Raw genomic sequence first — 57671 nt, 5'->3', positions numbered from 1 at the left:
GAGGGCGCCAACGTCTGGTTCAACGCCGTCCTGCGCGGCGACAACGAGTTGATCCTGATCGGCAGGAACAGCAACGTCCAGGACGGCACCGTGATGCACACCGACATGGGCTACCCGCTGACCATCGGCACTGGCGTGACCATTGGCCACAACGCCATGCTCCACGGCTGCACCGTGGGCGATAACAGCCTGATCGGTATCAACGCGGTGATTCTCAACGGCGCGAAGATCGGCAAGAACTGCATCATCGGCGCCAACTCGCTGATCGGCGAAGGCAAGGAGATTGCGGACGGATCGCTGGTCATGGGTTCGCCCGGCAAAGTGGTGCGCGAATTGACCGAGCCGCAAATCAGGATGCTGGAAGCCAGCGCTGCTCACTACGTGCACAACTCGCAGCGTTATGCCCGCGACCTGGCCGAGCAGGAACAATGACCGCCACCGAACGCCCGGTCGCATCGCCCTGCGTGAACATTTGTGCGCTGGACGACGATGATATCTGCACCGGTTGCCAACGCACGGTGGAGGAGATTACCCGCTGGAGCCGCATGACCAACGACGAGCGGCGCAAGGTGCTGGGGTTGTGTCATGAGCGGGCCAAGGCCAGTGGGTTGATCTGGATGATCGGGGCAAAACCGGGGAATTGAGGCGCGGCCTTTTCTGTAGGAGCGAGCTCGCTCGCGATGGACTTAAGAACGCCGCAGCGTGTCAGATTTGCCGCGTTATCGTTCACGACCATCGCGAGCAAGCTCGCTCCTACAGTATTCTGTGCGCCAAATTGACAGGTACTTTCCCGCCCATGCTCTTCCTGATCGCCTACATCAGCAGCGTCGTGCTGATCAACTACGCCTTTTCCACCGCGCCACACCTGGACATCATCTGGTCCGCGTGGGGCGGTCTGGTGTTCATCCTGCGCGACATGGTGCAAGCCCGTTTCGGCCATGGCGCCCTCGCGGCGATGCTGGTGGCGCTGGTGTTGTCCTATGTCACCTCCGATCCGTCCATCGCCCTGGCCAGCGCCACGGCCTTCGCTGTTTCCGAATGCATCGACTGGCTGGTGTTCAGCATCACCAGGCGCCCGCTGCATGATCGCCTGTGGATAAGTTCGGCCCTGAGCATTCCCCTCGATACCTTTATCTTTTTCGGCATGATCGACGCCCTGACGCCGGGGGTGATCGTCACCGCCCTGGGTTCGAAGTTCGCCGGGGTCACCGCCGTGTGGCTGATCATGGCCTGGCGCCTGCGCAAACAGGCTGTCGTCGGCTGAAGTTCATGTAAAATGCCGCGCTTTCTCCCCATGGGAAGCGCGCATGGCGACGCGTCCCTCGATGATCCGCTCCTTGAGGACCTTCAGATGACCCGTATCGGAACCCCATTGTCGCCCACCGCGACCCGCGTATTGATGTGTGGCTGTGGCGAGTTGGGCAAGGAAGTGGTGATCGAGCTGCAACGTCTGGGCGTTGAAGTGATCGCCGTGGACCGCTACGCCAATGCGCCGGCCATGCAGGTGGCACACCGCAGCCACGTGATCAACATGCTCGACGGTGCCGCCCTGCGCGCCGTGATCGAAGCCGAGAAGCCGCACTTCATCGTGCCGGAAATCGAAGCCATCGCCACCGCGACTCTGGTGGAGCTGGAGGCCGAAGGTTTCAACGTGATCCCGACTGCCCGCGCCGCGCAATTGACCATGAACCGCGAAGGCATCCGTCGCCTGGCCGCTGAAGAACTGGACCTGCCAACCTCGCCGTACCATTTCGCCGACACCTTCGAGGACTACAGCAAAGCCGTCGAAGACCTCGGTTTCCCGTGTGTGGTCAAGCCGGTCATGAGTTCCTCGGGCAAGGGCCAGAGCCTGTTGCGCAGCGTCGATGATGTGCAGAAAGCCTGGGACTACGCCCAGGAAGGTGGCCGTGCCGGTAAAGGCCGGGTGATCATCGAAGGCTTCATCGATTTCGACTACGAAATCACCCTGCTGACCGTGCGCCACGTCGGCGGCACCACTTTCTGCGCGCCGGTCGGCCACCGTCAGGAGAAGGGCGACTATCAGGAATCCTGGCAGCCGCAAGCCATGAGCCCGATTGCCCTGGCCGAGTCCGAGCGTGTTGCCAAAGCCGTGACCGAAGCCCTGGGTGGCCGTGGTCTGTTCGGTGTCGAACTGTTCATCAAGGGTGATCAGGTATGGTTCAGCGAAGTCTCGCCGCGCCCGCACGACACCGGCCTGGTGACCCTGATCTCCCAGGACCTGTCGCAGTTCGCCTTGCATGCACGGGCCATTCTCGGTCTGCCGATTCCGTTGATCCGTCAGTTCGGGCCATCGGCCTCGGCGGTGATCCTGGTGGAAGGACAGTCGACCCAGACCGCTTTCGCCAACCTGGGCGCGGCCTTGAGCGAGCCGGATACTGCGCTACGCCTGTTCGGCAAGCCTGAAGTCAACGGCCAGCGCCGCATGGGCGTTGCCCTGGCGCGCGACGAATCGATCGAAGCCGCCCGCGCCAAGGCGACCCGTGCTGCGCAGGCGGTTGTCGTCGAACTGTAAAAAGGCGGAATTCCTGTAGGAGCGGGCTTGCCCGCGAAGGCGGTGTGTCAGTCGAAGAAGATGTTGGATATACCGGCCTCTTCGCGGGCGAGCCCGCTCCTACAGGGGGGCGGTGCCAGGCATCAGGTCTGGCTCTGCCTATAATTTGTGGATGCCGCAAGACCCTTCATTAAAGCTCCAGGCCTGTACCCATGAATTCGCAAAGCATCATCGTCCCGAAAATCTCCACCCTGCCGGTGCATGAACCCCGGGCCCGGGCGGTCGTGCGCTGGCTGGTGCGCAAGAACATCGTCCAGGAAGAACTGACCACGTGCGGGCGCACCGGCAATCGCATGGGCCACGCCATCGCCGAGGGTGCTCGTGAGGTCGTGCTGAACCCGCAGGCCCTGCCGTTCGGCGAAGCGGTTAACGGCCTGGAGATCGTCACCAAGCGCTGCATCTATACGCCGGCCAAAGGTTTTCTTGGCGAAGCGGGCTGTGCCGAGTGCCGCAAGGAAATCGGCGAAGCCCTGTTCGAAAGCCTGGAAGACTGGATGCCGGGGCGCACCGATAACTTCACTTGCCCGGAATGCGGGCATGAAGACGACATCAACGGGTTTCTGTTTCTGCAGGAATGCGGCTTCTCCAACCTTGGTTTCATCTTCAATAACTGGGCTGAAGCCGGGTTCAAGCAGAGCTTTCTCGACGAATTCGCCGATTGGCTGGATCAACCCGTCAGCTGGGTAAAAGTCGAACTGTAACTCACGATCGACACCGACCTTTGTAGGAGCTGGCTTGCCAGCGAAGGCGGTGTATCAGACAGACCGGATCGCCTGATTCGCTGGCAAGCCAGCTCCTACAAAAGCCCCGTCGATCACTGCGTCAATAATAGACAGAGTTTTACATTGAACCCGAGGGGGTGTCTGACTATAATGGCGCGCTTCCATTTTCCCGCTCGGGAGCCCCCGCGATGCTGCGTATCAGCCAAGAAGCTCTGACATTCGACGACATTCTCCTAGTGCCCGGTTATTCCGAGGTGCTTCCTAACGAAGTCAGTCTCAAGACCCGCCTTACCCGTGGCATCGAGCTGAATATTCCACTGGTTTCCGCTGCCATGGACACCGTCACTGAAGCCCGACTGGCAATCGCCATGGCTCAGGAAGGTGGTATCGGTATCATCCACAAGAACATGACCATCGAGCAGCAAGCTGCCGAAGTGCGCAAGGTCAAGAAGTTCGAAGCCGGCGTTGTCAAGGATCCGATCACCATCGAGGCTGACGCCACGGTGCGTGACCTGTTCGAACTGACCCGCATGCACAACATCTCCGGCGTTCCGGTGCTGCACAATGGCGACCTGGTCGGCATCGTCACCTCCCGTGACGTGCGCTTCGAGAACCGTCTGGAAGCCACCGTTCGTGAAGTGATGACGCCTAAAGAGCGTCTGGTCACGGTCAAGGAAGGCGCCAACAAGAATGATGTGCGTGAACTGCTGCACAAGCACCGCATCGAACGCGTACTGATCGTCGACGACAAATTCGCCCTCAAAGGCATGATGACTGTCAACGACATCGAAAAAGCCAAGGCTTACCCGCTGGCCAGCAAGGACGATCAAGGTCGTCTGCGTGTCGGCGCAGCTGTGGGTACCGGTAAAGATACTGGCGATCGCGTTGCTGCGCTGGTCGCTGCCGGCGTTGATGTGGTGGTGGTCGACACTGCCCACGGTCATTCCAAAGGTGTGATCGACCGCGTTCGCTGGGTCAAGCAGAATTTCCCTGAAGTGCAGGTGATCGGCGGCAACATCGCCACCGGCGCTGCCGCCAAGGCCCTGGCCGAAGCCGGCGCTGACGCAGTCAAGGTCGGTATCGGCCCTGGCTCGATCTGCACCACCCGTATCGTCGCCGGTGTCGGCGTACCGCAAATCAGTGCCATCGCCAACGTTGCCGCTGCCCTTGAAGGCACTGGCGTACCGTTGATCGCCGACGGCGGCATCCGTTTCTCCGGTGACCTGTCCAAGGCCATCGTTGCCGGTGCTTCCTGCGTGATGATGGGCTCGATGTTCGCCGGTACCGAAGAAGCGCCGGGCGAGATCGAACTGTTCCAGGGCCGTTCGTACAAGGCTTATCGCGGCATGGGTTCGCTGGGCGCCATGTCCCAGGCCCAGGGTTCCTCCGACCGTTACTTCCAGGACTCCTCGGCAGGCGCCGAGAAGCTGGTTCCGGAAGGTATCGAAGGGCGTGTTCCGTACAAGGGCACCCTGAGCGCGATCATCCACCAGTTGATGGGCGGCCTGCGCTCCTCAATGGGCTACACCGGTAGCGCCAACATCGAAGAGATGCGCACCAAGCCTGAGTTCGTGCGGATCACCGGTGCCGGCATGGCCGAGTCCCACGTTCACGACGTGCAGATCACCAAGGAAGCGCCAAACTACCGCGTAGGTTGAGCCTTCAAGCAACAAGCTAAGCAACCGGGGCTGTTTTATTCAGCCCCGAGTTGTTTCTGAATCACGACTGTTTCCGAATTTTTTAGACGAGACTGAATCATGGCCCTCGACATTCACGCTCACCGCATCCTGATCCTCGACTTCGGTTCCCAGTACACCCAACTGATCGCCCGCCGCGTGCGTGAAATCGGCGTGTACTGCGAACTGCACCCGTTCGACATGGACGAAGATGCGATCCGCGAATTCGCTCCTAAAGGCGTCATCCTCGCCGGCGGCCCGGAGTCGGTTCACGAAGCCAACAGCCCGCGCTGCCCGCAAGCCGTTTTCGATCTGGGCGTACCGGTCTTCGGTATCTGCTACGGCATGCAGACCATGGCCGAGCAACTGGGCGGCAAGGTTGAAGGTTCCGAGCTGCGTGAGTTCGGTTATGCCCGCGTTGACGTGGTCGGCAAGAGCCGCCTGCTCGACGGCATCGAAGACCACATCGACGCCGACGGCCTGTTCGGCCTCGACGTGTGGATGAGCCACGGTGACAAGGTCACCCGCATGCCCGAAGACTTCCACATCCTGGCCAGCACCCCGAGCTGCCCGATCGCCGGCATGTTCAGCGACGAACGTCGTTACTACGGCGTGCAGTTCCACCCGGAAGTGACCCACACCAAGCAAGGTGGCCGCATTCTGTCGCGTTTCATCCTCGACATCTGCGAGTGTGAAGCCCTGTGGACGCCGTCGAAGATTGCTGAAGACGCCATCGCCCAGGTTCGCGCCCAGGTCGGCACCGACAACGTACTGCTCGGCCTGTCCGGCGGTGTGGACTCGTCCGTGGTTGCCGCGCTGCTGCACAAGGCCATCGGCGACCAGCTGACCTGCGTGTTCGTCGACAACGGCCTGCTGCGCCTGCACGAAGGCGAGCAAGTGATGGCCATGTTCGCCGAGAACATGGGCGTCAAGGTGATCCGCGCCAACGCCGAAGAGCAGTTCCTGGGCAACCTGGCCGGCGAAGCCGACCCGGAGAAGAAGCGCAAGATCATCGGCCGTACCTTCATCGACGTGTTCGATGCCGAATCCTGCAAGCTGGACAACATCAAGTACCTGGCCCAGGGCACTATTTACCCGGACGTGATCGAGTCGGCTGGCGCCAAAAGCGGCAAGGCTCACGTGATCAAGTCGCACCACAACGTGGGCGGCCTGCCGGAAGAAATGAACCTCAAGCTGGTTGAACCCCTGCGCGAGCTGTTCAAGGACGAAGTCCGTCGTCTGGGCCTGGAACTGGGCCTGCCGTACGACATGGTCTACCGTCACCCGTTCCCGGGCCCGGGCCTGGGCGTGCGGATCCTCGGTGAAGTGAAGAAGGAATACGCCGACCTGCTGCGTCGCGCCGACCACATCTTCATCGAAGAACTGCGCAAGGCCGACTGGTACCACAAGGTCAGCCAGGCGTTCGTGGTGTTCCAGCCGGTGAAATCGGTAGGCGTGGTCGGCGATGGCCGTCGTTACGCCTGGGTCGTGGCCCTGCGTGCCGTGGAAACCATCGACTTCATGACCGCGCGTTGGGCTCACCTGCCTTACGAACTGCTGGAAACCGTCAGTGGCCGCATCATCAATGAAATCGAAGGCATCTCCCGCGTCACCTACGACGTGTCGAGCAAGCCGCCGGCGACCATTGAGTGGGAGTGATCCCGCGCCAGCCCTGAGGGCTTGAGCGTCGGATAAAAAGCCGTGTGAACGAGAGTTCACACGGCTTTTTGCATTGTTGCGGGACCTTCCTGCGGCCCGTCGTCACGCCCGCTTTGCTGTTCCTTTCACAATTGCGGGTGTATCGTATTCGCCTTTTGCGGGCCTGGGGCCTGCTGCAATTCATGTGAGGTAGTTGAGTTCATGTCGTTTACCCGTCGCCAAATCCTCGGTGGCCTGGCCGGTCTTGTTGTCGTTGGTGTTGGTGCGGGGGGCGCGTCGCGTTACTGGCTGGGCAAGATGGCTGACGCCGAGGCGGGCCACGACTACGAACTGATTGCGGCGCCGCTGGACGTCGAACTGGTGGCCGGGCACAAGACTCAGGCTTGGGCGTTCGGCCCATCGGCACCGGGCACTGAGTTGCGGGCGCGCCAGGGTGAATGGTTGCGGGTACGCTTCATCAACCACCTGCCAGTCGCCACCACCATTCACTGGCACGGCATTCGTCTGCCGCTGGAAATGGACGGTGTGCCTTATGTGTCGCAATTGCCGGTGCTGCCGGGCGAGTACTTCGACTATAAATTCCGTGTGCCGGACGCCGGCAGCTATTGGTATCACCCACACGTGAACAGCAGTGAAGAGCTTGGCCGTGGCCTGGTCGGGCCGTTGATCATCGAAGAGCGCGAGCCGACCGGTTTCAAGTATGAGAAGACATTGAGCCTCAAGAGCTGGCATGTCGACGACGTGGGTAACTTCGTCGAGTTCAGCATTCCCCGTGAAGCGGCCCGTGGCGGTACGGCAGGGCGCCTGGCGACAATCAATGGCGTGCCGCAAGCGGTGATCGACCTGCCGGCCGGGCAGATCACCCGTGTACGCCTGCTCAACCTCGATAACACCCTGACTTATCGTCTGAACATTCCCGGCGTCGAAGCGCAGATCTATGCGCTGGATGGCAATCCGATCGAACCACGTCCACTGGGCAAGGAATACTGGCTGGGCCCTGGCATGCGCATTTGCCTGGCGATCAAGGCCCCGCCGGCCGGTGAGGAGCTGTCGTTGCGCAACGGCCCGGTGCGCCTGGGCACGTTCCGTTCGGTAGCCAATACCGAGGCGCCGACCGATTGGCCGCCAGCACTGCCGGCCAATCCGATCGCCGAGCCGGACCTGGCCAATGCCGAGAAACTCAACTTCAATTTCGAATGGGTCGGCTCGGTGTCGGTCAATGTCGATAACGGCAAGCCGCCGAGCCTGTGGCAGATCAACGGCAAGGCCTGGGATATCTCGGACAAGACCTGCGCCGACCGCCCGATTGCCAAGCTGGAAAAGGGCAAAAGCTACATCTTCGAACTGAAAAACATGACTCAATATCAGCACCCGATTCATCTGCACGGCATGAGCTTCAAGGTCATTGCCTCGAACCGGCACAAGGTCATTCCGTATTTCACCGACACCTACCTGCTGGGCAAGAACGAGCGCGCGCAAGTGGCGCTGGTGGCGGATAATCCTGGCGTGTGGATGTTCCACTGCCATGTGATCGATCATATGGAAACCGGCCTGATGGCCGCCATCGAGGTGGCGTGATGCGTCAGATTCGTCCCGCCGCCATCATCGACCGCAGTCGTGATCGCGAATTCATGCACGAAGCCCTGGCACTGGCGGCCCAAGGCGCGGCCCTTGGCGAAGTGCCGGTGGGCGCTGTGCTGGTACAGGACGGGGAAATCATCGGGCGCGGTTTCAATTGCCCGATCAGTGCCAGCGACCCGAGCGCTCACGCCGAGATGGTCGCCATCCGCGCCGCCGCCCAGGCCGTGAGCAACTACCGCCTGCCGGGCAGCACGCTGTATGTGACCCTGGAGCCGTGCAGCATGTGCGCAGGCCTGATCGTGCATTCGCGGATTGCGCGGGTGGTGTACGGCGCGCTGGAGCCGAAAGCCGGGATCGTGCAGAGCCAGGGGCAGTTCTTTACCCAGGGCTTTTTGAATCACCGGGTGTTGTATGAAGGCGGGGTGCTGGCGCAGGAGTGCGGGGCGGTGCTCAGCGAGTTCTTCAAGGCCCGACGGGCAAAGCCAACAGACTGAACACGGACCTTGTAGGAGCTGGCTTGCCAGCGATGGCGTCGGCACATCAAACATTGATGTCGACTGATTCACCGCTATCGCTGGCAAGCCAGCTCCTACAGGGGGTTGTGGGTCATTTTTTCGCGACGATCACCGCCCGCATCGGTGCCGGCAGCCCTTCAACGGTCTTGCTGTGATCCTCGGGATCGAGGAAATCGCTCAGCGACTGATACTTCATCCACTCCGTCCCGCGCTGTTCCTCGACCGTGGTGGTGCTCACGTCCACGCATTTCACATCGGTGAACCCTGCGCGACGCAACCACAGTTCCAGCGCCGGCACCGACGGCAGGAACCACACGTTACGCATCTGCGCGTAGCGGTCTTCCGGCACCAGTACCTGGTGTTTGTCGCCTTCGACTACCAGGGTTTCCAGCACCAGCTCACCGCCCTTGACCAGGCAATCCTTCAGCGCCAGCAAATGCTCGATCGGCGAGCGGCGGTGGTAGAACACGCCCATGGAAAACACTGTGTCGAAACCTTCGAGGTTTGGCGGCAGGTCTTCGAACGGGAAGGGCAGGTGCCAGGCATTCGGCTCGGACAGGTAACGCTGCACCGCCTGGAATTGACAGAAGAACAGCCAGTTCGGGTCGACACCGATCACACTGTCGGCACCGGCGCCGAGCATGCGCCACATGTAATAGCCGTTGCCGCAGCCGACATCGAGGATGCGCTTGCCAGCAAGGTCCAGGTGCGGGGCGACCCGTGACCATTTCCAGTCCGAGCGCCATTCGGTGTCGACGTGCACGCCGAACAGGTCGAACGGCCCCTTGCGCCATGGCGACAGTCCCATCAACGCGGTGCGCATTTGTGTGCGGGTTTCATCGTCGCAATCGGTGTCCAGCTTCAGGCCATTGAGCAAATCGACTTCGCTCGGCTGGATCTTCGGCAGGGCGTCGAGCGCACTTTGCCAGCGCTCCAGGTCGCCGTGACCCTTTTCCATCTTCTTGTCTAGTTGTGCCTGCAGGGTGTTGGCCCAGTCGGCCAGCGGTGTACCGGCCAGGCGGCGGGCGAGGGGGGACAGATCAATCATGGCAAGGCAATCAACGAGGCAAAGTTAAGACACTGGAACCACGGCACGACTTTCGAGAACCCGGCGGCCAGCAGGCGTTCGCGGTGTTCTTCGAGGCTGTCGGGCTTCATGACGTTTTCGATGGCGCTGCGTTTCTGGGCGATTTCCAGCTCGCTGTAGCCGTTGGCGCGTTTGAAGGCCACGTGCAGGTCGGTCAGCAGCGCGTGTTCTTCGGGGTCGTTGAAACGCAGCTTCTCCGAGAGGATCAGCGCGCCACCGGGCAGCAGCGATTGGCGGATGCGCGACAGCAACGCCAATCGTTGGTCCGGGGCGATGAATTGCAGGGTGAAGTTCAGCGCCACCACCGAGGCTGGCTGGAATTGAAGGGCGAGGATGTCGCCCTCGATCACTTCAACAGGCAGTAACTCCTGGAACATCGAATCCTGAGCGTTGAGGTACTCGCGGCAGCGTTCGACCATCGCCGTTGAGTTATCCACAGCGATCACCCGGCAACCGTCGGTGCGCACGTGCCGGCGCAGGGCCTGGGTCACGGCACCCAGCGAAGAGCCCAGGTCGTAAAGCACGCTGTCCCGCTGGGCGAACTGCGCGGCAAGCACACCGAGGTTTTCGACGATGGTCGGATAACCCGGCACCGAGCGCTTGATCATGTCCGGGAACACCCGCACCACGTCCTCGTTAAAGGCGAAGTCAGGCACCTGGGCCAAAGGCTGGGCGAAAAGGCGATCGGATTCTTTACTCACGGCGGTTCCAGCGGTGCAGGTGGAAAAGGCCGGCATTTTAGCCAAGTTGGCGCGCGGATGCGCGGGTTGTCTGATAAAGCGGCGGGATAGGTCTGGATTCTTCGTTGTCAGTGATATCGCTATCGCGAGCAAGCTCGCTCCCACAGGTACAGCGCTATCTCTGTGGGAGCGAGCTTGCTCGCGATGGGGTCAACGCGGTTTCTGGGCGAATGCCGAGGCGGTGATCCCCCACTGCCCCAGCCAGTAACTGAGGATGATCACATAAGGCGCCGCATCGAACGGCACCACAAACCGGCTGATGCCGATCACGCTGTCGGAGAACACGAATGCCACCGCACCCGCCGCCGCGAGCAAAGCCGAGCGCTTGGGCACATCGGTCCCGATTCGGGCCAGGGCGCGCCAGAGCATGGCGCTGATGGCTGTGCCATAGACAATCACGGGCACCAGCAATGGCCCGAGGCCGTTGGAAATCAGAATCCCCAGCAGGACGGCGCCGACGCCGAGGGCCAGCACCAGCGGCAGCAGGGCCAGACGTCGGCAATCGCTCAGATAAGCCTTGAGATAAGCCAGATGCGCGACCAGAAACGCGCCCAGCCCAAACACGAACAAATCCCCCGGCCAGGCCAGCAACACATCGCCGACCAGGGAGAAAATCAGTCCCAGGCTGATCCAGCGCCGATACTCGCCGGGTGGTGCGTCATGCAGCCAGCCGAGCAGGGCCAGTACCGGCAACGGCTTGACCAGCAGGCACAGCAGCGCGGCATGCACGCTCAGGCCATAGAGAAACGTCACCGCGCCCATCAGCGCCAGAATCAGCCAGCCCACAGTCAGTTGACCGAGATCGCGCAGTCGAACGAATCCACTGGCAGCACTTCCGGTGCCCACGGCTGTTGCGAGGTCAGACGCAAGCGCCCGGTGCCGGTCGCAAAAGCCTGAAAACGCCAGGTCGAGACCCCGGCCGCGCCGACGATGCCGGCATCTTCCGGGTTTCGAAAAACCTCTGGCCCCAGGGCGTGCAGTACGCCACCGGCCGAATCCTGGATCGCCCAGCGATAGCCCGTGGTCGGGTTACTCGGCAGGGTCAGGATCAGGTTTTGCCCGTTGCTGAGCTGCACCGGGCATTCGCTTTGTTTTTCCACGGTCACGTTATGTGCAGGTTGCGTGGCACACGCGGCCAGCAGGGCGAGGGCGAGGGGGGCAAGCAGGCGAATGGGGGACATAGGCTCAGGGGCTCCGGCGTTCACGACGAACGGCGAGCATAACTTAAGATGAGGCAAAGTGTGACAGCGGGAGGAGGTGTCGTCCGGGCTGACGCCTTCGCTGGCAAGCCAGCTCCTACAGGGTTTTGCAGTGAACACACATTTTGTGAACGCCACCGACCACTGTAGGAGCTGGCTTGCCAGCGAAGACGGCAGTACAGGCGCTACAAGAGCATCAGAACAACACCTTCGCCACATCCGCAAAGCGCTTGGCGAAATGCACGGTAATCCCTTCCTTCAGATACTCCGGCAGCTCCTCGAAATTTCCCTGGTTCGCTTCTGGCAGAATCAGCTCGAAAATCTTCTGCCGCCGCGCCGCAATCACCTTTTCCCGCACCCCGCCAATCGGCAGGACATGCCCGGTCAACGTCAACTCACCGGTCATGGCCACGCCTTTCTTCGGCGGCTGGTTGCGCGCCAGCGACAATAGGGCACTGGCCATGGTCACGCCGGCGCTCGGGCCATCCTTCGGTGTGGCGCCTTCCGGCACGTGCAGGTGGACGAAGGCTTCGTCGAAGAATTTCGGATCGCCGCCATAGGATTTCAGGTGCGAGCTGATGTAGCTGTAGGCGATTTCCGCCGATTCTTTCATCACGTCACCCAGTTGCCCGGTGAGCTTGAACCCACGGTTGAGGGTGTGGATGCGTGTGGCCTCGATTGGCAGGGTCGCACCGCCCATGCTGGTCCAGGCAAGGCCAGTGATCACCCCGACACCCGACAACACCTGCTCGTTACGGAACACCGGTTTGCCGAGTGAGGACTCCAGGTCTTTCGGCCCGAGCTTGATCACCGCTTTGGGCTCGTCGAGCAGTTTCATCACCGCTTTGCGCACCAGTTTGCCGAGGTTTTTTTCCAGCTGACGCACACCCGCTTCACGGGCATAACCGTCGATCAGTGCCTTGAGCGCGCTGTCGCTGATGCTCAGGCTGCCCTTGGACACGCCGGCTTTCTCAAGCTGCTTGGGCCACAGGTGACGCTTGGCGATGGCGACTTTTTCTTCGGTGATGTAACCCGACAGGCGAATCACTTCCATCCGGTCCAGCAACGGGCTGGGGATCGAATCCAGGGTGTTGGCGGTGCACACGAACAGCACTTTCGACAGGTCCATTCGCAGGTCGAGATAGTGGTCGAGGAATTCGACGTTCTGCTCAGGATCCAGGGTTTCCAGCAGCGCCGAGGCCGGGTCGCCCTGGTAGCTCTGGCCCATCTTGTCGATCTCGTCGAGCATGATCACCGGGTTCATCACTTCGACGTCCTTCAACGCGTGCACCAGCTTGCCCGGCTGTGCGCCGATGTAGGTGCGGCGATGACCCTTGATCTCGGCTTCGTCGCGCATGCCGCCAAGGCTGAAGCGATAGAACGGCCGGCCCAGGGATTCGGCGATGGATTTGCCGACGCTGGTCTTGCCCACGCCCGGCGGGCCGACCAGCAATACGATGGAGCCGCTGATCTCGCCTTTATAGGCGCCGACCGCGAGGAATTCGAGGATGCGGTCCTTGATGTCGTCGAGACCGGCGTGATGTTTGTCCAGCACCTTGCGCGCGTGCTTGAGGTCGATTTTGTCCTCGCCGTAGATGCCCCACGGCACCGAGGTCGCCCAGTCGAGGTAGTTGCGGGTCACCGCATACTCGGGCGAGCCGGTTTCGAGCACCGACAGTTTGTTCATTTCCTCTTCGATGCGTTTCTGCGCTTGTGGCGACAGCACTTTGCCGGTCAGCCGCTGTTCGAACTGTTCGAGATCGGCACTGCGGTCGTCCTTGGTCAGTCCCAGCTCCTGCTGGATGACCTTGAGTTGCTCCTTGAGGAAGAACTCGCGCTGATGTTCACCGATCTTGCGGTTAACTTCGGCGGAAATCTCTTTTTGCAAGCGCGCGACTTCGACTTCCTTGCGCAGCATCGGCAAGACTTTTTCCATGCGCTTGAGCATGGGCACGCAGTCGAGGATTTCCTGCAGCTCACTGCCAGTGGCCGAAGTGAGGGCGGCGGCGAAGTCGGTCAGCGGCGACGGGTCGTTGGGACTGAAGCGGTTGAGGTAGTTCTTCAGCTCTTCGCTGTACAGCGGGTTGAGCGGCAGCAGTTCCTTGATCGCATTGATCAGCGCCATGCCGTAGGCCTTGACCTCGTCGGTCGGCTCGGTGGGCTGGTGCGGGTATTCGACTTCCACCAGGTACGGCGGGCGGTGATGCTTGAGCCAGGTCTTGAGACGTACGCGAGTCAGGCCCTGGGCGACGAACTGCAGTTTGCCGTTTTCGCGGCTGGCGTGGTGCACCTTGACCAGCGTGCCGTACAGTGGCAGGGCCGAGGTGTCGAAGTGGCGCGGGTCATCCTGGGGCTTGTCCATGTAGAACAGGGCCAGGCTGTGGTGTTCAGACTTGGCCACCAGGTCGAGCGTCTCGGCCCACGGCTCTTCGTTGACGATGACCGGCAGCACCTGGGCCGGGAAGAACGGTCGGTTGTGGATCGGGATGATGTAGACCTTGTCCGGCAGATTCTGGCCAGGCAGGGCCAGGCCTTTGCCGGTGGCGTGGTGCGGGGCGTTTTCCGGATCGGCGTATTGGCTCGGGTCTTCGGGGAATTCCTGCTGGTCGCTCATAGGGGCACCTGCGCAATGGGTATGGGTCTTAGATGGGGCAGGTTGGCGGTGGTTTCAACGGTCATTTTCTGCAACGCGGTGTTTCAACGGCGTGTTCAGGAGAGAGACAGGTTAGCTGGATTTTGCGACGACACTATCCCCTGTGGGAGCGAGCTTGCTCGCGATGACGGCATGACAGGCAGCTTTGTAGTGACTTCAGACCGCTATCGCGAGCAAGCTCGCTCCCACAGTGGTCCGGGGGGATTTGAAATCTGCGGCCACAAAAAAGGCGACGTCCTCACGGGCGTCGCCTTTGTTTTGACTGCCGCTAAAACTTACTCGGACAGTTTGTACGCAATCACATAGTCACCCATTTTGGTGCCCAGAGAGCCGTGGCCACCGACGACCAGCAGCACGTACTGCTTGCCGTCCTTGCCGCTGTAGGTCATCGGCGTAGCCTGACCGCCAGCCGGCAGGCGCGCTTTCCAAAGCTCGTTGCCGGTGTTGACGTCATAGGCGCGCAGGTATTGATCCAGCGTGCCGCTGAGGAAGCCGACGCCGCCGGCGGTGACTATCGAGCCGCCCATGCTTGGCACGCCGAGTGGCAGCCCGATAGGCAATGGCGAGCTGTCGCGGCTGGTGCCGTTCTTGCGTTTCCACACGACTTTGCCTGTGGTCAGGTCGATGCCGGCCACGTAGCCCCAGGCCGGAGCCTGGCACGGTACGCCGAACGGCGACATGAACGGGTGCATGATCACCGCGTAAGGTGCGCCCGTGTTCGGTTGCACGCCCGCTGTTTCGCTCTCGCGCTTGCTGCCGGCCGCGACTTCGGCGCGAGGCACCATTTTCGAGACGAAGGCCATGTAGTTCGGGCTGGTGAACAGCATCTGGCGAACCGGGTCGACCGAAACTCCGCCCCAGTTGAAGACGCCGACGTTACCCGGATAGATCAGGCTGCCCTGTTCCGACGGTGGGGTGTACTGGCCTTCGTAACGCAGTTCCTTGAACTGGATGCGGCACAGCATCTGGTCAAACGGGCTGGCGCCCCACATGGCCTTTTCGGTCAGTTCCGGGGCCAGCAGGTTCAGGTCCGAACGGGCCTGGGTCGGTGCGGTGTGGTCGCCTTTCACGGCGCCTTGCGGAGCCGGGATTTCCTTGATCGGGATGATCGGCGTGCCGTCACGACGGTCGAGTACGTACAGGCTGCCTTGCTTGGTCGGCTGGATCACAGCCGGCTTGATGCCGTCGGCGGTTTTCATGTCCAGCAGGGTTGGCTGGCTGCCGACGTCCATGTCCCACAAGTCGTGGTGAGTGAACTGGTAGTTCCAGCGCACCTTGCCGGTGGCCAGGTCCAGCGCGACCAGGCCGGCACTGAACTTCTCGGCGCCCGGGGTGCGGTCTGCGCCCCACTGGTCAGGAGTCTGGTTGCCCAGTGGCAGGTAGACCATGCCGAGTTTTTCGTCGACGCTGGCCAGCGACCACATATTGGCCGAGTTGCGGCTGTAGTGTTCGCCCTCTGGCAGCGGTTCGGTCGCGTCGGGATTGTTGCTGTCCCAGTTCCACACCAGATGACCGTCGTGTACGTCAAAGGCACGGATTACGCCGGATGGCTCGTTGGTCGACTCGTTGTCGGTGACGTGGCCGCCCATGATCACCAGGTCACGAGTGATCGCTGCCGGCGAGGTGGCGTAGTAGCCGCCGGGGGTGAACGGTCCGATGCCTTGAGTCAGGTCAACCACACCGTTTTTACCGAAACCTTCGCAGACTTTGCCGGTGTCGGCGTTGAGTGCGATCAGGCGTGCATCGGCGGTCGGCAGGTACAGACGACGCGGGCAAGCCTGGGCAACGGCTTTGCCGGCCGCGGAGATGACCGCGGAGGCAGCGTTTTCAGACTTGGCATAGGCTGCTTCGTCGTAGTACGACACGCCACGGCAGGTCATGTGGGCGAAGCCCTTGAAGCCCGACGGGCTCTTGATCTGCGGGTCGAAACGCCACAGTTCCTTGCCGGTGTCCGGGTCCAGTGCCAGCACCTTGCTATGGGCGGTGCAGGCATAGAGCATGCCGTTGGCCTTGAGCGGGGTGTTTTCGTTGGTCAGTTCCACCGGGTCACCGGCGGTTGGCAGATCGCCGGTCTGGATACGCCAGGCTTCTTGCAGCTTGCCGACGTTGGCCGGGGTGATCTGCTTGAGCGGCGAGTAGCGGTCACCGAATTCGCTGCGGCCATAGGCCTGCCAGTCGCCTTCGGGCATTTGTGGCGCAGTGCTGGTCATGTCAGCCGAGTCACGACCCAGTTCGCCCAAGGTCTCGCCCGGATGGGTGAACTGGCTGGCCACGGCGGTGGCACCGGCCAGGACCACGGCCACGCTCAGGGCGCCAGTGCCCATGGGGGCAGGGCCGTTGATCAACAGTGGGCGGCGCAACCACGGCAGCAGCATCACCACACCGAGGGCGAACCACAGCGCCAGGCGCGGCACCAGTTGCCACCAGTCCAGGCCGACTTCCCACAGCGCCCACAAGGTACTGGCGAACAGTACCAGCGCGTACAAGCCCAGCGCCGCACGTCGGGCGGCGATCAGCAACACGCCGCTCAGCGCGAGGCCGATACCGGCCAGCAGGTAATACAGCGAGCCGCCGAGCATGCTCAGCTTGATCCCCCCGGCCAGCATGGCCAGGCCCATCAGTAGAAGCAGAATGCCGAGCAGGGTCGGCAATAGACGGCTTCGACTCAAGGCACCATCAGTGCTCATAGTGTGATTCTCCGTGACGTTTCAAGTAGTGCCGCGCCAGTTCACTGTAGATGACGATCTTGCGCGGGCAGGGTTCAGATAAAAGCGTGCAGCCTCTGTAGGCGCTGGCTTGCCAGCGAAGGCGGTGTGTCAGGCGAAATCTGTACTGACTGATATATCGCTTCGCTGGCAAGCCAGCTCCTACAAAGGTTTTGTGGTGTCGGTCAGAACGAAGACTGGACCTTGATCCCGCCGATCAGCGCGTCATCGACCTCGTTCACGCCACCGGGGTGGCGGATGTATTGCAGGTTCGGGCGCACGGTCAGCCAGTGGGTCACATGCACGCCGTAGTAGAGTTCGGCGCTGTACTCGGTGTCCTGGGGCGGCAGGAAGGTCGGATTGTCGAAGTCGAAGACCGCATTGGCCTGGTTGGTCGCCTCGGCATTCTTGCGAAAGGCCGGGTTGACGTGGACGCGGGCCATGGCGAAACCGATGTCGTCCCGGGCGCGCGCGTCGAACGGGCCTTTGTAGACGAGGCCGGCCTGGACGTAGTTGTCGATCGCGTTGGTCTTCTTGTCGTGCATCGTGCCATTGGCGAACAGGCTCAGACCGCGGGAGTGATCGCTGGCCAGGCTGGTGACTTGCTGCTGAAGGCCCAGCCACATGCCGTGTTTGCTCGAGGCGCTGCGGTAGGCTTCGCCAGTCAGGGCAGCAGGCTGGCCATTGCTGTCCTTATAGACATCGGTGGCGTTGGCGCTGCTGTAGTAGTAACCGGCGCGGTATTCACCCGGCAGGCCATTGAGCTTCGGCGTCCACACCAGTTCCACCGGCAGGACTGCGCCCTGGGTGCCGCTGCCGCTGAGCTTGAAGCCGTTGTTGCGATCCAGGTTCGATGAGTTCTGTTCATACGCGCCGATCTGCGCGTACAGCTCCGGTGTCAGGTGATACTTGACCCGCATCGCCCACTGGCTGACCGGCCAGTTGTACCAGATGTCGCCCGCCCAGTTGCCGACCTGGGATCCGCAGAACGCCAGGTTCTGGAAGTCGCAGGGGAAGCTGTTGAAGTCTTCGCCCTCACCGAAACGGCCGACCTTGATGTCGAGTTTTTCATCGAGGAATTTCTGCTGATACCACATCTGCGTCAGGCGCCAGGTCTGGCCTCGGCCCCAGACTTCCTGGGCCGAGGTGAAGCCGCCGACACGCGGGTCGTTGATGCGGTCGTTGCTGATGTTGTTGCCGCTGCGTTCGGTGATGGTCAACTGGAACTCGGCGTCGTCCCAGCCGAGGATTTTCTGCAAGTCCAGGTGGGTACCCAGGGCGAACTGGTCGCTGTAGCGGGCCGTGCGGTCGTGGTTGTAGCCACCGTGCAGATTGCTGCCCATTTCACCGGTGTAATCGACTTTGAAGTCGTAGCCTTTTTCCGCGAGTTCAGTGCGAGTGCCGTTCCAGTCACCGAGCATCCACGGTGAATCGCTATCGAAGGCCGGCGCCGCCTGAATGCAGGAGGCAAGGCCCAACGCGGTGAAACCACCGATCAGGGGCAAGATGTTTCGATGGGCAGCAGTTGCAAAGACAGCGCTGTCTCGAAAAATTTTAAAGTCAGGCATAGAGACGGAATTCTTGATCTTTTTCTGGGGGATAAACGGAATGCAGCAGGCGTGAAGCAAAAGCAGAAGCGTTTCAGCAGGCAGCGGGCGCAAGGATAATGTTCTGTTACAAATAGAGAAAGGGCTTTTGCTGACATGCATCCTTTCGGATTCGGTAACAGTGACAAAAGATCGCAGCCTGCGGCAGCTCCTACAGGATACGGATTGCAATGCAGGAGCTGCCGCAGGCTGTGATCTTTTCCGTTTCACCTACATTTAACGTAAGGTGCGCGGCTTCCAATTCCCACTCTGCTCGAAGGCCCGGCATGACCGAACACAACCCTGACCCGCTGCACGGCGTAACGCTGGAACAGATCCTCAACGCGCTGGTTGAACATTACGAGTGGGCGGGGCTGGCCGAGCGCGTCGATATCCGCTGCTTCAAGAGCGACCCGAGCATCAAGTCGAGCCTGACGTTCCTGCGTAAAACTCCATGGGCGCGAGAAAAGGTCGAACGCCTGTATGTGAAGTTGATGCGCACCAAACGACCGCTGTGAACAGGGTCAATCCGTCCGGGTTTCGCCGCCGTTTTGTGGCCGTGGCTGCCACGCTCGGCTGGGCGGGATTGAGCATCCAGATGTACCTGATTCTCCATTCACGCTGGACGCTGGGCGCCAGCCTGATCGGTGGGCTGATGAGTTTTTTCAGCTATTTCACCGTGCTGAGCAACACCCTGGTGGCAACCGTACTGACCTGTGAATGGACATCCCGCGAGTCCACCGCGCGCCGCTGGTTCCTGCAGCCTTGGGTCAGCAGTGCGATTGCCGTGAGCATCGCCGTTGTGAGCCTGGCCTACAACCTGCTGCTGCGCCACTTGTGGCATCCCGAGGGCTGGCAATGGCTGGCTGACGAACTGTTGCACGACATCATGCCGTTGCTGTTCCTGGGGTATTGGTGGCGTTATACGCCCAAGGGCACTTTGCGCGTGTGGCACATCGCGCTGTGGGTGATCTATCCACTGGTTTATTTTGGCTATGTGCTGCTGCGCGGGCATTTGCTGGCGGTTTATCCGTATCCGTTCATTGATGTCGAGAAGCTGGGTTATCCACAGGTGTTCATCAATGCCGGCGGGTTGTTGGCGGGGTTTGTGGTGATTGCGTTGCTGGTGCTCGGGCTGGATCGGTGGCGGGCTCGAAGGTGAGCGCCATGGGTGTTTTGAGCGCCTTTTGTGGCGAGGGAGCTTGCTCCCGTTGCACTGCGCAGCAGTGCTAAATCCTGCATCCAGGTTTTATCTGAAACACTGTATGAGTAGATTTGCGGCTGCTTCGCAGCCGAGCGGGAGCAAGCTCCCTCGCCACAAAATTTTCAGCCTGCGATTGAGTGGATATCACTCCTCGCCGCTGTCAGCCAATTTCCAGTACCCAACCGCCTTGACGAATTGCTCGTCCAGCCCATGCTCATCGAGCAACACCCGACGAATCCGTCGCGACACTTTGCTCTCGGTCGCCACCCACGCGTACAGGCTGCCGGTTGGCACCTGGATCTGGCGCGCGGTGGCCAGCAGATTGTCCTTGCCACCTTCGCGCAGCACCCAGATCACATTGACCTGGGCCGCACTGTGCAGCACTTGCTGCTCCTTGCCGTTTTCCACTTCCACGATCACCAGCGCACGACGGTTGGCCGCCAGGCCTTCCAGGCGGCGGGCGATGGCGGGCAGGGCGGTTTCGTCGCCGATCAGCAGGTAACTGTCGAAGATGTCCGGCACGATCATCGAACCCCGCGGCCCGGCGATGTGCAGGAACTGCCCGGGTTTGGCCTGCTCGGCCCAGGTCGAGGCAGGACCATCGCCGTGCAGCACGAAGTCGATGTCCAGCTCCAGGGTGTTCAGGTCGTAGCGACGCGGTGTGTAGTCGCGCATTTCAGGCTGCGGACCGTTGTCCTTGCCGGCGCCCGGCACCAGGGTTTCCAGGGCCGCAGCTTGCTCGGCGTTTTGCGGGAACAGCAGTTTGACGTGGTCGTCCGTACCCAGGCTGACGAAACCTGCCAATTCAGGGCCGCCCAGGGTAATCCGGCGCATGCGCGGGGTCAGGTCGACCACGCGCAACACTTCCAGGCGACGGCGTTTGATGTCGTGCATGACACGGGTAATGGTGGTGATCACTTCAGTCATTCGGCGTTCTCCTGAACCGCTTCAACGGCAGGGCCGTCGACGATGGCTTTGGCGGTGTTGTTGAGCAAGTCGCGTACCCGCAGGATTTCTTCCGGGCTCCAGCGGCCATGGTGCATTTGCAGGGCGTGGCGCAGGTTGTGCACCGCTTCGTGAATTTCGGCGGGACGGTCGTGGCCTCGCAGCGAGCGCTTGCTGACTTCGATGCGCATGCGCACGCCGTCCAGGGCAATCGCTTGTTCACTTAAAGACAGGCGTCCGGCGTCGGTCACGCTGTAACGTTTTTTTCCACCTTCGGCGTCGCCCTGAATCATTTCGCTTTCTTCCAGAAAGGTCAGGGTCGGGTAAATCACGCCAGGGCTTGGGCTGTAGGCGCCGTCGAACATGCCTTCAATCTGGCGGATCAGGTCATAGCCGTGGCAGGGCTGTTCGGCGATCAGCGCCAGCAGCAGCAGTTTCAGATCGCCGGGGGCAAATACCCGTGGGCCGCGGCCACCGCGTTCGCGGCCGGGGCGCTTCTCGAAGCCGTCGCGGCCGTCACCGTGTTCGCGATGGGGGGAATGATGGTCTCTCATTTCGTCTTCTCTCGTCGTGTTTAGATACAACTTAAGATATATCTTAAGTCTGAATCAAGGCGTTTTCCGTGTGAGGTCACCTCATGCCGACGAGCGGTGGCGTAGTGGGATGTGTGGAATCCATCGAAAAAACCTGCCGCCTGCCTCTTTTTCTACGAACACCCGGCTATTCATGAATCTTAAAGTTATTACTCTAAAATTTTTAGAGCTTATATTTTAAAATCGTCAAAGTCCCCATGTTAATTGGTTAGAACTGCTGTCTGGTTTTTTCAATAAAACTGTATGTAGGGCGTAACTTACAGTCACTGTTTGATATTTTGATTTTTTGCGGTTTTGTCTTTCCGGTCATGAGGTCGTTGAACTACGAGCTCATAGGAAGTTGCCTGCTTACTTTCCAGAGCGATAAGTCGATCATGCCCCGGCGTTGAAAGCGTACAGCCACCGGACTTTACGGCTATGAGCTGTCTGAACTTTCAATGAACCGAACCCTTAAAAGAAAACAGGTACTGAATGATGCTCAAGAAATTTGCAATCGCTGCCCCACTGGCTGTTCTGGCTCTCCAATCCTCCATGGCTTTCGCTGCGGGCGAGGCTGCTCACTCGATCAATCTCATCGCTCACGTGCCAACCAATGGCTTCTATGTAGTGCCAACCGACCCTGATCTGGTCAACAAGGATCAGGACATGAGCTACCAGCCAAGCACTGGCAAGATGGGAGAAGTCAACGGTTTCTTCGATGTGCGCAACAATAATGGCTCGGTTCACGCCAGTCTGGAAAGTGCACCTAAATTGATCTCCGGTGCTGATTCGATCGATTTGAAAGTCGAGTTCAATAACAAGGAGCTGACGCTCACTCCACAAATGGTCGTAGGGGAATCCGAGTCCGACGCGAACTACCGCGCGCCGCTGAAAATCACCGCCAAGGGCACCACCTTCCAGCCGGGTGACTATACCGGTGTGGTCGCAATGACCTTCGACGCCGTTGCTCCGATCGCCACGCGTTGATCGAGCTTCAAGGCAACAAACGCTAACTGCTCAAGTGGCGTTAACCGGCGGACAACCTAAAAGCTTGTCCGCCGGACTCCAACCCGTTCGTAACCAGAGTAAGAGTTCATGTTCCCGATGACATCCATCGCGGCTGCGCTTGCGCTGTTGTTTTGTGCCAGTGCCGCGGCGGCTCCCGTTTCTTCCGCCGGTACGACACCACGAAGTCTGTTGGCCCAGGCCAAAGGTCTGCCGGCCGATTTCGAGGAGCATTTTTTTGATGTGCCTCTGGCTGTTCGGGTGGAGCTCGATCAGCAACCGCTGGGGGAGGCCATGGTGGTGTTGTCCCGCGATGATCGCATCACGTTGCTTGAGTTTACCGACACCAGCGAAAACCGCTTCGGCCCCGCCGAGCGGGAAAAGTGGGCCAGTTATCTCAAGCCAGGCGTGCTGCTGGGCACATGCACCGGTTCGTGTCCGGATCAGGTGCTGGCCGTGCATTACAACCTGGAAAACTCCCTCGTCTCGATCCTCACCGAAAATGCCGAGCGCGACGTCGAGGCCAAGCGTTATTACGAGCAGCCCGATGGCGGCAGCAGCGGTCTGATGGTGCGCAACCAGCTCAATCTCAACGGTGGCCAGCAACAGGATCTGGGCGGACGCTTCGGTCTTGAAGCCAGCGCCAGCCTGGGCAACTGGAGCCAGACATTCAACACACAGCTGGCCCGCCTTGGCGGTCCGGATGACAAGCTTTATCACGCAATCCATGAGCTTTACACCCAGCGCGAATTGCAAGGCAGTTTCTTTCGCCTGGGCTATTTCACCCCCAATTCCGAAGGACTGACTCGCCAGCCGCGCACGTTCGGCACCAGTCCCGACACCGCTGTCGGCGTCATGTATGGCAGCTCCGACAGCCTCGCCATCAACAGTCCGATGCCCAGCGTCTATCCGATCTACGTCACGGCCAACCGCCAGGGCTCGGTGGAAATCTACCGCGACGGTCTGTTGATCAATACCCAGTCGGTGCCCGCCGGTTTGCAGACCCTCGACACTCGGCCGTTGCCGGGGGGGATCTATGAAGTCGAAGTGCGCCTGATCGAGGACGGCCAGATCACCTCGAGCACTCAAGAGTTGGTGTACAAACCCAACAACTGGCGCAACCTCGACGAGCGCTGGCGCTACAACCTGTTCGCCGGGGAAGAAAGCAAACTGTGGAGCAACTGGAATCAACAGTCCAGCGGCAGCACCACGGCCGGGGCCTCGGTCAATTATCTGGCGCATCCACGGGTCATTCTGGGGCTGTCGGCGCGGCAGGTTCGCGAAAAACTGCAATACGGCACTTCCGTCGACTGGACCCTGGCCAATCACATCAGCCTGTACGCCAACGCCTATCAGACGCAGGACCACGGCACCGGTCTGGACCTGCAAAGTCTTTATAACTATGGCGCCGGCAGCGTGGTGCTCAGCCACAACCGCAGTTGGCTGGACACCACCAACCTTTACGAAACCCTGCCGGATGGCACCCGGGTGCGCCAACGCAATGTGTTCGTCGGTGAGACCAGCAACTCCTCGCTGGCACTCAACCATCGACTCAGCAGCAAAAGCACGATCAATGCCCGGGTGTCCCACAGCGAGGGCAATGTCGAAGGCGTCGGCCTCGATCTGGGCTGGAACCAGCGCACCAACCTGTTTGGCAGCGATGGCAACTGGCGGCTGTCGTTGTTCGATCGGCCAGGCAGTTTCAGCAGCGGTAACGACCGCAATCGCGGCGTCGACTTGAGCGTCAACCTGGCACTCGGCGCACCTGGACAGCAGATCAGCGGCAGTATCGGTTCGCGCACGGCCCGGGACGGCGGTCGCGACAACAACGCCTCCCTTGGCTGGCGCAAAGACCTGAAAGACCATGTGCTGCAAAACGTCTCGGTGACGGCGCTCACCGATACCTACGGCGTCGGTGTTTCCAGCCTCGCCAACTTTCGTACCGACGCGATCAATGGTGATGGTTTCGTTCAGCGTTCGTCCTTCAACGGCAATTTTACCGGCGGCCTCAACCTGGACAGTACCCTGGTCCTCGGCGGCCAGCAGATGCTGTTGACCAGCCAGCATGAGATGCGCGGTGCCGGGCTGATTGTCGATGTGGAGTCGGACATCGACGACATTGCCCTGCGCGCCGACGATTACAGCGGCGGCAGCGCGGCGCTGAAGCCGGGACGCAACTTCATCCCGATCACCGCGTACCAGAACAGCTCGGTGAGTTTCGATTTCGAAGGCAACCATGTGCCGGCGGCCACCATCGAACCTGCCCGCACCCGTTATCACCTGAACAAGGGTGGGGTCGAGTACCGCAAGGTGCGGGTGATGAAAACCCTGACCGTGCTGGGCCGGCTGGTCGATTCGCAAGGGCAGCCGCTCAAGGGGCTCCACGTGATCAATCACGCCAGTCGTGGCGTGACAGAGGTCGATGGTTTCTTCTCGATGGAAATGAACGCCGGTTCGCCGACGCTGGAAGTGCGTCAGGGCAACCAGTTGCTGTGCCAGTTCCGTCTCGAGGCCGACCGCCATCGCAGTGAAAACAACGTGCTGATGATCGGTGACCTGCGGTGTACGCCGGACACCCTGGCCGATATCACCTTCACCGAGCAGAAGGCGGGTTGAGCGATGAAAAGGTCAATACGCTCACTGGGGGGGTTGGCGGTGGTGCTGCTGTTGAGCCTGGCAGGTGAACCGGCATCGGGGGCAACCATGGATATCCGCGCGGTGTTCCGCCCCGATCCGGCCAACCCGATGCACAACGAATTTATCAACATGACGCCCGTCACCGGGCATTGCGCGAGTCAACCGGCATTCTGCAAGGAGAACGGGCTGTTTTCTCTGCTGACGCCGATCGGCTTCCAGTCTGTCGGTGCGATCGAGGCCGGGAACGATCAGCGCAGTGGCCCGATGTTTCGGGTCCCGGGGGACTGGCGAAGGCTGAGCGTACGGCATGCCGACACGCAGGAAGAGGCCGAGGTCGAAGTGCGGATCGTCTCGATCGGTGGCCGTTACATACTTTCCGATACGGCGGAAAACCTGGTGGGCGAAGGCGAGCCCACGGACTGGTCTGGTTGGCACTCACGCCTTTTGGGCAATTGGACCTGGGCACCTCCGGCCCCGTGCAGAGGTACCGGCGGCATGTATGTATTGCCAAACTCCAGAACATTTTTCTGGCTGACGTCCGGAACGAGCGTGTGCGCCGCTCGGGCCAATTACCGTATCCCCGGCTTTACCTATGAGCGGGTGCAGATCGGCTACGAACTGCGCGCACCCGACCCGCTGAAAATGTCTTCAGGCCAATACTACGGCGACCTGACCTACACCGTCGGCCCCGGAATGGATTTCGACATGGGGGACATCATGCAGCCGGACGACTCGGTATTGACGCTCAGTTTCAACCTGGATGTAGAGCACACCTTGAAGGTCGACCTGCCACCGGGTGGAAACAAGGTGGTGCTGGAGCCCGAAGGCGGCTGGAACCGCTGGATCGAAAGCGGTCGCAAGCCAACGCGGATTTATCGCGATCAACGCTTCTACATTTCGGCGTCCTCGCGCTTCAACGTGATGATGCAGTGCGATTCGCTGGGCGGTACTCGATGTCATTTGCGCGGTGAGAACGGCAACAGCACACAGGTGGAGACGAAGCTCAGCCTGCCTGCGGGCATCACCGGCCCCGGCGATGGCCCGGTCAAGGAAGTCCCGCTGCTGAACAACGTTTGGATCGGCCCGTTTCAGCCTGGTCATTATCTGGACCGCAAGCCCGGTTCGCTGCGTTTCGAGATGCCGCGGGACGCGGTGGACTTTCTGATACGTCCCGGCTTCAGCGGCACACTCAAGGGCAATATCACCGTCATCTGGGATTCGGAAGTGTGAGTGTCCGGCCCCTCCATTTTTTAATTTTTTGGGATTGAAAACATGACACGTCTGTTTTTGCTGTTGATGCTCAGTGTGTTTTGCGTGGCGGCGAACGCCGGGCCGCAAATCAACGTCGGCACTGTTTATGACTATCTGGATGGCGACAAAAGCACTTACCTCAAGCGGGTCTTCAACAGCGGTGACAGCACCGCATTCGTCAAGGTCAACGTACTGGAGATCGTCTATGACGCTGACGGCACATCCCGGGAAATCCCGATCGAGAACTCCGCTGACAAGGCGTCGCGCAATGGCCTGATGGCCAGCCCCGCGCGGTTGATCGTACCGGCGCAGGGGATGCAGGGCACTCGCCTGCTGTACATGGGCGAACGTGACCGCGAACGTTATTTTCGCGTGCGTTTTGTGCCGGTGGTGCCGGAGAAGGAGGACGACTTCGTGGTCAGCGGCGAAGAGCGCGAGGACTACAAAAAGACCCTGAGCGCCGGCGTCAACGTCATGACCGGGTTCGGCACGATCTTCTTCGTGCGCCCCAAGGACGTCCGTTTCGAGACCGCCATCACTGAAACCGACAGCCGTTACGAACTGCGCAACAACGGCAATTCGGTGCTCATCGTCGATGAGTTCAAAAGCTGTTCATTGAGCAAGGAGAGCGATTGTGGAGCCACCCTCAAACACCATGTGCTGGCGGGCAAGTCATTCGGCTTCGACAAGGAAAAGGGCCGTGAATACCGTTTCAAGTTGATTGAAGGTGAACGTAAACAGGACTTGAAGGTAGTGAGCCGCTAACGGCTGCTTCCATGGGCGGGGTAGGTAATGAATATGAGCAAGCAATGCGCCGTCATCGCACTGATGGCAATCACTGGACTGATGAGCGCCATGAGTTGGGCGGCTCGCGAAGTGCATACATTCGAAGTATCGCTGACGGTTCCGAGTCGGGCGTTCTACATCATGCCTTCGGAACCTGACTGGATTTACAAACCGCAACGGCTTGTCTGGGACCCAACATCGAACCTGAGCGGTCTGCGCAGGAATTTCGATGTGCTCCATGACACCAGCGCAATTGAAGCGCGCCTGGAAAGCGCGCCCTACCTGTCGAATGGCAGGCCGAACGATGACATCGCTCTGCGGGTCAGATTCAACGGCGTTGAACTGAGTACTGTCATGCGTCAGGTCGTGTCTCGGGAAGAAGCCGCGGCGGGCAAGCGAGCGGCGCTGGAGATCGACCCCATAAAACCGGTCGGCGGATACCGCTCGGGTGATTATGCCGGCAATGTCCTGTTGCTGTTCAACGCCAGGGCGCCGGGAGAATGAAGCACCCAGCATCGAATCTATCGGGGATGACACGAATGGACTGTTTGAAAAAATTGACCGGCAAACTGGCGTTGCTGATGACGCTGTGCGTGCCTTCGGCAGAGGCGGCGAATCAAGAGATCCGCGCGTTGTTCAGGCCCGATCCAGCGCAACCGAACAGGAACGTGTTTATCAACAAGACGCCCAATAGCGGTTATTGCGCGATCTATCCTGCCGAATGTGCGGCCAACCAAACGTTCAGCATTCAGGTGCCGATTCGTTTCAATTCCACTCGCCCCATTGTGCCCGGCAGCGGTGGTGTGGGGGTGAAAGCGCCCGCCAATTGGCGACAGCTGACCGTCACCAATCGCGATACCCAGGAAACGGAAACCGTCGAAATACGCATCACTGGCATGGGTTCAAATTATTTACTGAGCGATACAGCCGCCAATCTGGTGGGGGTGACCGACATCCTCGAAGGCCACCAAAAGCTCTGGACCGACAGCGGTTGGGTTTACGCAGCCCCACCTTGTCTGTACAGCGGTGTAGGAAGTTACGCCCCTTCGTCCTATCGTTTTTTCTGGAAGACGCCAGTGCAAGCGGCCTGTACCAAGTTGCCCGCCTACACCATCCCGAGCATGGCGTTCGAGAGCGTCGATTTTGCCTATGAGTTGCGTACGCCCAATCCCTTGGGTATGTCATCCGGGCTTTACACCGGATCGATGGTGTATTCCGTCGGGCCGGGTGGTGATTTCGACATGGGGCCGATGATGGCGCCGGAGGACAGTTTGCTGAGCCTGGATTTCGTGCTGGATGTTCAGCACACCCTCAAGGTCGACCTGCCACCGGGTGGGAACAAGGTGACGCTGGAGCCGGAGGGCGGCTGGCAATCCTGGATCGAAAGTGGCCGCAAGCCGACCCGCATCTACCGCGACCAGCTGTTTTACATCTCGGCGTCGTCGCGCTTCAGAGTCATGTTGCAGTGTGGGCCGGGCGGGAGCAGTTGCACTTTGTGGGGAAGGAGTAAATTCGCCCTTGTGGATACAAGACTCAGTCTGCCCGACGGAATCGAGGACAACAACGGACCGGTCAGGGACCTCTGGCTGCAAAACGGCGTTTGGTATGGACCCTTTCAGCCCAGGTTTTATGCGGATCGAAAAGCGGGGAAATTGCGTTTCGAGGTCTATAAGGGTTCCATCGATGTTGTGGTGCAGCCCGGAAACAATGACACGTTCAGCGGCGACATCACCGTTATCTGGGACTCGGAGGTGTGACGCTCCGGTAAAAACCACAGCAAGGCTCCTGAAGCCCAGGCAAACGTCTGGCTTCAGGAACCGGTCAACCGTTTACAGCACGTATTTATCCAACAGCACCCGGGTCAAGTTTCGTCCCAATTGCAGTTTCTCATCGGCCAGCGTGTTGACGCTTTCCGAGTAAGTCTGCTCGTTGATTTCGCCGGCTTCCCTGCGTTGTTCGATAAGTCGCAACTTCTCATCGAAGGCCCGATCATTCGACCGGAACTTCCAGTCATGGATCTCGCGCAGGTACTGGTCCCAGAACGGCTGTTCGAGCATGGCGTCAAGCAAGCCATTCCCTTCCTCCAACGCCAGCACGGTGGCATAGGCCTGTTCGATGGCGTCGTCGCTCACGGCGGCCATATCTTGATAAAGCATGCCCTCCGATTGCCAGGGCAACCGAAGGCGCGATGCCAGACGCGTCTGATACGCCAGGTAAATTTCCACTTCTTCGGCCCTGCTCGGGCGAGAAAGTGCATCGGCCCGGGCAATGTCATTGACCCGTTGCAAGCGCGCTGCGCCCTTGCTCAATTTCACCAGCCGGGCTTCCAGTTCGGCGGCATTGGTCGAATAGGCATACGCCTGGGACGCAAGCGCCTGCACGCCCATGTTGTTGAAAACTTCGGAGCTGGCATCCGCGCAGCTGGTGGGTTGCTCGGCGGTCTGAAACAGTTTTTCGCGCAGTGGCGTATCCAGATCCACCGCATCGATCAGTTCCCAGACACGACGGGACAGGGCTTTGCGGCTAGCACCACCGGCTCTGAAGTCGGCCGATTGGGTCAGGCTATCGATGATCCTGAAGAAGCCCTCGCTGTTCGGCTCGTTCATCAGGTTGTCCCAGGCCTGCGCTCTGTAAGTCCCCAGGCCAGGCGAGTTCGCACCCCAGAGCGATGAGTCATCATCGACCGGCCATTTAGCACGCGCATTGCCGGCCATGGGGGCGTAGGTGTTCTGGCGCGGCAAGCCCACTGAGTCGCGGTACTGGAACAGGATCTGGCGTTGGGTCTCGTGCAAGGAGTCGATGTCCAGCCGTGCGCGTGCTACCACCAATGCTTGCCTTGACCCGTTGACAACAGTAGGTACGGTCTTGATCGGATTATCCCGCAGATCAAGAAAAAACCCCTTTGGACGCTGTTTGTTCAGCAAGCCGTCTGGCCATTTATCGATCCCGGTTTTTGAAAGGTTGAGCACTTTCAGGCGTGGCATGCGCTCGACATCGGGCGGCTGGCCCAGCGGGTTGTTGTCGAGGCGCAGGGTTTGCAGGCGAGTCAGATTCCTCAATCGCTCGACGGTCTCTGTATCCAGCGCAATATGGTTACCGCTCAGACGCAGGGTTTCGAGCAGGTGCATGCTGGCCACCTTGTCTGGAAAACGGGTCAGCTGACAGCGACGTGCACTGAAATGACGTAGCTGGGTAAAGCTTTTCAATAATCCCTCGGTGCCTGGCGAAAATGTCATCTCATCCAGGTTCAAGGTGCTGATCTGTTCAAGGTACGGGCGGATGTCTGGCAGCTTTTTCCACCAGGGCTCCAGGTTGAAGCCGCGGAACTCATTGGACAAGTCCAGCGCATAACCTTGGTCAAAGCGAGTGCTGCGCTCACCGAACACCAGGGTTTTTCGCTGGAAGCAATCCATCAGGCGATCAGTGATGAAAGTGATTTCCCTGGGCGCAAGGAGCGTATTGTCGGGCTCGAATGGCGTGTTTTTTATTTTCCATGCGTCAAGAATGTTTTCCAGCCCTGTGAGTTCTTGCTTCAAGTTGCTTAGCAACTGGACAGGATCCGCACCGGGAGGCAGGGAACGAATGAAGTTGTCGACTTCGTGTTCACGCAGGTGCGGATACAGATTTTGCACCCGTTGCTCCAGGGTGACGGGCTGTCTGGAGAAAGCAGGGCCGCGCAACAGCAGGCTCGTTTCCAGCTCCGCCACTGGCCGGATGGAAGGTTCCAGCAAGAGCGTGCGGCGTTCGGCCGGTGCCAGGGTTTTGGCCATTATCCATTGCTTGAAGGCTTGTCCCTGGCCCAATCGATAACCTATTGACCGGCGTGCCTGCTCCGGCAAGGCGCGCAGCAGCGCTTCGTGAAAGTCGACAGCCTCGGAAAGCGGGCGATGTTGACCGTCGACAACTTCATAACGACCGTCTCCCACCTGTAAGAGCAGGCGTACTTGAGTGGCATCGTCAGGACCGACGCTGCAACGCAAAGAACCATCGGCGGTGCTGTCACGTATCTCCACGCGCAGATCGCCCAAGGCCTCGCTGTTGAATCGCAGCGCGTTGAGCGCCAGTCGCTCGGTGTCGGCTGTCATTCGTTCGTTCTGGTAGAAGCCTTCACTGGCCCGTGTCGCGCGGGTTTCAAAAGCACACTCACGGGCACGGCTTTTGAGGTCCAGCGGCAGGCGTCGCTGTTCGACAACGATACGCAGATCGTCTTGCCGGGCATGGGCCACCAGGCGTTCGGCGATGATCGTCGGCAGTTCAGGGTATTGCCGCTGCAAGACTTGAACGCGTCGATCGGTACTGCGTTGGCGAGAGCGATAGACGTAATCGGCGATGTCGGTCTTGCGCCCTTCGACCCGGTTGGCCAGGCGATCACGCAAACTCTTTACCTTCGCCTGCCTGGACAATCCCGGTCCGACCAGCGCTTCGAGCTGTGGCTCATCGAGAAACCTGACGACCCGCTCCGGTAACCTGCCTGCCATCACCTCCGCCAGCCCGATCTCCAGCGTCTGTTCCGGCCGGGCATTGGCGTTGCCGTACAGGCGGGAAGCACCGAGCAGGTCGGAGCGTTCATACACCCTCAAGGCATGGTCGGACGGCCAGCCCGGCAGTTCGGTGATCATTTGCTCGAACCAGTGCGATGACGGGTCTATCGGGCTTCCCGAACGAATTTGCGTCGTTGTGGCGGCAACGTCTTCCATCGCCTTGAAGCGGTTCACCGTGTCTTCCAGCAATAGGGGTGGTTCGGCATTTTCGCCGTGCATGCGCCGCAGTGCGTCTTCTTCGGTGCCGCTGATCAAGCGGATGTTTTCCAGTTGCCGTGAGCTCAAGCCATCGGTCATGTGCCCCAGCCGTTGCATCAGCTTCGGGCCTTCCCAGGTCAACGGGTTTTCACCTTCGTGGCGCCAGGCACCACGACCGTTATGGTCCAGTTTCGGTGCATAGGCTTCGGGACGGGTGGGATGTTGAAGTCGATACTGCGCGGTTTGCGGATCTTTTCGAGTCACATAGTGGCGACCCTCCAAAGGAAGAATGTCCCGGCCTTGATGGCGATGCAGACCCAATCGGTCGGGCCTGGAATCGGTTGGCAGCGACAGGTCTGGATGGGCGTAGGGCTCGATGTCCGGGTGCCACAAGCGGGTTTCACCGGTGGCCGAACTCACCGGTTGCAGGCTCTCGACCCATGCAGAAGCCTTGAGCCGGAACGCGTCGGCGATGCTCGCCCCGGCGGCAAACGCAGCCAACTGAACCACGTCGGTCACGACCCCCACAACGTGATCCGCTGCTTGTGCCCATAGTCCTTCAGCCAGGTCCACAACGCCTTCAATGACATCACTGGTCAGTTGATACACCGTGTAGGCCAGCATGAGTTCGCCCAGCCCAGGAATGAACGGTGTGGCAATCAACAGGGCGGCATTGAAAATATCGATGACTATTTTTTTGAAGTTGTCCCACCAGGCCCACCGGGCCTTGCGATCGGTATCGGCGGTCGACACGGCGATGTCCCGCGCGTCATTGAGAATCTTGTTCAGTTTGTTTTGATAAAGATGTACCCAGAGTTCGCCGGTGATCGGCACGATGTCGAAACTCAATCGTGGGTTGTCGATCGGAACTTCGCGCCAGTTTGGGCGTGGGTCCGAGGCTTCCTTTCGATGCCACTTGACCTCGAACAGACGTTGTTGCAGCCCGCCGAAGAAATGCCCGCGTTGCGAATGGTCGATGAACCGGCTGAAGAACTGACGGTACGTCATCCCGGTGGAAGCGATAAGCGCGTCGTCGCGCAGCTGGCGCGTCAGTTCATTCATGAACGCGACGGGCGAGGGGTATTGCTTGAGCGGGTGCTGCGGATCCTGCGGCACATAAGCGATGACTGGCATCACCTCGTGCGATTGTTCCAGGTCTGCAGTGATCAGCACGATGCCGGTCAAGGGGCTGTCGAGAATGGACAGGTCGGCAAATTGCACCGGCTTGCCTTTCCAGGTGGTGTTGCGCTGGCCCTCCAGCATTTCAATGAACATGTCGCGGGCACCGGCGTCGATATCGCCGGTCATCGTTGCCTGTTCCACGGCGGCTCTGAACGCGGCTTTCTCGCTTTCAACGATACGGCTTTGGAGCCAGTACTTTGCAAGGCGATCACCCTGCAACAACTGCTCTTCCAGGTATCGGGTGTAGCGGGCGCCGATGTCCAGCTCACGGCATAACGTCTGGAACCTTGCGATGGAGAGTTTGTGTTTGATGGGCAAGACATCGAACTGACCACGCTGATCGGGCTGGCTGATGTAATCCGAGTCCGGTTCGCAGGTTTCGCCAGGCGCGAAGTTGTGCAGGGCGGCGTCGATCAGCGAAACAGTATGGGTGAAGACCCCCCCGGACGTATTGATGAAGGCATACCAAGGGAGTTCTTTGGGCAGATAAAGATGCAAATACGTTTTCTTAACGTCGACATCGATATCCAGTTTCTTCAGCGCATCGGTGAGTAGGGGCTCGGCAAATTCATAAACGTTTTGTAAGTCGTCGAGAAACCGATCCACCTTGTTGCGGGAAGACCAGAGTTCGAGGCTGGCTTTTTGTAAACGCGATCGATCGAGTGCAGAGGCTGTCTTGAGCCAGGGCGCGGGCGTTTTTTCGGCGCGGCCCAGTTCCCGGACATTTCGCAATGAAGTGCTTTGAAAGACCGGATGAATCCGGCTTTTGATCAACTCGTAGTGCCGGCCTTTATGGTCGGTTGTCGACGTACTTCCTTGTAAGTCTGGCATGTTGTTAATAAACCTTGAGTGTTGATGGGCGTCATTAGCCTAACGCCCAAGGCTCAAAGTAAAAGTCTGAATTATTGTTGCTTGAACAGTGTTTTTGCTCTCAACGCATTGGAATTATCCATTCCGAAAATAATTAATTACCGCGGCACAACGTAATGGTTCTGTTAACGCCGCGCGACATCAGTTGGCTTGCAACCTGTTTTGCTGCCGGGTCGCAGGTACGGTATGAGAATCGGTGCCATGCCCTTGAGTACTTGCACCGGCAGCGCCGAGGTGAATTTGAAGTTTTCCGCCGAGCTTCCCGGCACGAAAGCGGTCAGGGTGCCGAAGTGGGTATCGCCTATGTAGAACACGAACGTGGCCGTGCGGTTGAGCGATTTGGAACTCAGAATCCGCCCGCCGGAACCGATGGCCTGGATGCGGTTGTCACCGGTACCGGTCTTGCCGCCCATGGCCAGTGGGCTGCCATCCGGCAGTTTGAAACTGCCGGACACGCGTTTGGCCGTACCGGCATCCACCACCTGGGAAAGGGCTTCGCGCATGGCGGTGGCGACCTCGGACGGCATCACTCGTTTGCCGACGTTCGGGTCATTGATCAATTTGGTTTCATACGGCGTGTTGGCCGCGAAGTGCAGGCTGTCGATACGCAGGGTCGGCATGCGTACACCGTCGTTGAGGATGGTGCCGATCAGCTCCGCCAATGCAGCCGGACGGTCGCCGGAACTGCCGATGGCGGTGGCCAGTGAGGGCACCAGGTGATCGAATGGGTAGCCGACTTTCTGCCAGCGCTGGTGAATGTCGAGGAATGCTTCGATCTCCAGCATGGTGCGGATGCGACTGTCGCGGGCACCCTTGTGCCGGCTTTTGAACAGCCAGCTGTAAACCTCCTGGCGCTCGAACTGGCTGGCTTTGACAATGTCGCCCCACTTGGCGTCGGGGTGATTGAGCAGGTAGCCCATCAGCCACAGGTCCAGCGGGTGAACCTTGGCGATGAAGCCCTGGTCCGGCAAGTCGTAAGAGCCGGGAGCGTAGGCCTCGTAGAGCCGTGCGAGACGCTCGTCCGTGAGTTTCTCAGTGAGCTTGGCACCCGTGAGGTGTGAGCGCACGAAGGCGTTGAAGCTTGCCTGACTGGCTTGTGGCAGCAGGTAGCGGTGCACGGCGGCCATGCGGATCGGGGTCGGGCGCATGCTGTCGAGGAAGGTCTCGAGCCGTTCCTGGGTGTCCTTGTTCTTGTACTTCTTCCAGAACTTGAGCAGGAAGGAACTACCCTCACGGTCGGCGAATTCGGCCAGGTATTCCTGACGCCGCGGGTCACGGTCGTCCTTGAGCAGTTCGGCACTGCTGTTCGGGCCGGAGTAGGTGGTGTAGCGCACCAGGTCACGCATCAGGCGGATGAACGGCAGGTTGATCGACTCGCGCAGGGCGTCGCGCAGGGTCGGTATGCGGTCGTTGTCCTCCTTGCGGAAGTTGTGGAACACATGCAGGCCACCACCGGTGAAAAACGCCTCGCCGGGGCTGGCGGAGTATTTGCGGTCCAGGGCGGCGCCGAGCATTTTTTGCAGGTCGCGGTCCTTGTTTTCGATCAGGTAGTCGACCGCCCAGCGGCTCAGGCGGTCCTGCTCCGGCACGTCGACTTTCTTCAGTTCCGGGACGGCCATGCCAGCGTATTTGTCGTGCAGCTCGGCGATGATTTGCAGGTAGGTGGTCAGCACACGCATTTTCGCGGTGGAGCCCAGCTCCAGTTTACTGCCTTCGTTGATGTCGAATGGCTGGTCGGTACTGTCAGTCTGCACCCGCACCCGAGAGCCGTCCGGGGTCAGTTCGAACAGGGTGAAGCTGTAGCGCACCTGGGTGGTGCTGGTGGGGGTCAGAAGGCGTTCGCCCATCAGACCGATTTGCGTGGCAAACGCAGGGTCGGCCAGTTTTTTCAGGTACTCGGTGGCCTCGGCTTGCAACTCGCCTTGCAGGGTGCTGGTGGCGGACAGGTCAAGGCGGTCGAGGTCATACAGCGGTCGGTTGAGCATGCCGGCCAGGCGGCTGCGCGCGACACTGATGCCCTTGTTGGCTTCGATCGGTTGAATGGTCGGTTGGGTGGCCCAGTCGCGGTAGGTCACTTTGCTGGCCAGGGCGGCGGCGGCGAACTGAGCGTCGATTACATGGTTTTGCGCCAGCAGGCGAATATGGCTGTCGGTGAGGTCGGCCAGTTCATCGTGACCCTTGGTCAGGTAATGCGACGGGCGGCGCTGGGCGATCATCAGCGACAGCATTTCACGCAGGGCCAGGCCTTTTTCCGCCATGGTTTTTGGGTCTGTTGCTGTGCTGGTCAGGACTTCGTTGGCCTTGTTGAAGTCGGAGCCATACCACACGCGCAAGCCCTCAGCCATGCCATGCACTTCGCCGTGGCCCGGTACGGCCGACAGCGGCACGCTGTTGAGGTAGTCGCGAACCACGTTCTGCCGGGCTTCCAGGGTTTGTGGCCCAGCCTGATAGGCGCGTACGGTGGCGGAAATCATCTGGCGAATTTTTTCCGCGCCATTGACCGTCAAGCCATCGGGGGAGTGCCGGTACTTTTCCAGTTGCGTGGCCAGGGTACTGCCGCCGGCGGATTGGCCGGGTACGTGAAACAGCTTGGCCACCTGTGACCACGCCGCCATGCCGAACCGTGGCCAGTCCACCGCCGGGTTGGCCAGCGGTTGTCCGGGGTCCAGCAGGAAACGGTTCTCGATGAACAGCAGGCTGTTGACCACTACCGGCGGGATCGAGGAAAAGGATGAATAAAGCTGCTGCGGATAGTTGTACTGGTACAGCGGCGCTGCGCGGCAATCGGTGATCGACAGCCCGGCCTGGATTTTCTCGGCATAAGGCACGAACAGGCCCTTGTCGCTGTACTTCAACAGCGCCGGAGAAAAGCGGGTTTGCGCCTCAACGACGAAATTGCGCTTGATCAGGCGCGGCAGGAATTCATCCAGCGAGCTGTAGCCAAGGCGCCGATCGAACGGACCGTCGCCCGGATAGCGAATCGCATCGCTGGGGCCGGGTTTGAGCTCATAGTTCAGGGACGCGGCGTATTTACTGACTTCCCGGGCCTGGAATTTCGAGGTACGCATTTCCCTCGCAGCCGCCAGCCCCACGACAATCGCGATGATCAACAGCAATAGCCAGAACGCTCCCCATCCGTGCCTGGAGCGACGGGGTTTTTCAGGTATAGGCGCTTGATCCTCTTGTTCAGTCGGAACCACGGTTTTACTCGAATCGGTTTGCCACAAAGCGCCCATAGTCGACTGATCCATTTACGCAGATTGATCGGACTTGACTCAAGCTTAGACGGTGGTTGGCGAGGGTGAAAAAAATGTGAAGGGTAAAACGTCGGATAAAGGCCTAGTGCCATTCAGTTAAGGGGGCGACCAGCGCTGATTAGCCTGTGGCGAGGGAGCTTGCTCCCGCTGGGCTGCGTAGCGGCCCCAATACCGGTAATTGCGCTTCGTCTGATAAATGGGATCAGCCGAATTGCGCCTGCTACGCAGGCGAGCGGGAGCAAGCTCCCTCGCCACAAAAGCAGTCGGCTGGAATGCTTGTTTTAGACATGTCTAAGGGGTAAATGCGGCTTTGGCAGGGGCATGACGATGCACCATTGTTGTGCAATACTCCGCGCCGTTTAAATGGCGAAAATTCCTGCAATATCCAGGTGATGCCTCTCCAAGAGTTGGGTTATTGCCGGGGTTTATTACTGAATTTATTGGTTTATATAGTGAATATCTCTGTCGTCGGCTTTTTATACTGCCCGACCCGCTGATCTTGCAGGTTTTATCCTGCAGGACGGTTCTGCTTACAACGCAGGTCCGGTTACGCGAAGCAACTGGCTTATCGGTCGGGAGCCTCAACGCTCGGCGGTCATATCCAACAACAAGATGAGGTGCCCCTTATGCCCGTAGGCAATCACCAGCCCAACGGCGAGACCGCTCAGGGCGGTCCGCTTAAACGTGAACTCGGCGAGCGGCATATTCGCCTGATGGCACTCGGTGCCTGTATCGGCGTCGGCCTGTTCCTCGGTTCAGCCAAGGCCATCCAAATGGCCGGCCCCGCCATCATGTTGTCCTACATCATCGGCGGCCTGGCGATCCTGGTGATCATGCGCGCCCTCGGCGAGATGGCCGTGCACAACCCGGTCGCCGGCTCGTTCAGCCGTTACGCCCAAGACTACCTCGGCCCGCTGGCGGGCTTCCTGACCGGCTGGAACTACTGGTTCCTGTGGCTGGTGACCTGCGTCGCGGAAATCACTGCCGTGGCGGTGTACATGGGCATCTGGTTCCCCGACGTGCCGCGCTGGATCTGGGCGCTTGCGGCGTTGATCAGCATGGGCTCGATCAACCTGATCGCGGTCAAGGCCTTCGGTGAATTCGAGTTCTGGTTCGCCCTGATCAAGATCGTCACCATTGTTGCGATGGTGTTAGGCGGCATCGGCATTATCGCCTTCGGTTTCGGCAACGACGGCGTGGCCCTGGGCATCTCCAACCTGTGGAGCCACGGCGGCTTCATGCCCAACGGTGTAACTGGCGTGCTGATGTCGCTGCAGATGGTGATGTTCGCCTACCTGGGCGTGGAAATGATCGGTCTGACCGCCGGTGAAGCGAAGAACCCGCAGAAAACCATTCCCAATGCCATCGGCTCGGTGTTCTGGCGCATTCTGCTGTTCTACGTCGGCGCGTTGTTCGTGATCCTGTCGATCTACCCGTGGAACGAAATCGGTACCCAGGGCAGTCCGTTCGTCATGACCTTCGAGCGTTTGGGCATCAAGACCGCAGCGGGCATCATCAACTTCGTGGTGATCACCGCTGCGTTGTCGTCCTGCAACGGTGGCATCTTCAGTACCGGGCGCATGCTCTACAGCCTGGCGCAGAATGGCCAGGCCCCGGCCGGGTTCGCCAAGACCTCGAGTAACGGTGTGCCGCGGCGTGCGTTGCTGCTGTCGATCGGCGCGTTGCTGCTGGGCGTGTTGCTCAATTATCTGGTGCCGGAAAAGGTGTTTGTCTGGGTGACGTCCATCGCCACCTTCGGCGCGATCTGGACCTGGGTGATGATCCTGTTGGCCCAGCTCAAATTCCGCAAAGGCCTGAGCGCAAGCGAAGCGGCCGGCCTGAAATACCGTATGTGGCTGTACCCGGTCAGCTCTTATCTGGCGCTGGCGTTCCTGGTGTTGGTGGTCGGCCTGATGGCGTACTTCCCGGACACCCGCGTGGCGTTGTATGTGGGACCTGCGTTCCTGGTGGTGCTGACGGTGCTGTTCTACATGTTCAAGTTGCAACCGACGGATGTTTCGCAAGGCGCCGTGCGTTCGGCTTCGTAAGTTGTAACCGTTGTAGGAGCAAGCTTGCTCGCGATGAACTCAAGAACGCCGCGTTCCGTCAGTAAACACGCGTCTTCGTTAAAAACCATCGCGAGCAAGCTCGCTCCTACAGGATTGCGGTCGATCCTTGGGCTGCCTGAGCAGTCCGGTTCAACCGCTTGTTGAACTCAAGCCAGGTCGCCAGCAGCGCCATCAATCCGGCGCCCGCCAGCGCCGTGAAAATCTGCATGGCAAACGCGTCGTCGGTCAACGCATTGACCATGTCCGCCAAGGGCGCCAGCAGCACGCCCAGGCAGAAAATCTCCAGCGAGAAACGGCCCATGCGGCAACTTTGTTGCGCGAGCCAGTTTTGCGTCCATCGGCTGTCGGGAATCAACTTCGCCGTGACGTAGGCCAATGCGAGGAAATGCAGCAGGCGCACGGGGGACAGGTCGGTCTTGCTGATTGGGTACAGCAGGTTCTTCAGGCTTGTCGGCACCACGGCATCGTGTAGATCTGACCAACGCCACAGAACGGTCATCACACCCGCGGCCACGACATACAGCGCTGCACTGACAAACAACGGCTGGCGTAGCAACGGGCGAGTGTCGGGCGGGTGCGGGCGCTGGCTGTGAATCGCAGCGGCACCACCGAGTACGAACAGCAACTGCCAGGCAACCGGGTTGAAATACCACACGCCGTCCTTGATGGCCGCCAGGTTCCAGCCCGCCAGTGGCACCATCAGATACAGCGCCAATGACATCGCGACCACTACCCAGGCCTTGCGCACCAGTACGGGCAGCACCAGGGGTAAACCCGCCAACAGCACGATGTACAGCGGCAACGGGTCCATCAGGTTGGGCTTGAAGCGCAACAGCAGTTCATCGATCAGGGCCTGCTGCGGGTTGCTGATGAAGTGATGCATGCCCATTTCCTCCACCAGGTCCCGTGTTTGCACATGGCTGTTGGCGAAAAACACAATGCCCATCAGCATCGCCAGCAGGAAGATATGCACCACGTAGAGCACCCACGCCCGGCGCAGGATTTTCACGCAGGCGATCAGAACGCCTTCGCGCGCCAGGACTTTGCCGTACGCCAGCACCGCCGCGAAACCTGCCAGAAACACGAAAACCTCGGCGGCATCGCTGAAACCGAAGTTACGCAGGGTGATTTGCCCCAACGGGTTATGGGGCACGTGATCCCAAAAGATGAAGATCAATGCCAGACCACGAAAAAAGTCGATCCGGTGATCGCGCGCTAACGTCATGACAACAGGCTCGTAACAGCAGGTAAATTGGCTTGGCCGTGGGCGCAAAAGGCCGTGGGGCCAAGCGGCGGCGCGCAGGGTGGACTGATTCGCGGGCAATTGCAAAACCGGGATATTACCGGATGTCTCAGGCGTTGCCCCAAGGCTCAACCGCTGGTCTGAAAGGTCCGTCGACTTGCGCTTTCTGACAGTAGACAGGCTCCAATATTAATGAGTGCAACGTTTTTAAAACGGGAGCCTCACATGAGACTGTTGTGGAAGGGGCTGTCCAGTTACACAGTGATCGGGGTCGCCAACACCCTGATTCACTGGCAGGTCTTTTTCCTGCTGAACGTGGCAGCCGGTCTCAGTCAGGCGCTCAGCAATCTGGCCGCCTTCTGCGTGGCTGCGTCGTTTTCCTTCTACATGAACGCGCAATTTACCTTCACCGCCAGTGTCACGGTCGCCGGTTATCTGCTGTTTCTTTTGGGCATGGGGGCATTGAGCCTGGGGGTCGGCCATCTGGGCGACGTCTGGCAATTGCACGGTTTGCTCACCGTGGCTCTGTTTTCGGCGTTGAGCCTGGTGTTCGGTTTCCTGTATTCCAAATACGTGGTGTTTCGCGAGCGTGATCAATGAAAATCTCGCTCATTGTCCCGGTGTTCAATGAAGAGCAGGCGATCAACCTGTTTTATCAGGCAGTGAGACGCGAGTTGCACCTGGGCGATGCCGAGGTCGAGATCGTGTTCATCAACGATGGCAGCTCCGACCGCACGGCCGAACAGGCTACGGCACTGGCCCAGGCGGATGATCAGGTCCTGCTGATCAACTTCTCGCGCAACTTCGGTAAGGAACCGGCACTGTTTGCCGGCCTGGAACATGCCAGCGGCGATGCCGTGATTCCCATGGATGTCGACCTGCAGGACCCGATCAGTGTCATCCCGTTGTTGGTCGAACAATGGCAAAAGGGCGCCGATGTGGTGCTCGCCAAGCGGCGCAATCGGGACGTCGACGGCTACCTCAGGCGTCACAGTGCGTCAATTTTCTACCACGTGCTCAATCGCATCGCCTACACGCGCATCGAGGAAAACGTCGGGGACTTCCGGCTGATGGATCGCAAGGTGGTCGACGTGATCCGTTCCCTGCCCGAGCACCAGTTGTTCATGAAGGGTGTGTTGTCGTGGGCCGGGTTCAACACCGTGGTGGTGGAGTACGAGCGGGCCGGGCGGGTGGCGGGGAGCAGCAAGTTCAATGGCTGGAAACTGTGGAACCTGGCCCTGGAAGGCGTGACCTCGTTCAGTACCGTGCCCCTGCGCTTGTGGACTTACGTCGGTGGCGGCCTTTCGATTTTCGCGGTGCTGTATGCCGTCTACATGGTGCTGGACAAGATTTTCTTCGGCAACAGCGTCCCCGGTTATCCGTCGCTGATGACGGCGATCCTGTTTCTCGGCGGCGTGCAACTGATTGGCGTCGGCATCCTCGGCGAATACATCGGTCGCATCTATATCGAGGCCAAGCAGCGGCCGCGCTATGTGATCAGGGATATCGTCGGCGGCAAAAACCGGGGCGGGCGCTAGTATGGGCCGGTTCAGCGACTTCTTCGTTCGCGAACTCAGCCGGCATCAGGTCTGGCGGTTTTTTCTGTTCGCGACCTTTGTGTATGTCCTGCCATTGATCCTCGCGGACTTCCCCTACATCGATGACAACTGGCGCTCGCTGGCGGCGGGCATGGCCTGGGCTGAACAGGGGCGGCTGTTCGCCCAGCTGTTCTACAACGCCCTGACTTTCAGCCATGCAGCGCCGAACATCTTTCCCTTACCCTTGTTGATCGCCACGCTGGCCATGGCGTCGGCGCTGACCAGCCTGACGTTCCATTACTTCCGCCAGCCCACCGTCGCTTGTTGCCTGGTGCTGTTACCGCTCTGGTACACCCCGTTCTTCCTGCAGAACCTGTCTTATCAATACGACGGTCCCACCACGACCCTGAGCCTGGTGGCGGTGATCTACGCGATCACCTTTCGTCACTCTTTGCGCAGCGTGCAATGGCTGGTGCCGTCGTTTCTGATTGCACTGGCGCTGGGGTTGTACCAGATCAGCCTGAATGTGTTCCTGGGCCTGTGTTGCCTGGAGTTGCTCAGGGCCGCCAACGATAAAACCGCCCCGCTGCCATGGGGCGACCTGTTGGGCTGGAAAGCCGCCCAGCTCATCCTCGGCGGGATGATCTACAGCGTCAGTGCTGGTCCGTTCATGGACTCCAGTCGCACATCGCTGCTCGATTGGTCGGCGCATCCTTTATTGCAGATCCAGATCAACATGGGCCGGGTCCTGGAAAAAGTCGTGCTGCTGTTCAATATTGGCTGGCTCTGGGTATTCGGCGGGTTGTTGCTGTTGGCGATGGCCGGGGCGGTGCGGCTGGGACTGAACGTAGCGGCGCGTCAGGACAGCGGACCGAAGAAGCTGTTGATCGGCGTGATGTGTTTGCTGACATTGCCGGTGGTGACGCTGCTGGTGTCCGGTGTCGCGTTGTTTTTCCGCGACTTCAACGAAGGCGCCCGTACTTTGATGGGCTTCGCCGTGCTGCTGGTGTTGCTGTGCTATTTGAGTCATCTGGCGTTGGCGTCGATCCATGAACGATTGCCACTGTTGCTGATCATTCCGTTGCTGGCGATGTTGTCGCTGTCGTTCGCCTATGGCCGGGTGCTGACCATGCAGAAAACCTTCGCGTCCACGGCGCTGACCAGCCTTGATTACGACATCGCCAGCCGTCAGGCACTGCGTGAGGCCAAGCGGATCTACATGTCGGTGACTTATTCCGACTACTGGTTAACGGCGGCGGCAGGCTCATTCAAGCAGATGCCGGTGCTGCACTACCTGCTCAATACCGACTTTTACATGCTGGCCGAGAATCTGCCGAAAGCGGGTATCACCAACGTGATGGCGGAGCAGGAGCGGCGTAATGCAACACGGGTCGGCTATCAGGGCTATGTGCCGTTGGTGGATAGCCAGTTCTACCGGATTTACCTGATCGGTGATTACGGTTTTATCGTGATGAAGGAGCCGGCCCCGACCAAAACGCTGCGTTGGTGACGTGGGATTTCGACCGGGGCGGCGAGTTTGATCCTGTCCCGCAGGTTCAGGCCCACCAGGGCGTTGTGCACGAACAGCAGGCCTTCGTGCATTGGCACGCCGACATGGATATGAAGATCCCTGTGGGAGCGAGCTTGCTCGCGATGGCGGCGGGTCAGTCAACATCAATGCTGAATATGACACCGCTATCGCGAGCAAGCTCGCTCCCACATAAAAAGCAAGGTGTTGCAAAGGTCATTCAGGCATTTTGTGCCTGCAGAAAAATCGAAAACAGCTCGGACTGGGACTTGATCCCCAGCTTGCTGTACATGTGTTTCTTGTGGACTTTCACGGTTTCGACCGAGATTTCCAGCTTACGGGCGATTTCTTTACTGGAGCAACCGCTGAGCATCAAACGCCCGACATCCAGCTCCCGGGCCGTCAACTGCGCGCCTTTGAGTTGCTGCACCGAGGCTTCCAGCTGTACCCGCCAATCGGCTTGCGCCGGTGCGGGGGCCAGGGCCAGGACTTCGTTGATTTCATAGGGTAGACGCTGGCGCAACAGGCCGAGCACCCACGGCTGGATCAACGACAACAAGGCAATCTGCTGGCCGCTGAAGCGCTGCGTGCTACCCAGTGACAGGCACAGCGTGCGCTCGCCCTCGAGCTGACAATTGAACTGGATTTCGTCGGCCACCACATTCAGACGAAAGTAGCGCTGGTAATACTCGGTCAGCTCGAAGTGCTCCGGGGCCACTTCCGACAGGCGATACAGGCCGGTGCGCGACTGCTCGCGGCAGGCGATGTAGAAGGGATCGAGCAGGTACAGGCCGCGCAGATAATCCTGGAACAGTTGATCAGGGCTGCCGTCCTCGCCGGGGCACTCGGCGAACACCTGTGGGCGCTGGTCGGCACTGAAAAGCAGGGCCACCCAGCTGTCGAAGGGCACGTATTGGTCCAGCAACCGGACAAGCTGGGTCCAGAAATTGGGCTTGTCCAGGGCGTCGATCAGTTGCCCCACCGAGCGGTGCCAGGCGATGTCGTCCAACGAGAGTGTCATGCCTCTACCCCTATCGTGTTACCCCAGCGGCGTAATTCCCCGCCCGCGTGCTTGCTGCGCATACTGGCGCACAGACACCGACCGGGCAATCTTTCTGCCGCCCGGCCCATGACAAGGAATACCCATGAAGGTCGAACTCGCCCAATTGGCAGGCCGTGACAACGACACGGCCTACAACCTCGAACGCACCCTGGCGGCCATTGCCGTGTGCGCCGCCGATACGCAACTGATCCTGTTCCCCGAAGGCCACTTGATGGGCTTTCCTTCGGCGCAGTCCGTGGCCGAAGTGGCCGAGCCGCTGGACGGACCGTCCGTCAGTGCGGTGATCGCCGCCGCCCGCCAACGCAATATCGCCGTGGCCATCGGCATGGCCGAGAGCGACAGCGGTCGCTTCTACAACACCACGTTGCTGATCACCCCTGAAGGCATCGCGCTGAAATACCGCAAGACGCACCTGTGGGCTTCGGATCGCGGTGTCTACGAGGCGGGCGATCGCTACGCCACCTGCCTGTGGAACGACGTGCGTGTGGGCCTGCTGATTTGCTACGACATCGAATTTCCCGAAAGCGCTCGCGCCCTGGCGCAGTTGGGCGCCGAACTGTTGATCGTCACCAACGGCAACATGGACCCGTACGGCCCGACCCACCGCACCGCGATCATGGCCCGCGCCCAGGAAAACCAGGCGTTTGCGCTGATGGTCAACCGGGTGGAGGAGGGGGACGGTGGTCTGTTGTTCGCCGGTGGCAGCGCCCTGGTCGATCCGCTGGGCACCTTGTTGTTCGAAGCCGGACGCGAGGAAGGGCAGTTCGCGGTCGAGCTGGACCTGAACCAGCTGACGGCGGCGCGCCAGGATTATCGGTATCTGGATGATCAGAGGCTGAGGTTGCCGGGGGAGGTGGTTGAGCAGGTTGGCGGGGTGCGGGAGCTGCTGATTCCTGTGCGCTGATCCGGATTGCTTGTCGACCGGGCTGACGCCATCGCGAGCAAGCTCGCTCCCACAGGGGGACTTCAGTGGATTCAGGTTTTGTGAACGACACAAATCCTGTGGGAGCGAGCTTGCTCGCGATGGGGTCCTGACAGACGACACACCTGTTTGACCATTCACCCAAGAACAACAACACAACACCCGTAATTTGCGCCGAACTCGGCTCTGCCATAAATCCAATAAAATTCGGAGTAGTCGCTCATGGCTCGTTTGCAACGCACCCTGTCACTGGGGTCGGTGGTGCTGTTTGGCATTGCCTATATGACGCCGATCATTGTCCTCGGCACCTTTGGCATCCTTGCCCAATCCACCGCCGGCATGGTGCCGGCCGCGTACCTTGCGGCGCTGGTGGCGATGTTTTTCACCGCCATGAGCTACGGGCGCATGGCCTCGGCATTCCCGGTGGCCGGCTCGGCCTACAGCTATGTGCGCAAGGCCATCAGCCCGAAACTCGGGTTCATTGCCGGTTGGGCGGTGCTGCTCGATTACCTGTTCCTGCCCATGGCAATCTGGCTGATCGGCGCGGCCTACCTCAACTCCGCATTCCCGGCGGTACAGCAATGGGTCTGGGTGCTGGCGTTCATCGGCATCACCAGCGCGATCAACATCGTTGGCCTGAAGCTGGCCAATGGCGTCAACGCCTTGCTGATGCTGGTGCAGTTCCTGGTGCTGATCGCCTTCGTCGCGTTGTGCGTGCATTACGTCGGCGGCGATGCGAGCACGCCGTTATGGTCGATCAAACCGTTTTTCAACGGTGACATGCAGATGCCGCTGATCATGAGCGGCGCGGCCATCGCCTGTTACTCGTTCCTCGGTTTCGACGCAGTCAGCACCCTGACCGAAGAAACCCGCGATCCACGCCGTACCATTCCCCGGGCGATCATGCTGATCACCCTGATCGGCGGGCTGATTTTCGTCGGTGTGTCGTACTTCGTACAGATCGCCCATCCGTCGTTCCAGTTCGACAGTGTCGACTCGGCAGCCTATGAAATTGCCCGCAACATCGGTGGCGACCTGTTCGTCTCGATCTTCCTGATCGGCCTGATCGTCGGCCAGTTCGCTTCGGGGCTGTCGGCCCAGGCCAGCGGTTCTCGGCTGCTGTATGCCATGGGCCGCGACGGCGTGCTGCCGAAAGCGTTTTTCGGCACCTTGCACGAGCGCTTCGGCACGCCAATCAACAGCATCCTGCTGTGCGCGGTGGTGGCGTTGCTGGCACTGAAACTGGACGTCACCACCTCGACCTCCTTCATCAACTTCGGCGCGTTCCTGGCGTTCAGCCTGGTCAACCTGTCGGTGATCTTCCATTACTGGATAGGTGGCGAGAAAAAAGGCCCGCGCGAATTCGTGCTGTTCCTGCTGTTCCCGTTGATCGGCCTGGCAGCTGATTTATGGCTGATGGTCAGCCTCGATCATCTGGCGATTTATCTGGGGTTGAGCTGGCTGGCAATTGGCGTGGTGTACCTGGCGGTGTTGACCGGTGGTTTGCGTCGGCAGCCGCCGGAGATGGATTTTCAGGAAACGCTCTGAGGCGCCGTCAGGCAGCCGGTCGGGTTTGGCGTAGCGGCAGTTGTACGCGAAATGTAGTACCAGCCCCCAGTTTGCTGCTCACCGAAATATTGCCACCATGTTTTTTCACGATGCCATAGGACAGGGACAAGCCAAGCCCTGTCCCTTGGCCTACCGGTTTGGTGGTGAAAAACGGGTCGAAGATTTTTGGCAGGGCGTCGGGTGCGATGCCTGATCCTGTATCGGCAACTTCGATCCACGCCGTGTCGCCCTGTGTCCCGGTGCTAAGGGTGATGGTGCCGCGTTCGGGGCCCATGGCCTGCGCGGCGTTGACCACGAGGTTCATGATGACCTGGTTGATTTGCGAGGGCAGGCACTCGATTTCCGGCAGCGCCTGGTAGTCCTTGACCACATCGGCCTTGTACTTGAGTTCGCTGGCGACGATGTTCAGTGTCGACTCGATGCCCTGTTGCAGATTGGCCCACTGCCATTGCTGATTGTTGTCGATCCGAGAGAAGTCCTTGAGGTCCCTGACGATCTGCCCGACCCGGCTGATTCCTTCCTTCGACTCCTTGATCAACAGCGGCACGTCCTCGCGCAGGTACTCAAGTTCGATCTGTTCACGCAAGTGCGCAAGTTGCAGTGCTGTCTGGCTGCCCGCCAGAGCCTGTTCCGCGTTGTGATAGGCGTCGAGCATGGTCAGCAGTTGCTCAAAGTAACCATCCAGAGTGCCAAGGTTGGAGGAGATGAAGCCGATCGGATTGTTGATTTCATGCGCGACACCGGCGGCCAATTGGCCCAGTGAAGCAAGCTTCTCCGATTGAACCAACTGGCCTTCCAGTTGCTTGCGCTCGTCGATCTCGCGCTGCAATGCCTCGCTGGCCTGCTTGAATTGGGCTGTGCGCTGATCCACCAGATGTTCCAGGTGATGCATCTGCAGCGAAGCTCGTTCGGTCATTTCCCATTTGGTCAGCAGGGTGTTGGCCATTTGCTGCACTTCGATGTTGTCGAACGGTTTCTTCAGGATCAGCAGTCGGTCATGGGCATGCAGACGATCGAGCAGATCGTCCCAGGAATAATCAGAGTAGGCGGTACAGACCACCACCTGTAATTGCGGATCCTGCTGCCACAGGTGTTCGATGGTTTTTGCCCCGTCCCAGCCGTCGGGCATGCGCATGTCGACAAACGCCAGCGCGTAGGGGCGTTGCTCCTGCAGGGCCCGGTTGAGTTTATCCACGCCTTCTTCGCCACCATAGGCCGAATCCAGTTCGAACGTCGGGCGCTCGGGCCTGGCCTGTTCGCCAAACAAGGCGGCTTCCATCTCGTCGAGTTCTGCCGACCGAGCCTGGGGCGGGGTGAGGATCTTGCGAAAATCGTCGTGGATCGACGGCATATCGTCGATCAACAGAATGCGGCGGTTCGAGAGCCCGCTCATGCGTTCTCCGTTACGGCGATCAACGGTATCTGCAGGGTAAACAGCGCGCCCAGGCCCGGGCCGTCGCTGTGTGCGGTGAGATGGCCGTTCATTTCGATGGCCGCCAGCGCGCAGCTGTGCAGGCCGAAACCATGACCTTCCTTGCGGGTGGTGAAACCGTGGGCAAAAATCCGCGTCATGTTTTCCGGGGCGATACCTTCGCCATCATCCTTGACACTGATTTCCAGGAACGTGTCGTCGACGATTCGCACGCCGAGGGTCATTTCCCTGGGCCGGTCGTTGAGGCCGGACATTGCGTACTTGGCATTGCTGATCAGGTTGATCAGGATCAGCAGCAAACGATGCTTGTCACCCATTACCTGAGGCACCTCACTGTATTCCCTGATCACCGAGACGTTATGCCGGGTCAGCGCGCCGGCATTCATGTGCAGGGCGTCCTCGAGCAGTTCGCTGATGTACAAAGGTTCGGTGATGCTTTTGGCCCCGGTATAGGATTGCTGGGTGGCAACGATGTCCTTGATGTGGTCGACACTCTTGCTCATCTGCCCTAGTTCGTCGGCCATTTCCTGCTGTTCGTGGGCGATGGCGTCGACCAGTTGATTGAGATAACCGGGCAGCAGCTTGCCCTTGTCGTCCTGAGTCAGGAAATGCCCAAGGTCTTGCGGATGTTCGTTGATCAGTTGCATTGCCTTGCCCAGGCCCTGGGTCTTGCTGCTGCGAAGCTTTCGCGCAATCAGGTCGGAAGAAATGTTCACGCTGTTGAGCACGTTGCCGACGTTGTGCAGCACATTGGTCGCGATTTCGGCCATGCCGGCCTGGCGTGCGGCGTCGAGCAGTGCGCTCTGGGCATTCCTGAGCTCGCGGGTACGCTCCTCGACCCGTTGTTCGAGCACGTCGTTGGCGGTCTGCAAGGCCGAATTGACCTGATTGATTTCGGCGAAGCTGCGGATCAGGCGGATAGTCAGCCAGATCAATACCAGTACCAGCAAGACGGCAAGCAGCAGCAGGTAGAAATGGTACTTCTTGTCGGTCTTCTCGGCTTGTTGCTGATCACGGTCGAGCATGCTGGTGATGTTGTCCAGACGATCGGCCACAGGGACCGCTTCGATCTCTTCGAGCAAGCCGTTGACGATCGGCTGCTCACGCAAAATCAAGGCAACGTGATTGCTCAGGATCGTGATCGGGGCATGAAACTTCATGGGCAGGCGTTGCATGTTCACCGTCAGTTTGCTCAGCCCCACCTGAATGTCGGCGGCTTTGTCGGCGGAAGTGACCTGGGCGAACTCCAGGGCACTGAGCAACAGGTCAAAGGTGTCGGTGGCGATGTTCTGCACTTGCAGCTTGTCGAGGTCAGGCAGGTTGGACAGTTGCGCCTGGATATCGTCTTCGGCGGTGGGCAGGAAGGCCAGGGAGTTGCGCAACAAGGCGTTGTGCGACTTGAACCGCTCCACCAGACGGGTCTTTTCCTGCATCGCCTGCAAAAAACCCTCGTGGGCATCGTCCCATTGCCGTGAGTTGTTGCGGCCATGACCGGACTCTATGGCGTCGAAGCGTTCCCACAGCCGGTTCATCTCGTTCATTGGTGAAACCAGAGGGTCGTAGTTATGCGAAATCGCCACCCTGGATTTGAGGATTTCGGTTTCCCACAGTGAGTCCTGCTGTTTGATCTGGCGTACCAGATCCCGGGACTCGGTGTATGCCACGGTCTGTGCCGAGCTGGATTTGAGGTAGAGAAAGACCAGGACACAAGCCAGGGTCACGGCGATGATCCCGAGAAACAGCAGGCTGGTACGCCGAGAAATTTTTTTCATGGCTGACCCTCCCTTTTGCCGCTCAGGGTCTTGAGGAACTTGATGATCAACGCTTTGTCTTCCGCGCTCGGCATGCGCCCCAACTGATACTGGAACATGATGTCCACGGCTCTTTCGAGGGTGGGCGCCGAGCCGTCGTGAAAGTAGGGGGCGGTCAGCGCGACGTTGCGCAGGCTCGGGACCTTGAACACCGAGCGGTCCGCTTCGTCACCGGTGATGTTGAAGCGTCCCTGGTCGGTCGCGGTCGGGTTGCCGCGATCGGCGATGTAATCACCGAACACCCCGAATTTCTGGAACATGTTGCCGCCGATGTTCACGCCCTGATGACAGGCAATGCAGCCGTAGTCCTTGAAGCGCTGATAGCCGTATTTCTCATCGAGGGTCAGGATGTCCGTATTGCCCAGCAGGTATTGATCGAAACGGGATCCGGGGGTGAGCAAGGTGCGCTCGTAGGCGGCCAGGGCGCTCTGTATGTTGGCCTTGGTCACTGCATCCGGGTACGCCGCGCTGAAGCCTGCGCGGTAGTCTGCATCCTCATTGATCCGCTGGAGGATGGTGTTCCAGTCGCTGCCCATTTCGTGGGGACTGGTAATGACCACGTTGCTCTGCGCCTCGAGTGTTTCGACGCGACCGTCCCAGAACTGGCGAAAGTTGAGGCTGGCGTTGAACACCGTCGGCGTGTTGATCGATACCGGTTGTCCATCGAAGCCGAGGGAAAATGCGCGGGTGTCGGCCCCGCTCTTGTCCAGTTGATGACAACTGGCGCAGGACAGCGTGTTGTTGACCGACAGGCGCGGATCACTGAAGAGCCTGCGACCGAGTTCGACCTGATTGGGGTTCTGTTTCGGTATCTCGGGCAAAGGTTTGAGCGGTTCGTCCAGCGGCGCGGCACCGGCGACTGTGCAGAACCCGTAAAACAGGAGCGCAAGAGGCAGTGGCGATTGCCTGGTGAACTCCACGCCAGGCTGCAGTTTCTGGCTGTTCATGAGTCGTCTCGCTGTTCTGCCCACCCGACGGCCAGCAGCTGTGCAAAAGCGTCTGCCGGCAAGGCCTTGCTAAAGAGGTAACCTTGGCCTTCTTCACATTGATGGGCCTTGAGAAACGCCAGTTGCTCCTGGGTCTCGATGCCTTCGGCAATGACATTCAGGTCCAGGCTCCTGCCCAGACTGATGATCGCGCCGACCAGGGCGGCATCGTTGGTGTCAATGCTCAGGCCACGAATGAACGACTGATCGATTTTCAGCACATCGATGGGGAACCGGCGCAGATAGCTCAGGCTGGAATAACCGGTGCCGAAGTCATCGATGGCCAGCCGCACCCCCAGCGTCTTCAGCCGGTTCAACGTGGTCATGGTCGCCTCGATGTTCTGCATCAGTACACCTTCGGTTATTTCCAGTTCCAGCAGGCAAGGGGGCATTCCCGTCTGTTGGAGTATCTGCTCGACACCTTCGACGAAGTCACGCTGACGAAAGTCGATGGCCGATGTGTTGACCGACATGCGGATCGCCGGCAGTCCGGCTGCTTGCCAGCGTCGTGTCTGGCGACAGGCTTCGGCCAATACCCACTTGCTCAGTGGCACGATCAGGCCGCTGTCTTCGGCCACGGGGATGAACTCGGAAGGATAGATCCAGCCATTCCCGGGTTTTTGCCAGCGCACCAGCGCCTCGGCACCGACCACCCGCCCGCTGTGCAGTTCGATTTTCGGTTGGTAGTGCAGGACGAATTCGTGCCTTTGCAGGGCCTGACGAATGCCCGATTCGATGCTCTGCTGCTCCCGGGCACGCTGGTTCATGGCTTCGATGAAAAAACCGATGTCGTTCGGGCCGCTTTCCTTGATGTTGCGCATGGCGGATTCGGCTTTTTTGATCAGGTCAATGGCCTCGAGCCCGTCATCGGGGTAAATGCTGATGCCCAGGCTGGCGGTGATGCTGATCTCATGGCCGGCGATCGACTGCGGGCAGCGCACGGCACTCAACAGTTTTTCGGCGATGCTACGGGTCTGCTGGGGGTGGTCGATGTCGCTGAGGATCACCACGAATTCGTCGGCGCCATAGCGAAAGACCGAGTCGGACTCTCGCACGTACTTGAGCAGTTGTTGCCCGACCCGTTTGAGCATTTCGTCCCCGGCGGGATGGCCCAGAGCATTGTTGATGCGCTTGAACCGGTCCAGCCCGAGAAACATCACCACCAGATGCTTGTCATGGCGTCGGCAAGTGGCCAGCGACTGACTCAGGCGATCGCCCAGCAATGTGCTGTTGGGCAGCCCTGTAAGGGCGTCGTACTGTAGCAGGTGCGACACCTTGAGCAGTTCGTGGACCCGTGCCTCGATGGTCTGCTCAAGGCTCAACAACTTAAGTGCCGCGTCCTGTGCCAGCTGCCATTTCCAGGTCAGGGCATTGGCCATCTGGCGGATTTCCAGGGTGTCGAAAGGTTTTTTCAGAATCAGCAACTGATCACCGAACTCCAGTCGTTCGGCCATGGCCTCCCAGCTGTAGTCGGTATAGGCGGTGCACAAGGCAATTTGCAGGTTCGGGTCGGCGTTCCACAGGTGTTCAATGGTTTCCAGGCCGTCCCAGCCGGGCGGCATACGCATGTCGATAAATGCCAGGGCATAGGGGCGGCTATCGGCCAGTGCGCGTTCGACCAGTTCCAGGGCTTCCTTGCCCTGGTAGGCGGAGTCGATCTGGAAGGTGAGACGTGGTGATTGCCGAGTCCCGAACAATGAGTGTTCGAGGCTGTCCAGATCCATCTCGTCGCTGGTGCTCGGGGTGAGGATCTTGCGAAAATCGGCATGGATCGCCGGTGCGTCGTCAATGATGAGAATACGTCGGTTGGTCTGGGGGAAAAGTGTTTTCATCCCTCATCCTCCCTTGAGGACGGGGGAGTGATGCTCCCGTCCCTGAGCAATCGGGCCGCTTGTTCAGGATTCAGGGCCTCGCTGAAGTAGAGGCCTTGCGCGCTTGATAACGGGTCGGCGGACTCTGGCGTGCGGGGCTGATCCGACGGCTGGACGCCTTCGGTAATGATGCCGATACCCAGGTCCCGGGCGAAGTTGACGATTGCCCGCAGGCTGTTGGCGCCAGCCGCATCCTGGGTCGCGCCATCGATAAAGGATTGGTTGAGCTTCAGGTGATTGACCCGGTAGGTTTTCAGGTAATCGAATGATGAATATTCGGTGCCGAAATCGTCGATGGCGATTTTTACCCCCAGTTCACGCAGGCGTGGCAGTACATCGTTTTGGGTCCACTTGGTTTGCGCCAGAGTCGCTTCGGTCACGTCGAAACGCAGGTCCCAGGGGGCGAGTTCCCATCGTGCAGTGGTGCGCAGAACGTCGTAAATGAATTCCGGACCACTCTTTAGCTGCGCCAGGGAGAGTTTGATCGCCATCACGGGAGGCGCCATTCCCTCGTTACGCCACAGGTTCATCTGCCGGCAGGCCTGATCCAGCACCCAGCGTCCGAGAGGGATGATGGCACCGGTCTTTTCCGCCGCGGGGACGAAAGCCGACGCCTGCAGCTCGCCGCGCCGGGGATGGCACCAGCGCACTTGCGCTTCCATGCCCAGGATCCTGCCGCTGTGCATATCCACTTCCGGAACGTAATGCAGCGTCAGTTCATCGCGTTCGATGGCCGTCATCAAGTCATTGGCGATGGCCATGCGTTCGGCCACCTCTTGAGTGATCTCCTGCGAGTGGAAGTGATATTGGTTGCGGCCCATTTCCTTGGAACGGTACAGCGCCATGTCCGCCTGGCTCAGCAGGCTGTCGGCGTCGAAGCAGGCGACGCTGTAGCTACTTATGCCGATGCTGACTGAAAGGTGCAGGGCATTGCCGGCGAGGTTGTACGGCGTCAGCAGCGCATCGCGGATATTGGCCGCCATGGCGGCGGACTGGGTCGGGTCGCTGACGTCCAGTTGCAGGATCGCGAACTCGTCTCCGCCCAGGCGTGCCACCACATCGTTTTCCCGCACGCCGGATTTGATGCGCCGGGCCACTTCCTGCAACAGCAGATCGCCCACCGGGTGGCCGAGGGTGTCGTTGATCCGCTTGAAGTGATCCAGATCCAGATAAAATACCGCGAATGCCTCTGCGCCTCGACGTGCGGCAGCAAAGGCCTGATGCAGGCGTTCGATCAGGGTGGCGCGGTTGGCCAGGCCGGTGAGCCCGTCCGTGCGGGCGAGCAAGGCCATTTTTTCCTCGGCCAGCCGGCGCTCGGTAATGTCGAGAATGATCCCCTCGACTTCCAGCAGGCGACCGTCCTGGTCCCGCACGGGAATGTAGCGGTTCTCCACCCAGCGCCATGCACCCTGGCCGGTGCGCAGGCGAAACTCGATCGAGGCGCCCAGTGCATGGCGGTCCAGCACCCGGGCCATGGCCGCATCGACACTGGCCTGATCTTCCGGGTGAATCAACTGCTGGGCCCAGTTGGCCGAGCTCACCAGATCGGCGGCGACGTGACCGTAGCGGGTGATGTTATGGGAAATGTACATCAGCGGAAACGACGGCTCGCCACGTAACCGGTAAAGGATGGTCGGGCTGTTCTGCACGATGATATTGGCATCGGACAGTTCCCGGGTGCGCTCCTGGACCGCTTGTTCCAGCAGGTTCATCTTGAGCGCGGCGTCTTCGGTCATCTGCCATTTGACCGTGAGTGCGCTGGCCATCTGGCGTATCTCGATGGCGTCGAAGGGCTTCTTGAGAATCAGCAGGCTGTCGCTCAGCGCCAGCCGTTGGTCGATGTCTTCCCAGGAGTAGTCTGAATAGGCAGTGCACAGCGCGACCTGCAATTTGGGATCGACCTGCCATAACCGTTCGATGGTTTCCAGGCCATCCCAGCCAGGCGGCATGCGCATATCGATGAATGCCATTGCATAGGGACGATCATCGGCCAGGGCGGCTTCGAGCTTGTCCAGGGCTTCGCGGCCCTGAAACGCCGAGTCCAGTTCAAAGTGCTGGGTCTGCGTGGTGGACCGGGTGCCGAACAGGAGGCTTTCGGTTTCTCCCAGACTGTCGTCTTCGACAGTGGCCGGGCTGAGTATCTTGGCGAAATCGGCATGAATCGACGCGGTGTCGTCGACGATGAGCACACGGCGATTGATGCGCGTCTGCCAGGTGTTCATGGGGCGGTACCCGCAGGAGTACACGCGTTCATTATCGGGAGCATCCTTTTCCCTCGTCACATGCCCGCTTGCAGGCTGGTTGTGCAGTCCGTTGCCTTGAGCATAGTTGCCTTTGGCCACGTTGCTCGCAGAACTCAGAACAATAATTAACCCGAGCGATACGGAAAATCATCTAGCCTGTCATTCAAGCGTAGGCAGGAAAAACGGTAGGCCCGCGCTGTCTGTCACGCTTGAGACCATGCCATGGAAGAGCAATCCGTACCGATGTTGAACAATCGCCCAAAATTGTTACTGGTCGATGATGAGGAGCCGATCCTGAACAGTCTGCGTCGCCTGTTGCGTGGCCAGCCCTACGAGGTGCTGCTGGCCACCAGCGGTGCCCAGGCGCTGGAAATCATGGCGTTGCAGCCAGTGGATCTGGTGATGAGCGATGCACGCATGCCCAATATGGACGGCGCCACGTTGCTGGCGCATGTCCGTCAGCGTTATCCGGCGACCACGCGGATCATGCTCACCGGTTATGCAGACCCCTCGGCGATCATCAAAGCCATCAATGAAGGGCAGATCCACCATTACATCAGCAAACCGTGGAATGACGACGAAATGCTCCTGACCCTGCGCCAGGCCCTGGACCACCAGCATTCGGAGCGTGAGCGCCAGCGCCTGGAACAATTGACCCGGGTGCAGAACGACCAGCTCAAGTCGCTCAACAACACACTGGAAAAACACGTCGCCGCCCGCACCGCCGAATTGCAGCAGACCGCCGACATGCTCGACCTGGCCTACGAGGAGCTCAAGCACAGCTACGTCACCGGCACCGAAGTGTTCTCGCTGCTGGCCAACCTGCGCCTGCCACCTTCCAAGCAGACTAACCGGCAGATCATCGAACTGGTGCGCGGCTACTGCACGGAACACGGGCTGGACGAAGCCGCCAGCCGCGACCTGACCATGGCGGCCGCGCTGTATAACATCGGTAAGCTGAGCTGGCCCGACAGCATGATGGTCACCCCTTCGGATCTGCTGAGGCACACTGACCGCGACCGCTATCGTGGCTATCCGAAGCAGAGCGAATCGCTACTGATGACCCTGGACCCGATGAAGGATGCGGCACGGTTGATCCTGCACCATCAGGAGCGCTGGGACGGCAGCGGTTTCCCCGACCGGCTCAAGGGCAATGCCATTGCGTTCGGGTCGCGATTGCTGAAGCTGGCGGTCGATTTCGTCGAGTTGCAGCGAGGATTGATTCTCGAACGACAGATGAACAGCGACGAAGCGCTACTCTACCTGCGACAGCACGCCGGACGACTTTACGACCCGGACCTGCTCGAAGATTTCATCAAGGTATGCATCACATTTCTGAGCGATATCACCCTGGCCGATCCGAAGGTCAAGGTCCTGAGCACCCGGGAACTGACGGCCGGGATGGTGCTGGCGCGCAATCTCAACGCCGATAACGGCATGCTCCTGCTCAATGCCGGCAAGGTGTTGAGCGACCCGCTGGTGGAAAAACTGATCGCCTTCGAAGCCATGGAAGGCGGCAAGTACAGTATTTTCGTGAAGGTCCCGCAGGATACCCCGCAGCTGCTTCAGGCCAAGGCATGACGGCGGAGGGTCGGACATGGGATCCTTGTGATTTCCATCAGGGTCCATGGCTGACACATGACATCTGCATCCGCTGTTTCACCGCGTACTATCCATATCGCTGCCGCCCTGCTGATCGGCCCTGATGGCCGCACACTGTTGGTACGCAAGCGCGGCACCACGGCGTTCATGCAGCCGGGTGGCAAGATCGAGCCCCATGAATTGCCGGTTCACGCCCTCGCCCGGGAGCTGGAAGAAGAGCTGGGCCTGGACATCGACCCGGCGCAGGCCGTTTACCTCGGCCACTTCTCGGCACCGGCCGCCAACGAGCCGGGTTTTGTCGTACACGCCGAGATTTTTCAGCTGCACATCGCTGTCGGCGTGACGCCTGCGGCGGAAATCGAAGAAGTGATCTGGATCGACCCGGCCACCGATGGCGGTATCAGCCTGGCGCCATTGACACGGGACCTGATCCTGCCGTTTTATCGGGCATCGCTGACTGCGATCGCCTGATCATTACGCAAAGGACCTCGCCCATGATCCCGCTTCAGGACCTGCTGATTTTTGGTTCTTCACGGAATCCCGGGAAACACAGAAACAAGAACGCCGATTTGGTTGATGATGTTCGTGCGAGCAAACACATCTAACAAACCGGCGTTCTTATGCGCGATATTAATACTTTCCTTCCTTTTT

At 59.8% G+C, this 57671-nt stretch carries 43 protein-coding genes and 1 pseudogene (1 of these 44 running past the window's edge); 25 read left to right on the top strand and 19 right to left on the bottom strand.

Features of this window, described 5'->3' with window-relative positions; all coding sequences use genetic code 11:
• The 9 genes from KGA81_RS20270 to tadA form a co-directional block, all read left to right on the top strand.
• Nucleotides 1-432, top strand: the 3' portion of a protein-coding gene (locus KGA81_RS20270) for a gamma carbonic anhydrase family protein (RefSeq protein ID WP_223547871.1). 93 nt of this gene lie to the left of the window's left edge; the window shows 432 of its 525 coding nt (coding positions 94-525); its start codon lies beyond the left edge, outside the window; its stop codon occupies nucleotides 430-432.
• A complete protein-coding gene (locus KGA81_RS20265; protein WP_223547870.1) occupies nucleotides 429-644 on the top strand; it encodes a DUF1289 domain-containing protein in 216 nt (71 codons plus the stop codon). The genes KGA81_RS20270 and KGA81_RS20265 overlap by 4 nt, the downstream gene beginning before the upstream one ends.
• 152 nt (nucleotides 645-796) lie before the next feature.
• The gene (locus KGA81_RS20260; protein WP_223547869.1) at nucleotides 797-1264 is read left to right on the top strand and encodes a VUT family protein; all 468 of its coding nucleotides are present in this window, start codon (nucleotides 797-799) and stop codon (nucleotides 1262-1264) included.
• Nucleotides 1265-1351: 87 nt separating this feature from the next.
• Nucleotides 1352-2533 carry a formate-dependent phosphoribosylglycinamide formyltransferase gene (purT, locus tag KGA81_RS20255; RefSeq protein WP_218429477.1) on the top strand — a complete coding sequence of 394 codons (1182 nt, stop codon included), beginning with the start codon at nucleotides 1352-1354 and terminating at the stop codon, nucleotides 2531-2533.
• A 191-nt stretch (nucleotides 2534-2724) separates the two neighbouring features.
• The gene (locus KGA81_RS20250) at nucleotides 2725-3273 is read left to right on the top strand and encodes a sugar ABC transporter ATPase (RefSeq protein ID WP_223547868.1); all 549 of its coding nucleotides are present in this window, start codon (nucleotides 2725-2727) and stop codon (nucleotides 3271-3273) included.
• Between the two features lie 209 nt (nucleotides 3274-3482).
• Nucleotides 3483-4952, top strand: coding sequence for an IMP dehydrogenase (gene guaB, locus KGA81_RS20245; protein WP_223547867.1), 1470 nt, complete (start codon nucleotides 3483-3485; stop codon nucleotides 4950-4952).
• Nucleotides 4953-5051: 99 nt separating this feature from the next.
• A complete protein-coding gene (gene guaA, locus KGA81_RS20240; protein ID WP_008053207.1) occupies nucleotides 5052-6629 on the top strand; it encodes a glutamine-hydrolyzing GMP synthase in 1578 nt (525 codons plus the stop codon).
• A gap of 201 nt (nucleotides 6630-6830) precedes the next feature.
• Nucleotides 6831-8207 (top strand): multicopper oxidase family protein, encoded by a 1377-nt coding sequence (locus KGA81_RS20235; RefSeq protein WP_223547866.1) that lies wholly within the window; start codon nucleotides 6831-6833, stop codon nucleotides 8205-8207.
• Complete coding sequence (gene tadA, locus KGA81_RS20230; protein ID WP_223547865.1) at nucleotides 8207-8704, top strand: tRNA adenosine(34) deaminase TadA; 498 nt, start codon at nucleotides 8207-8209, stop codon at nucleotides 8702-8704. The genes KGA81_RS20235 and tadA overlap by 1 nt, the downstream gene beginning before the upstream one ends.
• A 112-nt stretch (nucleotides 8705-8816) precedes the next feature.
• Here the strand turns inward: tadA and cmoB are convergent, their stop codons facing one another.
• From cmoB to KGA81_RS20195, 7 genes are all read right to left on the bottom strand, one after another.
• Nucleotides 8817-9773: a tRNA 5-methoxyuridine(34)/uridine 5-oxyacetic acid(34) synthase CmoB gene (gene cmoB, locus KGA81_RS20225; RefSeq protein WP_223547864.1), complete on the bottom strand. Its 957-nt coding sequence runs from the start codon at nucleotides 9771-9773 to the stop codon at nucleotides 8817-8819.
• On the bottom strand, nucleotides 9770-10549 hold the full coding sequence (cmoA, locus tag KGA81_RS20220) for a carboxy-S-adenosyl-L-methionine synthase CmoA (protein WP_223547863.1): 780 nt from the start codon (nucleotides 10547-10549) through the stop codon (nucleotides 9770-9772). Before cmoA ends, cmoB begins: the two co-directional genes overlap by 4 nt.
• A gap of 153 nt (nucleotides 10550-10702) precedes the next feature.
• Nucleotides 10703-11338 (bottom strand): lysoplasmalogenase, encoded by a 636-nt coding sequence (locus KGA81_RS20215; RefSeq protein WP_223547921.1) that lies wholly within the window; start codon nucleotides 11336-11338, stop codon nucleotides 10703-10705.
• A gap of 2 nt (nucleotides 11339-11340) precedes the next feature.
• Complete coding sequence (locus tag KGA81_RS20210) at nucleotides 11341-11733, bottom strand: protease inhibitor I42 family protein (protein WP_223547862.1); 393 nt, start codon at nucleotides 11731-11733, stop codon at nucleotides 11341-11343.
• Between the two features lie 214 nt (nucleotides 11734-11947).
• A complete protein-coding gene (gene lon, locus KGA81_RS20205) occupies nucleotides 11948-14365 on the bottom strand; it encodes an endopeptidase La (RefSeq protein WP_223547861.1) in 2418 nt (805 codons plus the stop codon).
• Nucleotides 14366-14679: 314 nt separating this feature from the next.
• Nucleotides 14680-17091, bottom strand: coding sequence for a glucose/quinate/shikimate family membrane-bound PQQ-dependent dehydrogenase (locus tag KGA81_RS20200; RefSeq protein WP_223547860.1), 2412 nt, complete (start codon nucleotides 17089-17091; stop codon nucleotides 14680-14682).
• Nucleotides 17092-17294: 203 nt separating this feature from the next.
• Nucleotides 17295-18677: a carbohydrate porin gene (locus KGA81_RS20195; protein WP_223547859.1), complete on the bottom strand. Its 1383-nt coding sequence runs from the start codon at nucleotides 18675-18677 to the stop codon at nucleotides 17295-17297.
• Nucleotides 18678-18982: 305 nt separating this feature from the next.
• On the opposite strand from KGA81_RS20195, the gene KGA81_RS20190 reads away from it, so the two are divergent.
• Nucleotides 18983-19213 carry a VF530 family DNA-binding protein gene (locus tag KGA81_RS20190; protein ID WP_223547858.1) on the top strand — a complete coding sequence of 77 codons (231 nt, stop codon included), beginning with the start codon at nucleotides 18983-18985 and terminating at the stop codon, nucleotides 19211-19213.
• An 80-nt stretch (nucleotides 19214-19293) separates the two neighbouring features.
• Nucleotides 19294-19857, top strand: coding sequence for a Pr6Pr family membrane protein (locus KGA81_RS20185; protein WP_223547920.1), 564 nt, complete (start codon nucleotides 19294-19296; stop codon nucleotides 19855-19857).
• A 186-nt stretch (nucleotides 19858-20043) separates the two neighbouring features.
• Here the strand turns inward: KGA81_RS20185 and KGA81_RS20180 are convergent, their stop codons facing one another.
• Complete coding sequence (locus KGA81_RS20180) at nucleotides 20044-20826, bottom strand: siderophore-interacting protein (RefSeq protein WP_223547857.1); 783 nt, start codon at nucleotides 20824-20826, stop codon at nucleotides 20044-20046.
• A complete protein-coding gene (locus KGA81_RS20175) occupies nucleotides 20823-21398 on the bottom strand; it encodes a PadR family transcriptional regulator (protein WP_223547856.1) in 576 nt (191 codons plus the stop codon). Before KGA81_RS20175 ends, KGA81_RS20180 begins: the two co-directional genes overlap by 4 nt.
• Before the next feature lie 510 nt (nucleotides 21399-21908).
• On the opposite strand from KGA81_RS20175, the gene KGA81_RS20170 reads away from it, so the two are divergent.
• The 6 genes from KGA81_RS20170 (at nucleotide 21909) to KGA81_RS20145 (ending at nucleotide 28852) form a co-directional block, all read left to right on the top strand.
• A complete protein-coding gene (locus KGA81_RS20170) occupies nucleotides 21909-22403 on the top strand; it encodes a CS1 type fimbrial major subunit (RefSeq protein WP_223547855.1) in 495 nt (164 codons plus the stop codon).
• 108 nt (nucleotides 22404-22511) lie between these two features.
• Nucleotides 22512-25037, top strand: coding sequence for a CS1-pili formation C-terminal domain-containing protein (locus tag KGA81_RS20165; RefSeq protein WP_223547854.1), 2526 nt, complete (start codon nucleotides 22512-22514; stop codon nucleotides 25035-25037).
• 3 nt (nucleotides 25038-25040) lie between these two features.
• Nucleotides 25041-26288: a hypothetical protein gene (locus KGA81_RS20160; protein WP_223547853.1), complete on the top strand. Its 1248-nt coding sequence runs from the start codon at nucleotides 25041-25043 to the stop codon at nucleotides 26286-26288.
• 42 nt (nucleotides 26289-26330) lie between these two features.
• Nucleotides 26331-27074, top strand: a complete 744-nt coding sequence (locus KGA81_RS20155) for a molecular chaperone (protein WP_223547852.1) — start codon at nucleotides 26331-26333, stop codon at nucleotides 27072-27074.
• Between the two features lie 33 nt (nucleotides 27075-27107).
• Nucleotides 27108-27599, top strand: a complete 492-nt coding sequence (locus KGA81_RS20150; protein WP_223547919.1) for a CS1 type fimbrial major subunit — start codon at nucleotides 27108-27110, stop codon at nucleotides 27597-27599.
• Between the two features lie 35 nt (nucleotides 27600-27634).
• The gene (locus KGA81_RS20145) at nucleotides 27635-28852 is read left to right on the top strand and encodes a hypothetical protein (protein WP_223547851.1); all 1218 of its coding nucleotides are present in this window, start codon (nucleotides 27635-27637) and stop codon (nucleotides 28850-28852) included.
• Between the two features lie 72 nt (nucleotides 28853-28924).
• Here the strand turns inward: KGA81_RS20145 and KGA81_RS20140 are convergent, their stop codons facing one another.
• Nucleotides 28925-33847, bottom strand: coding sequence for an NEL-type E3 ubiquitin ligase domain-containing protein (locus tag KGA81_RS20140; protein WP_223547850.1), 4923 nt, complete (start codon nucleotides 33845-33847; stop codon nucleotides 28925-28927).
• 164 nt (nucleotides 33848-34011) lie between these two features.
• The gene (locus tag KGA81_RS20135) at nucleotides 34012-37122 is read right to left on the bottom strand and encodes a transglycosylase domain-containing protein (protein WP_223547849.1); all 3111 of its coding nucleotides are present in this window, start codon (nucleotides 37120-37122) and stop codon (nucleotides 34012-34014) included.
• A gap of 647 nt (nucleotides 37123-37769) precedes the next feature.
• Between KGA81_RS20135 and KGA81_RS20130 the strand changes: the two genes are divergently transcribed.
• Nucleotides 37770-39191 (top strand): amino acid permease, encoded by a 1422-nt coding sequence (locus tag KGA81_RS20130; RefSeq protein ID WP_223547848.1) that lies wholly within the window; start codon nucleotides 37770-37772, stop codon nucleotides 39189-39191.
• A gap of 106 nt (nucleotides 39192-39297) precedes the next feature.
• On the opposite strand, the gene KGA81_RS20125 is transcribed toward KGA81_RS20130, so the two are convergent.
• Nucleotides 39298-40437 carry an OpgC family protein gene (locus tag KGA81_RS20125; RefSeq protein ID WP_223547847.1) on the bottom strand — a complete coding sequence of 380 codons (1140 nt, stop codon included), beginning with the start codon at nucleotides 40435-40437 and terminating at the stop codon, nucleotides 39298-39300.
• A 243-nt stretch (nucleotides 40438-40680) separates the two neighbouring features.
• Between KGA81_RS20125 and KGA81_RS20120 the strand changes: the two genes are divergently transcribed.
• Genes KGA81_RS20120 through KGA81_RS20110 form a run of 3 tightly spaced genes read left to right on the top strand, consistent with a single transcriptional unit; the run spans nucleotide 40681 to nucleotide 43503 of the window.
• On the top strand, nucleotides 40681-41055 hold the full coding sequence (locus tag KGA81_RS20120; protein ID WP_223547846.1) for a GtrA family protein: 375 nt from the start codon (nucleotides 40681-40683) through the stop codon (nucleotides 41053-41055).
• Nucleotides 41052-41993 (top strand): glycosyltransferase family 2 protein, encoded by a 942-nt coding sequence (locus tag KGA81_RS20115; RefSeq protein WP_223547845.1) that lies wholly within the window; start codon nucleotides 41052-41054, stop codon nucleotides 41991-41993. Before KGA81_RS20120 ends, KGA81_RS20115 begins: the two co-directional genes overlap by 4 nt.
• A 1-nt stretch (nucleotide 41994) precedes the next feature.
• The gene (locus tag KGA81_RS20110) at nucleotides 41995-43503 is read left to right on the top strand and encodes a glucosyltransferase domain-containing protein (RefSeq protein WP_223547844.1); all 1509 of its coding nucleotides are present in this window, start codon (nucleotides 41995-41997) and stop codon (nucleotides 43501-43503) included.
• Between the two features lie 5 nt (nucleotides 43504-43508).
• On the opposite strand, the pseudogene KGA81_RS30260 reads toward KGA81_RS20110, so the two are convergent.
• Nucleotides 43509-43610, bottom strand: a pseudogene (locus KGA81_RS30260) (hypothetical protein); the annotation flags it as partial.
• A gap of 131 nt (nucleotides 43611-43741) precedes the next feature.
• Nucleotides 43742-44542, bottom strand: coding sequence for a helix-turn-helix transcriptional regulator (locus KGA81_RS20105; RefSeq protein WP_223547843.1), 801 nt, complete (start codon nucleotides 44540-44542; stop codon nucleotides 43742-43744).
• Nucleotides 44543-44666: 124 nt separating this feature from the next.
• On the opposite strand from KGA81_RS20105, the gene KGA81_RS20100 reads away from it, so the two are divergent.
• Both KGA81_RS20100 and KGA81_RS20095 read left to right on the top strand, forming a co-directional pair.
• The gene (locus KGA81_RS20100) at nucleotides 44667-45488 is read left to right on the top strand and encodes a carbon-nitrogen hydrolase family protein (RefSeq protein ID WP_223547842.1); all 822 of its coding nucleotides are present in this window, start codon (nucleotides 44667-44669) and stop codon (nucleotides 45486-45488) included.
• Between the two features lie 240 nt (nucleotides 45489-45728).
• Nucleotides 45729-47054, top strand: coding sequence for an APC family permease (locus tag KGA81_RS20095; RefSeq protein ID WP_223547841.1), 1326 nt, complete (start codon nucleotides 45729-45731; stop codon nucleotides 47052-47054).
• Between the two features lie 7 nt (nucleotides 47055-47061).
• Here the strand turns inward: KGA81_RS20095 and KGA81_RS20090 are convergent, their stop codons facing one another.
• The 5 genes from KGA81_RS20090 to KGA81_RS20070 are packed head-to-tail and all read right to left on the bottom strand — an operon-like array spanning nucleotide 47062 to nucleotide 55397.
• Entirely contained in the window at nucleotides 47062-48468 is a 1407-nt protein-coding gene (locus tag KGA81_RS20090) for an ATP-binding protein (protein ID WP_223547840.1), read from the bottom strand.
• Complete coding sequence (locus KGA81_RS20085) at nucleotides 48465-50279, bottom strand: DAHL domain-containing protein (RefSeq protein ID WP_223547839.1); 1815 nt, start codon at nucleotides 50277-50279, stop codon at nucleotides 48465-48467. Before KGA81_RS20085 ends, KGA81_RS20090 begins: the two co-directional genes overlap by 4 nt.
• Nucleotides 50276-51265 (bottom strand): cytochrome-c peroxidase, encoded by a 990-nt coding sequence (locus KGA81_RS20080; protein ID WP_223547838.1) that lies wholly within the window; start codon nucleotides 51263-51265, stop codon nucleotides 50276-50278. Before KGA81_RS20080 ends, KGA81_RS20085 begins: the two co-directional genes overlap by 4 nt.
• Entirely contained in the window at nucleotides 51262-53136 is a 1875-nt protein-coding gene (locus KGA81_RS20075; protein WP_223547837.1) for a putative bifunctional diguanylate cyclase/phosphodiesterase, read from the bottom strand. The genes KGA81_RS20080 and KGA81_RS20075 overlap by 4 nt, the downstream gene beginning before the upstream one ends.
• Nucleotides 53133-55397 carry an EAL domain-containing protein gene (locus KGA81_RS20070; protein ID WP_223547836.1) on the bottom strand — a complete coding sequence of 755 codons (2265 nt, stop codon included), beginning with the start codon at nucleotides 55395-55397 and terminating at the stop codon, nucleotides 53133-53135. The genes KGA81_RS20075 and KGA81_RS20070 overlap by 4 nt, the downstream gene beginning before the upstream one ends.
• 243 nt (nucleotides 55398-55640) lie before the next feature.
• Between KGA81_RS20070 and KGA81_RS20065 the strand changes: the two genes are divergently transcribed.
• Both KGA81_RS20065 and KGA81_RS20060 read left to right on the top strand, forming a co-directional pair.
• The gene (locus tag KGA81_RS20065; RefSeq protein WP_223547835.1) at nucleotides 55641-56999 is read left to right on the top strand and encodes an HD domain-containing phosphohydrolase; all 1359 of its coding nucleotides are present in this window, start codon (nucleotides 55641-55643) and stop codon (nucleotides 56997-56999) included.
• 57 nt (nucleotides 57000-57056) lie between these two features.
• Nucleotides 57057-57491 carry an NUDIX hydrolase gene (locus KGA81_RS20060; RefSeq protein WP_223547834.1) on the top strand — a complete coding sequence of 145 codons (435 nt, stop codon included), beginning with the start codon at nucleotides 57057-57059 and terminating at the stop codon, nucleotides 57489-57491.
• The last annotated feature ends 180 nt before the right edge of the window (nucleotides 57492-57671 follow it).

The sequence above is a fragment of the Pseudomonas sp. A-B-19 genome, assembly GCF_019947515.1.
GTDB lineage: Bacteria > Pseudomonadota > Gammaproteobacteria > Pseudomonadales > Pseudomonadaceae > Aquipseudomonas.
This window is presented reverse-complemented; position numbering and strand designations above follow the sequence as displayed.

What these genes read in the sequence shown, in the direction of transcription:
- KGA81_RS20065 (WP_223547835.1), top strand. Translation starts at nt 55,641, where the DNA reads ATGGAAGAGCAATCCGTACCGATGTTGAACAATCGCCCAAAATTGTTA.
- KGA81_RS20175 (WP_223547856.1), bottom strand. Translation starts at nt 21,398, where the DNA reads ATGAGAGACCATCATTCCCCCCATCGCGAACACGGTGACGGCCGCGAC.
- KGA81_RS20070 (WP_223547836.1), bottom strand. Translation starts at nt 55,397, where the DNA reads ATGAACACCTGGCAGACGCGCATCAATCGCCGTGTGCTCATCGTCGAC.
- KGA81_RS20190 (WP_223547858.1), top strand. Translation starts at nt 18,983, where the DNA reads ATGACCGAACACAACCCTGACCCGCTGCACGGCGTAACGCTGGAACAG.
- KGA81_RS20125 (WP_223547847.1), bottom strand. Translation starts at nt 40,437, where the DNA reads ATGACGTTAGCGCGCGATCACCGGATCGACTTTTTTCGTGGTCTGGCA.
- cmoA (WP_223547863.1), bottom strand. Translation starts at nt 10,549, where the DNA reads ATGCCGGCCTTTTCCACCTGCACCGCTGGAACCGCCGTGAGTAAAGAA.
- KGA81_RS20130 (WP_223547848.1), top strand. Translation starts at nt 37,770, where the DNA reads ATGCCCGTAGGCAATCACCAGCCCAACGGCGAGACCGCTCAGGGCGGT.
- KGA81_RS20180 (WP_223547857.1), bottom strand. Translation starts at nt 20,826, where the DNA reads ATGACTGAAGTGATCACCACCATTACCCGTGTCATGCACGACATCAAA.
- guaA (WP_008053207.1), top strand. Translation starts at nt 5,052, where the DNA reads ATGGCCCTCGACATTCACGCTCACCGCATCCTGATCCTCGACTTCGGT.
- KGA81_RS20120 (WP_223547846.1), top strand. Translation starts at nt 40,681, where the DNA reads ATGAGACTGTTGTGGAAGGGGCTGTCCAGTTACACAGTGATCGGGGTC.
- KGA81_RS20160 (WP_223547853.1), top strand. Translation starts at nt 25,041, where the DNA reads ATGAAAAGGTCAATACGCTCACTGGGGGGGTTGGCGGTGGTGCTGCTG.
- KGA81_RS20140 (WP_223547850.1), bottom strand. Translation starts at nt 33,847, where the DNA reads ATGCCAGACTTACAAGGAAGTACGTCGACAACCGACCATAAAGGCCGG.
- KGA81_RS20145 (WP_223547851.1), top strand. Translation starts at nt 27,635, where the DNA reads ATGGACTGTTTGAAAAAATTGACCGGCAAACTGGCGTTGCTGATGACG.
- KGA81_RS20170 (WP_223547855.1), top strand. Translation starts at nt 21,909, where the DNA reads ATGATGCTCAAGAAATTTGCAATCGCTGCCCCACTGGCTGTTCTGGCT.
- KGA81_RS20090 (WP_223547840.1), bottom strand. Translation starts at nt 48,468, where the DNA reads ATGAGCGGGCTCTCGAACCGCCGCATTCTGTTGATCGACGATATGCCG.
- KGA81_RS20195 (WP_223547859.1), bottom strand. Translation starts at nt 18,677, where the DNA reads ATGCCTGACTTTAAAATTTTTCGAGACAGCGCTGTCTTTGCAACTGCT.
- KGA81_RS20265 (WP_223547870.1), top strand. Translation starts at nt 429, where the DNA reads ATGACCGCCACCGAACGCCCGGTCGCATCGCCCTGCGTGAACATTTGT.
- KGA81_RS20075 (WP_223547837.1), bottom strand. Translation starts at nt 53,136, where the DNA reads ATGAAAACACTTTTCCCCCAGACCAACCGACGTATTCTCATCATTGAC.
- KGA81_RS20080 (WP_223547838.1), bottom strand. Translation starts at nt 51,265, where the DNA reads ATGAACAGCCAGAAACTGCAGCCTGGCGTGGAGTTCACCAGGCAATCG.
- KGA81_RS20260 (WP_223547869.1), top strand. Translation starts at nt 797, where the DNA reads ATGCTCTTCCTGATCGCCTACATCAGCAGCGTCGTGCTGATCAACTAC.
- KGA81_RS20115 (WP_223547845.1), top strand. Translation starts at nt 41,052, where the DNA reads ATGAAAATCTCGCTCATTGTCCCGGTGTTCAATGAAGAGCAGGCGATC.
- KGA81_RS20250 (WP_223547868.1), top strand. Translation starts at nt 2,725, where the DNA reads ATGAATTCGCAAAGCATCATCGTCCCGAAAATCTCCACCCTGCCGGTG.
- KGA81_RS20200 (WP_223547860.1), bottom strand. Translation starts at nt 17,091, where the DNA reads ATGAGCACTGATGGTGCCTTGAGTCGAAGCCGTCTATTGCCGACCCTG.
- KGA81_RS20165 (WP_223547854.1), top strand. Translation starts at nt 22,512, where the DNA reads ATGTTCCCGATGACATCCATCGCGGCTGCGCTTGCGCTGTTGTTTTGT.
- KGA81_RS20155 (WP_223547852.1), top strand. Translation starts at nt 26,331, where the DNA reads ATGACACGTCTGTTTTTGCTGTTGATGCTCAGTGTGTTTTGCGTGGCG.
- KGA81_RS20085 (WP_223547839.1), bottom strand. Translation starts at nt 50,279, where the DNA reads ATGAAAAAAATTTCTCGGCGTACCAGCCTGCTGTTTCTCGGGATCATC.
- KGA81_RS20135 (WP_223547849.1), bottom strand. Translation starts at nt 37,122, where the DNA reads ATGGGCGCTTTGTGGCAAACCGATTCGAGTAAAACCGTGGTTCCGACT.
- KGA81_RS20105 (WP_223547843.1), bottom strand. Translation starts at nt 44,542, where the DNA reads ATGACACTCTCGTTGGACGACATCGCCTGGCACCGCTCGGTGGGGCAA.
- KGA81_RS20185 (WP_223547920.1), top strand. Translation starts at nt 19,294, where the DNA reads ATGTACCTGATTCTCCATTCACGCTGGACGCTGGGCGCCAGCCTGATC.
- cmoB (WP_223547864.1), bottom strand. Translation starts at nt 9,773, where the DNA reads ATGATTGATCTGTCCCCCCTCGCCCGCCGCCTGGCCGGTACACCGCTG.
- lon (WP_223547861.1), bottom strand. Translation starts at nt 14,365, where the DNA reads ATGAGCGACCAGCAGGAATTCCCCGAAGACCCGAGCCAATACGCCGAT.
- purT (WP_218429477.1), top strand. Translation starts at nt 1,352, where the DNA reads ATGACCCGTATCGGAACCCCATTGTCGCCCACCGCGACCCGCGTATTG.
- guaB (WP_223547867.1), top strand. Translation starts at nt 3,483, where the DNA reads ATGCTGCGTATCAGCCAAGAAGCTCTGACATTCGACGACATTCTCCTA.
- tadA (WP_223547865.1), top strand. Translation starts at nt 8,207, where the DNA reads ATGCGTCAGATTCGTCCCGCCGCCATCATCGACCGCAGTCGTGATCGC.
- KGA81_RS20095 (WP_223547841.1), top strand. Translation starts at nt 45,729, where the DNA reads ATGGCTCGTTTGCAACGCACCCTGTCACTGGGGTCGGTGGTGCTGTTT.
- KGA81_RS20110 (WP_223547844.1), top strand. Translation starts at nt 41,995, where the DNA reads ATGGGCCGGTTCAGCGACTTCTTCGTTCGCGAACTCAGCCGGCATCAG.
- KGA81_RS20060 (WP_223547834.1), top strand. Translation starts at nt 57,057, where the DNA reads ATGACATCTGCATCCGCTGTTTCACCGCGTACTATCCATATCGCTGCC.
- KGA81_RS20210 (WP_223547862.1), bottom strand. Translation starts at nt 11,733, where the DNA reads ATGTCCCCCATTCGCCTGCTTGCCCCCCTCGCCCTCGCCCTGCTGGCC.
- KGA81_RS20235 (WP_223547866.1), top strand. Translation starts at nt 6,831, where the DNA reads ATGTCGTTTACCCGTCGCCAAATCCTCGGTGGCCTGGCCGGTCTTGTT.
- KGA81_RS20100 (WP_223547842.1), top strand. Translation starts at nt 44,667, where the DNA reads ATGAAGGTCGAACTCGCCCAATTGGCAGGCCGTGACAACGACACGGCC.
- KGA81_RS20150 (WP_223547919.1), top strand. Translation starts at nt 27,108, where the DNA reads ATGAGCAAGCAATGCGCCGTCATCGCACTGATGGCAATCACTGGACTG.